At 68.0% G+C, this 57,671-nt stretch carries 47 protein-coding genes and 2 pseudogenes (2 of these 49 only partly in view); 32 read left to right on the plus strand and 17 right to left on the minus strand.

Features of this window, described 5'->3' with window-relative positions:
• On the minus strand, nucleotides 1-262 hold the beginning of the coding sequence (locus LTT66_RS30550) for an FHA domain-containing protein (RefSeq protein WP_233062005.1). 2,201 nt of this gene lie to the left of the window's left edge; the window shows 262 of its 2,463 coding nt (coding positions 1-262); it begins with the start codon at nucleotides 260-262; its stop codon lies beyond the left edge, outside the window.
• Between the two features lie 629 nt (nucleotides 263-891).
• Here LTT66_RS30550 and LTT66_RS37280 point away from each other — a divergent pair.
• Together LTT66_RS37280 and LTT66_RS30560 are read left to right on the plus strand one after the other, a co-directional pair.
• Nucleotides 892-1,662, plus strand: a pseudogene (locus LTT66_RS37280) (ADP-ribosylglycohydrolase family protein).
• Nucleotides 1,663-1,867: 205 nt separating this feature from the next.
• Nucleotides 1,868-2,035, plus strand: a complete 168-nt coding sequence (locus LTT66_RS30560; RefSeq protein WP_084466474.1) for a DUF4236 domain-containing protein — start codon at nucleotides 1,868-1,870, stop codon at nucleotides 2,033-2,035.
• Nucleotides 2,036-2,356: 321 nt separating this feature from the next.
• Here the strand turns inward: LTT66_RS30560 and LTT66_RS30565 are convergent, their stop codons facing one another.
• Nucleotides 2,357-7,837, minus strand: coding sequence for an ATP-binding protein (locus tag LTT66_RS30565; RefSeq protein WP_233062007.1), 5,481 nt, complete (start codon nucleotides 7,835-7,837; stop codon nucleotides 2,357-2,359).
• Between the two features lie 663 nt (nucleotides 7,838-8,500).
• Entirely contained in the window at nucleotides 8,501-8,878 is a 378-nt protein-coding gene (locus LTT66_RS30570; RefSeq protein ID WP_043703287.1) for a nuclear transport factor 2 family protein, read from the minus strand.
• Between the two features lie 156 nt (nucleotides 8,879-9,034).
• Between LTT66_RS30570 and LTT66_RS30575 the strand changes: the two genes are divergently transcribed.
• Nucleotides 9,035-10,156 (plus strand): PucR family transcriptional regulator, encoded by a 1,122-nt coding sequence (locus tag LTT66_RS30575; protein WP_233062008.1) that lies wholly within the window; start codon nucleotides 9,035-9,037, stop codon nucleotides 10,154-10,156.
• Nucleotides 10,157-10,251: 95 nt separating this feature from the next.
• On the opposite strand, the gene LTT66_RS30580 is transcribed toward LTT66_RS30575, so the two are convergent.
• The 3 genes from LTT66_RS30580 to LTT66_RS30590 all read right to left on the minus strand — a co-directional run bounded on the left by LTT66_RS30580 (nucleotide 10,252) and on the right by LTT66_RS30590 (nucleotide 14,163).
• Nucleotides 10,252-12,792 carry an SEL1-like repeat protein gene (locus LTT66_RS30580; RefSeq protein ID WP_233062009.1) on the minus strand — a complete coding sequence of 847 codons (2,541 nt, stop codon included), beginning with the start codon at nucleotides 12,790-12,792 and terminating at the stop codon, nucleotides 10,252-10,254.
• Nucleotides 12,793-13,247: 455 nt separating this feature from the next.
• On the minus strand, nucleotides 13,248-13,703 hold the full coding sequence (locus LTT66_RS30585; RefSeq protein ID WP_233062010.1) for a hypothetical protein: 456 nt from the start codon (nucleotides 13,701-13,703) through the stop codon (nucleotides 13,248-13,250).
• 208 nt (nucleotides 13,704-13,911) lie between these two features.
• The gene (locus LTT66_RS30590) at nucleotides 13,912-14,163 is read right to left on the minus strand and encodes a hypothetical protein (RefSeq protein WP_233062011.1); all 252 of its coding nucleotides are present in this window, start codon (nucleotides 14,161-14,163) and stop codon (nucleotides 13,912-13,914) included.
• 220 nt (nucleotides 14,164-14,383) lie between these two features.
• On the opposite strand from LTT66_RS30590, the gene LTT66_RS30595 reads away from it, so the two are divergent.
• The 4 genes and pseudogenes from LTT66_RS30595 to LTT66_RS30610 all read left to right on the plus strand — a co-directional run bounded on the left by LTT66_RS30595 (nucleotide 14,384) and on the right by LTT66_RS30610 (nucleotide 18,114).
• Complete coding sequence (locus LTT66_RS30595) at nucleotides 14,384-15,820, plus strand: glyceraldehyde-3-phosphate dehydrogenase (protein WP_408638875.1); 1,437 nt, start codon at nucleotides 14,384-14,386, stop codon at nucleotides 15,818-15,820.
• An 87-nt stretch (nucleotides 15,821-15,907) separates the two neighbouring features.
• Complete coding sequence (locus tag LTT66_RS30600) at nucleotides 15,908-17,104, plus strand: hypothetical protein (RefSeq protein ID WP_233062013.1); 1,197 nt, start codon at nucleotides 15,908-15,910, stop codon at nucleotides 17,102-17,104.
• Between the two features lie 38 nt (nucleotides 17,105-17,142).
• Nucleotides 17,143-17,385 (plus strand): annotated as a pseudogene (locus tag LTT66_RS30605) (PucR family transcriptional regulator); the annotation flags it as partial.
• 273 nt (nucleotides 17,386-17,658) lie between these two features.
• The gene (locus LTT66_RS30610; RefSeq protein ID WP_233062014.1) at nucleotides 17,659-18,114 is read left to right on the plus strand and encodes a TraR/DksA family transcriptional regulator; all 456 of its coding nucleotides are present in this window, start codon (nucleotides 17,659-17,661) and stop codon (nucleotides 18,112-18,114) included.
• A gap of 49 nt (nucleotides 18,115-18,163) precedes the next feature.
• On the opposite strand, the gene LTT66_RS30615 is transcribed toward LTT66_RS30610, so the two are convergent.
• Nucleotides 18,164-19,072, minus strand: coding sequence for a LysR substrate-binding domain-containing protein (locus LTT66_RS30615; RefSeq protein ID WP_233062015.1), 909 nt, complete (start codon nucleotides 19,070-19,072; stop codon nucleotides 18,164-18,166).
• Between the two features lie 115 nt (nucleotides 19,073-19,187).
• Here LTT66_RS30615 and LTT66_RS30620 point away from each other — a divergent pair, with 115 nt between their 5' ends.
• The 14 genes from LTT66_RS30620 to LTT66_RS30685 all read left to right on the plus strand — a co-directional run bounded on the left by LTT66_RS30620 (nucleotide 19,188) and on the right by LTT66_RS30685 (nucleotide 40,168).
• Nucleotides 19,188-20,177 (plus strand): YeiH family protein, encoded by a 990-nt coding sequence (locus tag LTT66_RS30620; RefSeq protein ID WP_233062016.1) that lies wholly within the window; start codon nucleotides 19,188-19,190, stop codon nucleotides 20,175-20,177.
• Nucleotides 20,178-20,991: 814 nt separating this feature from the next.
• A complete protein-coding gene (locus LTT66_RS30625; protein ID WP_233062017.1) occupies nucleotides 20,992-21,255 on the plus strand; it encodes an acyl carrier protein in 264 nt (87 codons plus the stop codon).
• Nucleotides 21,204-27,182, plus strand: a complete 5,979-nt coding sequence (locus LTT66_RS30630; protein ID WP_233062018.1) for an aminotransferase class III-fold pyridoxal phosphate-dependent enzyme — start codon at nucleotides 21,204-21,206, stop codon at nucleotides 27,180-27,182. Before LTT66_RS30625 ends, LTT66_RS30630 begins: the two co-directional genes overlap by 52 nt.
• Nucleotides 27,179-28,033: a nucleoside/nucleotide kinase family protein gene (locus LTT66_RS30635; protein WP_233062019.1), complete on the plus strand. Its 855-nt coding sequence runs from the start codon at nucleotides 27,179-27,181 to the stop codon at nucleotides 28,031-28,033. Before LTT66_RS30630 ends, LTT66_RS30635 begins: the two co-directional genes overlap by 4 nt.
• Nucleotides 28,030-28,284, plus strand: a complete 255-nt coding sequence (locus tag LTT66_RS30640) for an acyl carrier protein (protein WP_181719622.1) — start codon at nucleotides 28,030-28,032, stop codon at nucleotides 28,282-28,284. The genes LTT66_RS30635 and LTT66_RS30640 overlap by 4 nt, the downstream gene beginning before the upstream one ends.
• Nucleotides 28,281-30,029 (plus strand): AMP-binding protein, encoded by a 1,749-nt coding sequence (locus LTT66_RS30645; protein WP_233062020.1) that lies wholly within the window; start codon nucleotides 28,281-28,283, stop codon nucleotides 30,027-30,029. The genes LTT66_RS30640 and LTT66_RS30645 overlap by 4 nt, the downstream gene beginning before the upstream one ends.
• Complete coding sequence (locus LTT66_RS30650; protein WP_233062021.1) at nucleotides 30,026-31,432, plus strand: cytochrome P450; 1,407 nt, start codon at nucleotides 30,026-30,028, stop codon at nucleotides 31,430-31,432. The genes LTT66_RS30645 and LTT66_RS30650 overlap by 4 nt, the downstream gene beginning before the upstream one ends.
• On the plus strand, nucleotides 31,429-34,176 hold the full coding sequence (locus LTT66_RS30655; RefSeq protein ID WP_233062022.1) for a PEP/pyruvate-binding domain-containing protein: 2,748 nt from the start codon (nucleotides 31,429-31,431) through the stop codon (nucleotides 34,174-34,176). Before LTT66_RS30650 ends, LTT66_RS30655 begins: the two co-directional genes overlap by 4 nt.
• Entirely contained in the window at nucleotides 34,173-35,465 is a 1,293-nt protein-coding gene (locus tag LTT66_RS30660) for an aminotransferase class I/II-fold pyridoxal phosphate-dependent enzyme (RefSeq protein WP_233062023.1), read from the plus strand. Before LTT66_RS30655 ends, LTT66_RS30660 begins: the two co-directional genes overlap by 4 nt.
• A gap of 1 nt (nucleotide 35,466) precedes the next feature.
• The gene (locus LTT66_RS30665) at nucleotides 35,467-36,873 is read left to right on the plus strand and encodes a nucleotidyltransferase domain-containing protein (RefSeq protein ID WP_233062024.1); all 1,407 of its coding nucleotides are present in this window, start codon (nucleotides 35,467-35,469) and stop codon (nucleotides 36,871-36,873) included.
• Nucleotides 36,870-37,604: an HAD family hydrolase gene (locus tag LTT66_RS30670; RefSeq protein WP_233062025.1), complete on the plus strand. Its 735-nt coding sequence runs from the start codon at nucleotides 36,870-36,872 to the stop codon at nucleotides 37,602-37,604. The genes LTT66_RS30665 and LTT66_RS30670 overlap by 4 nt, the downstream gene beginning before the upstream one ends.
• Nucleotides 37,589-38,530 carry a diacylglycerol/lipid kinase family protein gene (locus LTT66_RS30675; RefSeq protein WP_233062026.1) on the plus strand — a complete coding sequence of 314 codons (942 nt, stop codon included), beginning with the start codon at nucleotides 37,589-37,591 and terminating at the stop codon, nucleotides 38,528-38,530. Before LTT66_RS30670 ends, LTT66_RS30675 begins: the two co-directional genes overlap by 16 nt.
• The gene (locus LTT66_RS30680; protein ID WP_233062027.1) at nucleotides 38,527-39,336 is read left to right on the plus strand and encodes an SDR family NAD(P)-dependent oxidoreductase; all 810 of its coding nucleotides are present in this window, start codon (nucleotides 38,527-38,529) and stop codon (nucleotides 39,334-39,336) included. Before LTT66_RS30675 ends, LTT66_RS30680 begins: the two co-directional genes overlap by 4 nt.
• A gap of 31 nt (nucleotides 39,337-39,367) precedes the next feature.
• Nucleotides 39,368-40,168 (plus strand): phytanoyl-CoA dioxygenase family protein, encoded by an 801-nt coding sequence (locus LTT66_RS30685; protein WP_233062028.1) that lies wholly within the window; start codon nucleotides 39,368-39,370, stop codon nucleotides 40,166-40,168.
• 89 nt (nucleotides 40,169-40,257) lie between these two features.
• Here the strand turns inward: LTT66_RS30685 and LTT66_RS30690 are convergent, their stop codons facing one another.
• On the minus strand, nucleotides 40,258-40,458 hold the full coding sequence (locus LTT66_RS30690) for an alpha/beta fold hydrolase (protein WP_233062029.1): 201 nt from the start codon (nucleotides 40,456-40,458) through the stop codon (nucleotides 40,258-40,260).
• Nucleotides 40,459-40,705: 247 nt separating this feature from the next.
• On the opposite strand from LTT66_RS30690, the gene LTT66_RS30695 reads away from it, so the two are divergent.
• Both LTT66_RS30695 and LTT66_RS30700 read left to right on the plus strand, forming a co-directional pair.
• Nucleotides 40,706-42,148: an esterase-like activity of phytase family protein gene (locus LTT66_RS30695; protein WP_332909697.1), complete on the plus strand. Its 1,443-nt coding sequence runs from the start codon at nucleotides 40,706-40,708 to the stop codon at nucleotides 42,146-42,148.
• A gap of 83 nt (nucleotides 42,149-42,231) precedes the next feature.
• A complete protein-coding gene (locus tag LTT66_RS30700) occupies nucleotides 42,232-43,500 on the plus strand; it encodes a TMEM143 family protein (RefSeq protein WP_233062031.1) in 1,269 nt (422 codons plus the stop codon).
• Nucleotides 43,501-43,531: 31 nt separating this feature from the next.
• Here LTT66_RS30700 and LTT66_RS30705 read toward each other — a convergent pair whose 3' ends face one another.
• The 3 genes from LTT66_RS30705 to LTT66_RS30715 are packed head-to-tail and all read right to left on the minus strand — an operon-like array spanning nucleotide 43,532 to nucleotide 45,606.
• On the minus strand, nucleotides 43,532-44,545 hold the full coding sequence (locus LTT66_RS30705) for a MerR family transcriptional regulator (RefSeq protein ID WP_233062032.1): 1,014 nt from the start codon (nucleotides 44,543-44,545) through the stop codon (nucleotides 43,532-43,534).
• Nucleotides 44,539-45,225, minus strand: a complete 687-nt coding sequence (locus tag LTT66_RS30710) for a HEAT repeat domain-containing protein (RefSeq protein WP_233069451.1) — start codon at nucleotides 45,223-45,225, stop codon at nucleotides 44,539-44,541. The genes LTT66_RS30705 and LTT66_RS30710 overlap by 7 nt, the downstream gene beginning before the upstream one ends.
• A 24-nt stretch (nucleotides 45,226-45,249) precedes the next feature.
• The gene (locus tag LTT66_RS30715; RefSeq protein WP_233062033.1) at nucleotides 45,250-45,606 is read right to left on the minus strand and encodes a serine aminopeptidase domain-containing protein; all 357 of its coding nucleotides are present in this window, start codon (nucleotides 45,604-45,606) and stop codon (nucleotides 45,250-45,252) included.
• A gap of 192 nt (nucleotides 45,607-45,798) precedes the next feature.
• Here LTT66_RS30715 and LTT66_RS30720 point away from each other — a divergent pair, with 192 nt between their 5' ends.
• Both LTT66_RS30720 and LTT66_RS30725 read left to right on the plus strand, forming a co-directional pair.
• Nucleotides 45,799-45,975 carry a hypothetical protein gene (locus tag LTT66_RS30720; RefSeq protein WP_233062034.1) on the plus strand — a complete coding sequence of 59 codons (177 nt, stop codon included), beginning with the start codon at nucleotides 45,799-45,801 and terminating at the stop codon, nucleotides 45,973-45,975.
• Between the two features lie 136 nt (nucleotides 45,976-46,111).
• The gene (locus LTT66_RS30725) at nucleotides 46,112-46,474 is read left to right on the plus strand and encodes a cupin domain-containing protein (protein WP_195100176.1); all 363 of its coding nucleotides are present in this window, start codon (nucleotides 46,112-46,114) and stop codon (nucleotides 46,472-46,474) included.
• A gap of 81 nt (nucleotides 46,475-46,555) precedes the next feature.
• Here LTT66_RS30725 and LTT66_RS30730 read toward each other — a convergent pair whose 3' ends face one another.
• On the minus strand, nucleotides 46,556-47,806 hold the full coding sequence (locus LTT66_RS30730) for an MFS transporter (RefSeq protein WP_233062035.1): 1,251 nt from the start codon (nucleotides 47,804-47,806) through the stop codon (nucleotides 46,556-46,558).
• Nucleotides 47,807-47,945: 139 nt separating this feature from the next.
• On the opposite strand from LTT66_RS30730, the gene LTT66_RS30735 reads away from it, so the two are divergent.
• Nucleotides 47,946-48,413, plus strand: coding sequence for a winged helix-turn-helix transcriptional regulator (locus LTT66_RS30735; protein ID WP_233062036.1), 468 nt, complete (start codon nucleotides 47,946-47,948; stop codon nucleotides 48,411-48,413).
• A 129-nt stretch (nucleotides 48,414-48,542) separates the two neighbouring features.
• Here LTT66_RS30735 and LTT66_RS30740 read toward each other — a convergent pair whose 3' ends face one another.
• The gene (locus tag LTT66_RS30740; RefSeq protein ID WP_233062037.1) at nucleotides 48,543-49,307 is read right to left on the minus strand and encodes a potassium channel family protein; all 765 of its coding nucleotides are present in this window, start codon (nucleotides 49,305-49,307) and stop codon (nucleotides 48,543-48,545) included.
• A 279-nt stretch (nucleotides 49,308-49,586) separates the two neighbouring features.
• Between LTT66_RS30740 and LTT66_RS30745 the strand changes: the two genes are divergently transcribed.
• The gene (locus LTT66_RS30745; RefSeq protein ID WP_233069452.1) at nucleotides 49,587-50,243 is read left to right on the plus strand and encodes a DNA alkylation repair protein; all 657 of its coding nucleotides are present in this window, start codon (nucleotides 49,587-49,589) and stop codon (nucleotides 50,241-50,243) included.
• A 187-nt stretch (nucleotides 50,244-50,430) separates the two neighbouring features.
• Entirely contained in the window at nucleotides 50,431-51,600 is a 1,170-nt protein-coding gene (locus LTT66_RS30750; protein ID WP_233062038.1) for a type III polyketide synthase, read from the plus strand.
• 56 nt (nucleotides 51,601-51,656) lie between these two features.
• Here LTT66_RS30750 and LTT66_RS30755 read toward each other — a convergent pair whose 3' ends face one another.
• Together LTT66_RS30755 and LTT66_RS30760 are read right to left on the minus strand one after the other, a co-directional pair.
• A complete protein-coding gene (locus LTT66_RS30755; protein ID WP_233062039.1) occupies nucleotides 51,657-52,436 on the minus strand; it encodes an enoyl-CoA hydratase-related protein in 780 nt (259 codons plus the stop codon).
• A gap of 129 nt (nucleotides 52,437-52,565) precedes the next feature.
• Nucleotides 52,566-52,979, minus strand: coding sequence for a VOC family protein (locus tag LTT66_RS30760; protein WP_233062040.1), 414 nt, complete (start codon nucleotides 52,977-52,979; stop codon nucleotides 52,566-52,568).
• A gap of 279 nt (nucleotides 52,980-53,258) precedes the next feature.
• On the opposite strand from LTT66_RS30760, the gene LTT66_RS30765 reads away from it, so the two are divergent.
• Nucleotides 53,259-54,362, plus strand: coding sequence for a spore photoproduct lyase family protein (locus tag LTT66_RS30765; protein WP_233062041.1), 1,104 nt, complete (start codon nucleotides 53,259-53,261; stop codon nucleotides 54,360-54,362).
• Between the two features lie 113 nt (nucleotides 54,363-54,475).
• Here the strand turns inward: LTT66_RS30765 and LTT66_RS30770 are convergent, their stop codons facing one another.
• Nucleotides 54,476-55,081 carry a helix-turn-helix domain-containing protein gene (locus LTT66_RS30770; RefSeq protein ID WP_233062042.1) on the minus strand — a complete coding sequence of 202 codons (606 nt, stop codon included), beginning with the start codon at nucleotides 55,079-55,081 and terminating at the stop codon, nucleotides 54,476-54,478.
• Between the two features lie 87 nt (nucleotides 55,082-55,168).
• On the opposite strand from LTT66_RS30770, the gene LTT66_RS30775 reads away from it, so the two are divergent.
• From LTT66_RS30775 to LTT66_RS30785, 3 genes are read left to right on the plus strand one after another with little or no spacing between them, the layout of a single operon-like run.
• Complete coding sequence (locus tag LTT66_RS30775; RefSeq protein WP_233062043.1) at nucleotides 55,169-55,795, plus strand: class I SAM-dependent methyltransferase; 627 nt, start codon at nucleotides 55,169-55,171, stop codon at nucleotides 55,793-55,795.
• Nucleotides 55,796-55,830: 35 nt separating this feature from the next.
• A complete protein-coding gene (locus tag LTT66_RS30780) occupies nucleotides 55,831-56,331 on the plus strand; it encodes a DinB family protein (RefSeq protein ID WP_233062044.1) in 501 nt (166 codons plus the stop codon).
• A gap of 22 nt (nucleotides 56,332-56,353) precedes the next feature.
• Nucleotides 56,354-57,376 (plus strand): alpha/beta fold hydrolase, encoded by a 1,023-nt coding sequence (locus tag LTT66_RS30785; RefSeq protein ID WP_233062045.1) that lies wholly within the window; start codon nucleotides 56,354-56,356, stop codon nucleotides 57,374-57,376.
• Between the two features lie 14 nt (nucleotides 57,377-57,390).
• Here the strand turns inward: LTT66_RS30785 and LTT66_RS30790 are convergent, their stop codons facing one another.
• Nucleotides 57,391-57,671 carry the 3' portion of a M48 family metalloprotease gene (locus LTT66_RS30790; RefSeq protein ID WP_233062046.1) on the minus strand. 892 nt of this gene lie beyond the right edge of the window, so the window shows 281 of its 1,173 coding nt (coding positions 893-1,173); its start codon lies off the right edge, out of view — the gene reads right to left on this strand; its stop codon occupies nucleotides 57,391-57,393.

Here is a 57,671-nt window from a genome sequence, read left to right on the forward strand (position 1 = left end):
CGATCACCATCCGCTCGACGCGGTGACCGTCGAAAAAGGTGCCGTTGAGGCTGCCTGCGTCCTCGATCTCCCAGCCGTCCGATCTGCCTTCCAGAACGGCGTGCAGCGAAGACACCCGGGGATCGGTCACGACAATATCGGCTTCCGGATCGCGACCGACATTGTATGCGCCTCCGGCGCGCAGCCGATAGACGCGTTCCCTGGTCTGCACCACAAGAACCGGCGCCCCGGGGAATTCCGCGGAGGACGAATGATCCGCCATATCCGGAGTATACGACCGTGCCGCAGTGTGCCCGCAATAGTCGGGCATCCGTTGTCCCGCCGCGGTGTCTGCCCTGCTCCGGCCTCACGTTCGCGACAGCACGCTGCTGACCAGCCTCAATGCGGCTCATCTAGCTGCAGGCAAACCTCATCCGATCGTTCGGAAATCCCCGCTCATCCGCTGAAGGGGTCACCCGGCGCCCCGGACCGAGAAAATCGCGGCGGAATTGAAAATCCGAGGTCGGTACGGCCGGACGCATGATCGAGGCTGAATTTTTCCCAATTCGTTTCCATCCGCACCGGTTTTGTTACGTTCTACATTCGCGTCGGCCGTGCCTACGCCGATCGCAAGCTATTTCTACTTCCCGTAACAATGCGGTGGAAATACCGGAGTTTGTACCTGCACCGGTCGTCGGCTCCACGGGTAACCCCAACATGCTCGTGACCGCCGTACGCGGACGACTCCGGGCATCGGCGCCGAACGAGCGTCGAGTCGCCGAGTCGAGTGAGGTCAGGGCCGACCGCCGCATATCCGGCATGGCTAGCATCGGACGCGATGCATATTGACTCGATGCTCGATTCACTCGATGGGTTATCGGTGGGGATGCGCTGGGCGCGGGATTCCCCATCATGGGCCGGTCGCGTCCGGACCTTCGGAGAGGCAATCTCGCCTACGGCTTCCTAGCGGTCGACACGTTACGTCGAATCCGCGACGGGGTGCACTGGCGGAAGGTGGCCGGAGCCGCGTTCGATCACCAAGGTTCCTGTGGCAACGGCGCGGCCATGCGGGTCGCCCCGCTGGGTGCCTTTTAGGTCGGCGATCCGGAAAGAGTTGCCGCCGAAGCAGTTCGATCGGCGCAGGTGACACACATCCATCCCGAAGGAGTGCTCGACGCGGTCGCGGTCGCACTCGCGGCCGGTCGGGCTGCTCATGCTCGCCTGACCGGGATTCGGCCCACACCGCAGGAATTCATCACCGCCGTCCTCGACCGCCTGGACGACGGTGACACGAGCCGACTGATCGGCCGTGCTCGCACCATGCTCGGAGCCTCCGCGCAGGAGGCGGCGGATGAACTCGGCAACGGGTCTCTGGTCACCGCGCAGAACACGGTGCCGTTCACGATATGAGTAGCGGCGAAGCATCTGGACGACTTCCCGGCCGCGATCACCACATGTATTGCGGCAGAGGGGGATATCGACACAACGAGCGCCATCGTCGGCGGGATCGTCGCCGCCTATGCCGGTGCCGGAGCTCGCCCCGGTCCGATCGTCGGAGTGCCGCAGACGTGGTTTGCCGCGCGAGAACCGTTGCCCGGCTGGTTCGAACCGGTCCGTCGAACGCGACGGCGCGAGAATTCTGGACTCGGGGGCGTCCGAAGATGGCTATCCGGCGCGCGGTGAGCGTAATCAGTCGGTCGATCTCGCTGCTCATCAGCAGTTGCGGGTCCGGCCGTGCAGGCCGTCCGACCGGCCGAGAGAGCGTTCGCTGCTCTGGCACCGGCACGGCGGGTATGAGTCGGACGGTGTTGTTTGGTGGCCCCTGACCAGGGAAAGCCATGGGGGATAACCCGATCGGGTATCCCGAGGCAAGTCAGGGAGGCTACTCATGCCCATCAAATACCGTCAGCGCAGATCATTCGGGCCGCTGAAGCTCAATTTCACCCAATCGGGTCTGTCTTCCTGGAGTATCAAAATCGGCCCGTGGTCGTGGAACTCCCGCAGCAAGAAGAACAGTGTCGACCTGCCGGGTCCGCTGAGCTGGCGCCAGCGCTGAGCACACCGGCGCCTTCGCGAGCTCGATCGATGCCGGTGCGACCCGGCTTCAGCTGGCCCGCCGATGACGAATCGACCTGTCCACCAGAATGTTTCGGGCGTGCTACCGCGCCCGAGTTGGACGATGGCCCTGATTCATCAGAAGCAGTGGCCGATCGCCGAGCATCTCAGCACCGAAGTGACCCAGTGTGGGCTCATCCGCAGACCGGCGAGCCCACACTGGAATCTCCCATCCACCTCGCCGCCGCCCTCGCCTGTCAAAAAAACCGAGGGCGGCCGAATTCCATCAGGGTGGTCGGCGGGTGTATCCGTGCCTCTCCGATCACGAAGTCCGGGCGGGTTGGTCGGTCAGGTGTGCTTCGATGGCCTCGATGATGCGGGGGCGGAGTTCGGAGGGGTGAATGATGGCGTCGACCGAGCCGACCTCGACCGCGCGCTGAATATTGTGCACGCGGTCGAATTCCGCGGCTACCTCGCCGAGCTTTTCCGTGCGAACCGACGACCGGATCTCGTCGAGTTCCGCGGTCAGGGCCGCGCGGTCGGTGCCGCTTGCGCTCCCGGCGCGTGTCTCCAGTTCCCGCACTCGCGGGTCGACCGCGGTGCGCTTGTTGACCTCATGGGAGAACACCACCGCAGCGGCCGGGGCGCCGCCGAGTACCGAGGCGAACGAGCCTTCCAACGCGAGCACGGTCATGTTCGGGTTCAGCGCCTTCGAGAACACCACGAACGCGCCGCCGTGGTATCGGGAGATGACGCAGAACACGATGGGACCGTCGAAGTTCACGATGGCGCGGCCGATCTCGGCGCCGTACTCCAACTGCAGTTTCCGCATCGACTCCGGCGAACCGTCGAATCCGGACAGGTTCGCCAGCACGACCAGCGGCCGGTTGCCGCTGGCGGCGTTGATCGCCCGGGCGGCCTTCTTGGACGACAGCGGGAACAGCGTGCCCGCGGTGTAGGCGTCGGGGCCGTCGGTGGACGGGAACCCGCGGCGCGGCACATTGCGTGACTCGATGCCGAGCAGGCACACCGGGATACCGCCGAGCCGTGCGTCCTGCACTACGGCGGTATCGGCGTCGGCCATGCCCGCCCACCGTTCCAGGACCGGGTGGTCCTGATCGGACAGCGCCCGCATCACCGTCCGGATGTCGAAGGGCTTCTTCCGATCCGGGTTGGCGGTGGCGGAGAAGATCTCGCCGACAGTGGTGAAGTCGCTGTCCGCCGAGACATGCGGGAAATCGGAGACGTCGCGATCGACCGGGTCGCTGGTTTGCGACCGCCGCGGCGCCTGCTCCCCGGGAGCGATGTAGGTGTGGTCGTAGTGCGACATCAGCACATCGCGCGCCGCGGCCAAGTTCGGCGCCCAGTACTGTGCCTGCCCGTTCGGGCCCATCACCCGGTCGTAGCCGCCGATGCCGAAATTGTCCTCGGCCGAGACGCCGCCGGAGAAGTCCAGCGCCTGCTTGCCGGTGAGCACCATCGCCGAATCCGGGGTCATCACCAGAATGCCCTTGGTGTGCATGAGCATTGTCGCCTCGGCGTTCCAGTACGGCTGCGCGCCGACGTTGATGCCCGCTACGACGATGTTGATCTCGCCGCCGTCCTGGGTGAACTCGACGATTCGCTTGAGCGCTGCGGCCACCCAGTCCATGTTCTCGGTGCCCGACTGCATCGAGATCCGGGCGCCGGAAGACAGCGCGTACCACTCCAGCGGTACCCGCATCGTCTCGGCCAGGTCCAGGGCGGCGATCACGCGGCGGCACTCGGCTTCGGACAGCGCGCCGAGCGATTTGGTCGGATCGCCGAGCAGTACCACCCGGGTGACGCCCTGCGGGTGCTGCTGGGTCGGCGTGGTGACCACACCGGCGACGATCGCCGCCTTGTTGCGCCCCTTGGGCCGGTCGACCGGCACCAGGGCGTGGTCGGCGTCCAGGTCGTATTCGGTGAACTCGCCGAGGAGACCGGTCAGTTCGTAGGGGTAGACGGTGTTGCGGCTCGCCGCCCCGAGCACTTTCTGCCGGTACTCGTCGAGAGGCTCGACCGGGTTGTCGGTGCGCTCACCGATCGTGACCTGCGTGCCGGTGGCGTCGAAGGAGATACGCACGGCGACCTTGACCAGCTCGCCGGTCTCCGGGGTGCGATGCCGGGCGATGAGCAGGATCTCCTCCAGCCCTGCGCCCAGAGTGGTCGGCTGGATGCGCTCGACAAGGGCGTCCAGCTCCGCACGGGTGATGTCGAGCGGCGGCCAGATGTACATCACGATGCGGTTGGTGTGGAAACGGGCGGCCGAGGACCGCAGCGACCGCGCTCGGCGGATCGAGTCCAGGCACGCGGCGATGGTGTTCTCCGCCGTCGGCAGCGCGAGCAACCGGCCGTCGTGGTCGCGCAGCGCGGCCAGGTCACGTACCTGCGTGAACGCGATGAGGCGCTCGTCGGCGGGGTTCTCCTTCGCCACGCAGCGGAAGAGGTAGACCTCCTCGTCCGAGGACGGCTGCCGGGTGAGGTCGAACTTGTGCAGCCGCGTCATCTGCATGCGCTGCGCGATGTACGGGTGCAGGCCCCGGATCAGCCGCTCCTCGGCCATGCCGGTCACCGACGGGCGGAACGTGAAGTGGTGGTGCATCACCGCGCCATTGCTGCCGGCCACGGTGGCGGTGATCCGGTGCACCTGGTTCGGCAGGGGCCGCGCGGCGAGCGCCTCGTGCAGCACGGCGGCCATCGCGTCGAAGCCCTCGGGCTGGTTCTCCCAGCTCAGGTAGATGTCGGCCTCGATGGACGCGGTGCCGCCTGCCAGTTCGGCGAGACCGTTCAGCACCGTGTCGAGGGCGTCGAACCGCACTGCGGCCGAAACCAGGCTGGTGCCCTTGCGTTCGGCGATCACGAAGGTGCAGCCGCCCGCCTGCTCGGTACGGACGCCGGTGAGCCCTTTGTTGCCGTAGTAGCGGCGGGTGAGCACCTCCAGCATGACGGTGTTGTCCACGCCGCCCTGTACCAGGCGCTGGCCGAGCAGCCGCACCAGCGGCTCGGTGCTGCGCACCATCTCGGCGATGCGGTCATCGCGGTCGGCAGTGTCCGGATGCGCGTCCAGATGACGCAGGTGCTTGCGGACGGTGTTGTACACCTCGGCGCGATTGCGCCGCAGCAGCGGCTGGCCGTACCAGGCGTACACCAGGCCGCGGGCGAGGTCGGCGATCACCGGGAAGCGCACCTGTGTCGCGCCGACCAGCCGCTCCAGCGCCAAACCGACGGGCTCGCTCAGCGCCCGCTCCGGCACCGGCTCGCGCAGCCACTCGCGCAGCAGCGTGGTGATGACCTCGACGGTGTCGGACGGCCGTTGCTGGGCGAGGAAGATCCGGAAGACCGCGGCCTCGAGGTCGGGAGTGCGTTCCAGATCCGTGACGCCGTAGTGACCGAGCGCCTTGGCGAGCTTGGCGCGGTAGGACTCCGGCAGCCCGGCCCGCTCCACGTCGAGACTTCGCATGTAGGTGTGGAAGTACTCGCGCGCGCTGTGCACATGGCTCTGTCCGCCGCCGTCCTCGTCCCACGAGCGGTTGTGGCTCAGTTCGGCGAGGTCGGCGAACACCTCAACGAGTTCGACTTCCTCGGCCAGCGGCCTGCGGTTGTCCGCCACGGCCGCCCGGCGCAGGGTGAGATAGTCGCCGAGGACGCGGCGGTCGTCATGCGGGTCGACATCGAAGCCGAGCAGCAGGCTGCGCAGGTCTTGCAGAGTGCGCGCCACCCGCTCGTGCGGCTGCGCGGGCGCGGGCTCGACCGGCAGATCCAGTTCGACCGCCTCCGCGGCCGCGCCTTCGGCCTCCTCGCCGTCCTCGGCGAGGGGCTCCAGCCGCAGCAGCGGCGCGCCCGTCTCCACCTGGGTGCCGACGGAAACCGCGCACTCCTTCAAGCGGGCCCGGAACGGCGCGCGCAGCACCGTCTCCATCTTCATGCTCTCCAGCACCAGCACGGGCGCGCCCGCCTCGACCTCGGCGCCGACTTGAAGCGGAGTGGCGACGACCAGCGCGGGCGCGGGGGAGCGGACGACACCCCCCTCGTCCCGGCTGATCCGGTGCGTCACCCCGTCGACATCGACCAGGTGGATCGGTCCGTGCGTGCCGGTGGTGAGGCGGTACCGGGTTCCGTTGACCACGATCTGCCCGGTGTGGTGGTCGAAGCGTTCCAGATCGACGTCGGCGATGCGGAGATCCCCGCCCGCCTCCACACCGACCCGGAACCGATGGGCACCGACGCGCGCGACGCGCACCCGGTAGCCGACACCGCGCAGCTTCAGGTCGTGCGGCCGCCCGCTCTGGTGCTGCACCTGCGGGCGTCCGCCTGCGGCGGTGGACAGCAGCCGGTCCCGCTCGACCCGCTCTTCCTCCTCGTAGGCGTCGATGGCGGCCGCGGCCACCGCGACGGTGGAGTGGCGGTGCGACACGAGACGGCCCTCGCCGCGCACCCGGTCGATCCAGCCGGTATCGGCGACCGCATCGATCACCTCGGGCTGAGCGAGCAGGTCGAGTACGAAACTCTTGTTGGTGGCGCCGCCCTCGATGACCACTCGGGTCTGCGAGACCGCCCGGCGCAGCCGGCCCAGCGCCTCGTCGCGGTTGCGGCCGTAAGCGATGATCTTGGCGATCATGGAGTCGAAGTCGGCGGGGATGGTGTCCCCCTCGCTGACGCCGGTGTCCACGCGGATGCCGGGGCCCGCGGGCAGGTCCAAACGGGCGATACGGCCCGGGGCGGGCGCGAAGTCGCGATCCGGATCCTCGGCGTTGAGCCGCGCTTCGATGGCGTGGCCACGCTCGGCCGGTGGCTCACCCTCGAGCCTGCCGCCGGAGGCCACGTGCAGCTGCGCCCGGACCAGGTCGAAGCCGGTGGTGGATTCGGTGATCGGGTGTTCGACCTGCAGCCGGGTGTTGACCTCGAGGAAGGCGAACAGCTGGTCGCCGGGGTGGTACAGGAACTCGACGGTCGCCGCGCCGCGGTATCCGACCGCGATCGCCAGCCGCTCGGCCGACGCCTTGAGCTCGGCGGTCTGCTCGGGGCTCAGCACCGGCGACGCCGACTCTTCGATGATCTTCTGGTTGCGTCGCTGCACCGAGCAGTCGCGCACACCGAGGGCCCAGGCGGTGCCCTGTCCGTCCGCGATCACCTGCACCTCGACGTGGCGGGCCCCGGTGACCAGCCGTTCCAGGAAGACGACGCCGCTGCCGAAGGCCCGCGCGGCTTCCTGGCGGGTGCGCTCGTAGGCGTCGACGAGTTCGGCTTCGTTGGTGATCACCCGGATACCGCGACCACCGCCACCCGCGGTCGCCTTGAGCATCAGCGGGTAGCCGATCTCGGCCGCGGCGGTCAGGGCGGCGTCCACGGATTCGACCGCGCCCCGGCTCCAGGGCGCGACCGGCACCCCGACCTCCTCGGCGATCAGCTTGGCGCCGATCTTGTCGCCGAGCTTGCGCATCGCCTCCGGGGAGGGGCCGATGAAAGTGATCCCGATCTGCTCGCACAACTCCGCGAACGCCGGGTCTTCCGCGACGAAACCCCAGCCGACCCAGGCGGCATCCGATCCGGTTGCCACCAGCGCGCGTTCGAGTGCCTTCAGGTCCAGGTAGGGGCGTGCGGACGCGGGACCGAGATCGTAGGCGATGTCGGCTTCCCGCACGAAGGTCGCGGTCCGGTCCACATCGGTGTAGAGAGCGACGGTTTCGATCGGTCGCGCGGTCTCTGCCGCCAGATCCCGGACAGCGTGGATAAGGCGCATTGCCGCCTCTCCCCGGTTCACAATGGCGATCCGATTGAACACTCGCCTGGCTCCTTTCTCTCCGATGCGTGGCCCGGTCGACAGTCTTGCCGATCGCGGCTCTGCGTAGTGTGCACCTCGAGTGTTGATATATACACAGCGTCCGGGTATTACTCGCCCGTAGACATGTATTACTCGCCCGTATATGTGGTGGAGCCGTTGCAGCCGCGTCCGCCGTGGCCCGGCGGGCCCGATGCGAGCGGCTCCCGAGCAGGGGCTGGCCACCATCGGGACGAACACAAACCACAGTAGGCCCGAAGTGCCTGAAGTGGGTGGATCAGGCCAGGCGCGGACCGGGCGTTCTCGGAGGTCTCGGCTCGGGCGTTCGCGCCGGCACCAAGACCCGCGTAAAACTCCGCCAACTCGGTATCCGAACGGCAACCGACCTGCTCATCGCCTTCCCGCCCAGCCAAGTCGACCCCCGCAGCCCCGCGGAACCGGCATGCCAGCGATTCCAACACCTCACCCCGGCGGGTATCGACCTCGATCAGATACGCATCCTCGTACGAGTTCTCGATGAGAACACCGACCTCGTACCTATCTGGAACTGGCAACGCAGGGGTGCTCGCATCCGCGCGCCGCGGGAAACATCGGGCAGACGGCGTATCAACGGGCTCAGCTACTCCCCACCGTCGGCTGTAGCCGCCGCGACGTAGTGGAGCGCGCTCAACTCAGGGCGGCCTGCATGGCGACGCCGTCGACGTAGGAGTGCTTCTCCTTGACCGCGCCGCCCTCGACCAGGACGTAGTCCGCGAGGTCGACGCACACGCGGTTTCCGGTTGCCGACGTCCCCGTCAGTTGCCACTGCACGACCCAGAAGTCCTCGCCGGCGCGCAGCGAGACCAGGTGAAACGTCAGGTCGGGAACCAGGGCGAACGTGCCCGCCGCGGCTTCGCGGATGGCGTCTCGACCTCGCGCGGGCTCCTGGCCCGAGTGCAAGTGGAACACCGAGTCGACGGTGTGGAGCGCGGCGATTCGGTCCGGGTCGCGGTCTACCCAGCAGGCGTGGTAGCGCTCGAACAGTTCGCGGGTGGCAGTAGTCATGATGACGGATTCCGATCGTGAGATCACTCTGAGGCGTGTGGCGAAGACCAACGATTTGCAGTGTCGCCGAAGGCCGCCCGTGGTGGCCACGGGCGCATGCCGCCACTTCGGAGACCGCCGTTGTGCGCACGCACAATGGGCGCTAGGTTGACGTCGGTGACCCAGGACGCGCATATCGAGCGCCCGCGCCTCCTTCGCGAGCTGTGGGCCGATTTGCCTGCGATCTCCGAAATGGTCACCGCGAGAATCGAACAGGATGAGCAGGACTACGACGATGCCGCGCTCGGTCACCATGAATTGGCCACTCTCGTAGCCGACAGCCTCGCAGCATTGCTCGATGCCATCGCCGAGGCCCCGTACTCGCTCGAGCCTGCTCGCCGAGCCGGACGCCTGAAAGCCGAGCGAGGGATCCCGCTGGACAGTCTGCTGCACGCCTTCCGCGTCGCGGGCATGGCGTTCTGGGAGGTCATCGTCGAACGCGCCGACCAGCACGACCGTCCTGCGCTGCCCCAACTGTCGACGCTGGTCTGGGCCACTGTGGACGAGTACTCGGTCGCGGCGGCCGACGCATACCGGCACGTAGCCGTCACCGGGGACGAACAACCCGATCAACGGTGGTTGCGGGCGCTGCTCGATCCCGACTTCCCATCGACGCAGCGCGAGGATCTGGGCAGGAGGATGCGCCTGCCCGCCCGAGCCACGTTCGTGGTCCTGGTCGGCGACATTCGCCTCGCCGCGATCGGAGTGACCACCGTCCGCACCCGTATCTCCAGCGACTGGGTAACCCTCGCGGCCGCGCCCTCGCCGGGCACGCTCGACCGAGCGCTGCACGACGCGCCCACGCGTGCCGGCGCCAGCAAGCCGTTCGCCGACCTCGTATCCGCGCCTGCCGCGCTCGACCAGGCGCGCCTCGCGTTCCGGTGTTTGAGCCCGGCAGACACCGGAATCCACAGGTATGCCTCATCACCGGCGCGTGCCTTGATCGCCGCCCATCCAGAACTCGCCGCAGACGTCCTCGCGGATGTGCTCGCCGCATTCAACCGACTCCACCCCGACGACGCCGGTGCTCTCGTGCGGACCGCCCTGGCCTGGTACGAGCTCGGCGGCTCGACGTCGGCGGTAGGGGAGCGGCTGCACTTGCACCGCAACACTGTCTTACACCGCCTCAAGCGGATCGAGCAGCTCACCGGTTCAGCGTTCGCAGTGCCGGCCGACGCGGCGCTGCTGTATTTGGCGCTGCAAGCACGGCTGCTCCAGACACCCGTCGACCGGTCGTGACGGCCTCGGTCACCTCGGCAAGGTCGACAGGCCCGGCGCCTGCCATGCCCCAAAGCGTCTACCGCGCGGCCGTGACCGACGCGCGCTTGTCGATCCTAGCCTCGGCGCCGCTCACCTCGTCGCCAACGCCACCAGCTTTTCGGGGACGGCGCTTCGGCACTGCGTGCCGAGCCCGGCTGCTCGGCTTCGCGGTCGTAGACCCACGTGATCACGGTTTCGCCCCGCGTGAAGTGCACGATATCGGGCTTCGATCCGTCGGGGGCAGCGGCTTCGACGGCACGCTGCAACCAGGTCGTGGCCTCGGTGATCTGGCCCTGCTCGTAGAGTGTGATCCCGAGGTCGGACATCGCCTCGATGTGGCCGGCCTCGCCCGCGCGCCGCAACCAGGTCTCGGCCTCGGCGGTTTCACCCCGCTCGTACAGCAAAGCTCCGAGGTTGTACATCACCTCGGGGTCGCTGCCGCTCGCGGCCGCGCGCCGCAACCAGATCTCGGCTTCCGCGCTGTCGCCCCGTTCTCGCAGCATGACCCCGAGATCGCTGGCCGCGCCGGGGTGCCCGGCATCGCCTGCCCGACGCAACCAGATGTCTGCCTCGACAGTCTCACCCGCTTCCCGGCACAGGACGGCGAGTTGATACATAGCACTTTCATTGCCTGCTTCGGCAGCACGCCGATACCACGTTCCAGCGTCGGCGACATCACCCCGGTCGTGAAGCATGACCCCAAGGTTGTACATCCCGCCCGGATAACCGTCTTGGGCGGAACGGCGCAGCCAAGTTTCCGCCTCGGCGGTCTCCCCCCTTTTCTGCAGCAGGAGACCGAGGTTGGTCATCCCGCCCTCGTTCGCGGCTTCGGCGGAGCGGCGCAGCCAGGTCTCGGCCTCGGCGGTCTCACCCCGATTCCAGAGCATGAGCCCGAGATTCGACATCGCGTTTCGGTCACCGGCCTCGGCGGCGCGCCGTAACGAGGTTTCAGCCTTGGTTGCTTCCCCCTTTCGGTCCTGGAGCATGAGCCCGAATGCCTCGGTAATCGAACCCTCACGCGCCTCGAACCCGAACTTGTAGACCTTGTCCGCGATCTCGGCTTCGCTGGAGCGGTGCAGCCAGGTTTGGGCCTCGGCGGTCTCACCTCGCTCCCGCAGGATGAACGCGAGCTGCGCCATCGCGTCTCGATCGCCGGCTTCAGCAGCGCGGCGTAGCCAGGTTTGGGCCTCGGCGGTCGCACCCTGCTCCCGAAGCATGACTCCGAGCTGGGTCGTCGCATCCCGGTCGCCGGCTTCGGCGGCGCGGCGCCACCAGATTTCGGCCTCGGCGAACTCGCTTCGCACGAGGAGCATCGCTCCCAGGTAAAACATCGCGAGTGGGTCACCGGCTTCGGCGATGCGGCGCAGCACGGACTCGGACTCGGCGATCTCGCCCCGGCGGTAGAGCGTGATCGCGAGGTGGACAATTGCGGGCGGGTAGCCCGCGTCGGCGGCGCGGCGGAACCAGGTTTCGGCTTCGGCCACGTCGCCGCGGGCGTGCAGCATGGCCGCGAGGTTGTACATCCCACCCTCGAAGTCGGCTTCGGCGGCGTGGCGCCACCAGGTTTCGGCCTCGGCGAGCTCGCCCCGCCTCTGAAGCGCGGCGCCGAGGTTGCACATGCCGGTCGGGTTACCGGCCTCGGCCAGGCGCCGCCACCAAATTTCGGCCTCGGCGGTCTCACCTCGCATGTAGAGCACGACGCCGAGGTAGGTCATCGCATCCTGATAGCCAATGGAGGCAGCGCGGCGCAACCAGGTTTCGGCTTCGGCGGTGTCACCCGCTTCCGCGAGGAAGGTCCCTAGGTTGAGGATGGCAATCGGGTCGCCGGTGCCGGCGGCTCGACGGGTCATCGCGATGGCGTGGTCGCTGCGGTTTCGGAGGTGGGCGGCGACGCCGACTGCGGTCAACGTCTCTGGGGTGGCGTCACGAGTCGCGGCGTGCCAGAAGGTATCGGGGATGGGGCGCGGTTCACGGCCATGGTGGCCGTCGTCGGCCGCGACGAGGTAGTCGAAAGCTCGGTAACCGCGGACCTGGTCGTCGTGCCAATCGGTGCGCAAGGCGGCGATCCGGCCCGCGTCTTCTATCGGTTTCCGTGCGATGGCTATGGCGGCGGCGATATCGTCCCGGTCGGTGTCGAGATCCGGTCGCTGCTTCCTGACGGCTTCGAGGGCGAGGTCGGCCAGGAGGGGGTCCGGGATGAGGTCCGAGCGGCCGATGCGGCTCCAGTCGACAGCGACCTGGATGACCGATCGCAGGGCGGGCTCTGCGGCGTCGTAGCGGTCCAGCAACTCCGGCGCACCCGCTAGGACTTCGGCCAGCCCGTAGCCCTGCTCCTGATACCGGTCAAGCTGCAAAGACGGGTAGGTTCTCGCGGCGTCGGCGTGTTCGGTGGGCTCGGCGTTGGTGGAAGCCAACTCGATCCCGGCCGCTTGTTGCAGTAGGGCGCGGATGTCGCGGGTGATGTCACCGCTGTTGCCACGCAGCCGATTTCGAGCTTCACTGCGCAACGTCGCCACGACCACTGTGGTTGCCCAGCGGTTGGTGATCCGGGTCATCAGCGCTGGAGTGAGGGGATGGTGGGCGGTGAAGAACCGGTCCAGGTCGTCGAGCCACACGACGACCGTGTCCGAGCTGTTCATTATCTCGGCGCAGGAGGGAACCCGGTGCAGTCCGTCCACGGCGGGCACCAACACCCGTGCTGCAGGCAGTTGTGCACGCACTGCCTCGAACAGTGTGCGAGTCTTGCCGACCTTCGACGGTCCCATCAGCAGCACCAGCCGGCCACCGGTCAACGCCGCAGACAGGCGGCGATCGACATCCTCGGCGGTGCGCGGGACGTACGGATCATCGATTCCGAAGCGGCCCACTTCCCCGAACCGCGTCGGGGTCGCACCCAACATGTAGGGGTCGAGTTCCTCGATGAGAGGAAGGCCGCCATCGGCGCCGAGCTGCTCGACCAGATCGATGAGATCGGTCGGCGCCTGTGGCAGGTCGAGGACGATGTCGCGACCCGCGTTGACGTTCGACAGATAGACCGAAAATGGGGGGTGGTGCGCGGCGGAGAGGTCGTCTACCGCGCTACGGGAGGGTGGGATGGCTGAACTCCGGCCTGCACCCGGCTGATCCGCAATGAGCGGACGCGCGTGTCATCCGCAACGACGCCGTGACCAGTGGAGGAGACGTTGTCTACATCGACGTCTCCCTCGGCGTGGGTATGCAGCAGCTGTACACCCACGACCGTTTCCGGGACGGACTGCTGCACGAGCTCGAGCAGGCGGCGGGCCAGGACGAGCAGTTCGTGATCGGCACCGGCGCCGGCCTGCTGCAGTTCCTCAGCGAGCACAGCCTGCCGGGCCGTGGATTCTGGCTGCTTCTCGACCACATCCACATCCACGTCGCGATAACGGGTGGTGATCCAATTCTTCAGTGTCGCATACGCATCCGACACCGCTTCCTTGGCCGTTTCGGACAATCCAGCACTTGCGCCGGCAGCCACCGCTGCCGCCACCAACGTCACCGGTTCCACCCCGCTGAACCTCCCACTCGGTAACCGATCCAGGCTCAACAACTGAACCAACTTCTCAGCAGCAGCGCAAGAGACGGAAATCTCGCATGACGAGGGCAGGCAAATCATGCACTGTGGCAGCAGCATCAATGCTGAGGTTCGGCCGAGCCACGCAAGGCTCGGCCGAACCGAACCGGGCCGCGACGGTGTCGGCCGTCGCCGGTGCATGTCAGGGGCCGGCAACCGTCACCAGCTTGCTGAACGGCATCCCGCCGGTAGCGGTGTCATCGAAACAGCCGCCCCGGGCGCTGATGGTCGTGCCCGGGTCGAGCCCTTCCAGCGTTGTGGTCACGGTCTGACCGGGGCCGGCCATCGACTCCGGGGTGCCGTTGCCGAAGAAGCGGTGGTTGTTCTCGGGGCCGACACCGGCTTCGGCCCGGCACCGGCCGGTGCCGTTGGGGTTGTGCGCGGTCGTGGTCACGGTCCCCGGCGCGGTGCCCGCGAAGGTGACTTGGGGACGGTGGCCGATGGTGCTCGATCGGCGTCACCACCTGGCGACCTCACCAGGGGGTATCCGGCCTCGGTGATATCGCGGCCCTCATTAGCATCGATACGGCGAATAAATCGAGGAAATCCGAGGATCTGCGTTGACTACCGAACAACTTGACCGCTGGAACGCCCAGGAAGCCGCCGCCGAGGCGATGATTCCCATCATCGGCACGTTGTATCGGGGGAAGGGCGTGACGATCCTGCTGCACAGCCGTTCGCTGGTGAACAAGTCGGTGATCAGCATCCTGCGGACGCACCGTTTCGCGCGGCAGATCGAGGGCGAAGAGTTGTCGGTGGACGAGACCCTTCCCTTCCTGCAAGTGCTCAGCGAGCTGGATCTGGGGCCCTGCAAGATCGATATCGGCCAGTTGGTCATGACCTATCGCGCCGACGATCGCGGCCTGTCGATCCGCGAGTTCACCGCCGCGGTGCTGGCCGAGGTGACCAACGGCAACAAGGCTCAGTCACCGGGTCCCAGGGATGTCGTCCTCTACGGCTTCGGCCGCATCGGTCGTCTGGTCACCCGCCTGCTCATCGAGAAGGCCGGGTCCGGCAACGGCTTGAACCTGCGTGCCGTGGTGGTACGTAAAGGCGGCGACGACGATCTGGCCAAGCGGGCATCGTTGCTTCGCAGGGATTCCGTGCACGGCGCCTTCAACGGCACGATCAAGGTCGACACCGGCAATGACACGATCACCGCGAATGGGAACCTGATCAAGTTCATCTACAGCGATGATCCGACGACGATCGATTACACCGCGTACGGGATCAAGGACGCGATCCTGATCGACAACACCGGCAGGTGGCGGGATCGTGACGGACTGTCGCAGCATCTGCGCCCCGGTATCGCGAAGGTCGTTCTCACCGCGCCCGGCAAGGGCGACGTTCCGAATATCGTGCACGGCGTCAACCACCGCGGCCTGGACCTCTCGCAGCAGATCTTCTCGTGCGCCTCGTGCACGACCAACGCGATCGTTCCACCGCTCAAGGCCATGGACGACGAGTACGGCATCGTCCGCGGGCACGTGGAGACGGTTCACTCGTTCACCAACGACCAGAACCTGCTGGACAACTATCACAAAGCGGACCGTCGCGGCCGGTCCGCGCCGTTCAATCTCGTGCTCACCGAAACGGGTGCCGCGTCGGCGGTCGCGAAGGCGATGCCGGACTTCAAGGCCAAGATCACCGGCAACTCGATTCGCGTTCCCACCCCCGACGTATCGGTCGCGATTCTGAACTTGCAGCTCGAGCGGGAGACGACGAAGCGCGATGTGCTCGCGTACCTGCGTCAGGTTTCCCTCGCCGGGCCGTTGAGCCGAAACCTCGATTACACCGCCGCCACGGACGTGGTTTCCAGCGATTTCATCGGATCGCGCGCGGCGTCGATCATCGATGCCAATGCCACGATCGTCGAGGGTGACACCGCGATTCTGTATGTCTGGTACGACAACGAATTCGGCTACTCGTGCCAGGTGGTGCGCACGGTGCAGTACATCTCGGGCATCGAGTATCCGACCTACCCGCAGGTCGGCGCGCCGCTGGACCGCGCCGCCGACGCGCCCGTGCTGACAGCGACCGACGCGCGGTAACCCACGCGGCCACCAGAGCACCTGGCCCCGAGTTGCCGTAGCAGATACACGCTGTCTCAGCAGTGGGGATCGTGTTGGATAGGCGTCGTGGATACTGTGGACTTCGCGCGCGTCGTGGCGGAATTCGGTCCCAGTTCCGCGCTGCTTGTCGAACCGGGCTCGTCGGCCGCGGCCCATGTACCGCCGCGGTGGGCGGGGATCGCCGGCGGCGGTGATCCCCGTGCCCGGCGCGCCGCCGCCGTGGCTTTGTGGAACCTCGACATGTTCGCCGACCTGCTGCCGCGATTCGGGGCTGTGCTGGAGGAATGCCTCGACGACGTGCGGGTCTGCCTGCTGCGCGGTGACTGGGTGCTGCTGTACGCGCTGCGAAAGCCGTTTCAGGCGCACGAGTTCCGTATCGGATGGGACCCCGAGACGTTCGGCGCCGACCAGCCGCCGTACTGGGATGCCCTGCCCGAGTCGCTGCGGGTGTTCCTCGGCACGGTGCACGCGGGGTTCACCGATCTGGATGGGATCTCCTTCGGCCCCACCCGTCCCCGGGATATGCGGACATATCACGCGCTGAACCTGGACGAGCCGGTGCGCAATTGGGAAGCGGCCGAGGACATCCCGGGAGACCGGGCGATGCTCATCGCCAAGGGCCTGGGCGAGACACGCTACTTCGTCTCGCCCGATCTGCCCGGCGGCACCCTTGGCTGGGAGGCAGACGGCCACCTGGATCGGCCCCTGGACTTCGCCCAGACCTTCGACGAACTGATGAGCTATGGCTTCCAGCTCGAGCGCGATCGCCCGCCCGCGGCCGCCGCACCCGTGGAATCGCCGACACCGCAAGAACTCCGGCAGGCGAGCATGTCCGTGCCGCGGGCGGCACGGGCGGTCGTATGGAACCGCGAACTCACCGAAGACATCGCGCGCGACCGAATCCGCGACCTCGTCGCCGAGCTCCTCGACGCACTGGACGGGCAGATGCGCATCCGCCCGCAAGACGGTCCGAACGGCGAGACCATACTTCCGTTCGACGACGACGCGGGCAACATCTACCAGGTCGACCGGCTCGAGACCCGCTACTTCCTCGACCCACCGGCCCCGGACCGCGCAGACATCTATCCGCCCGTGATCGTCCGGATCTGGGAGCAGCGCGGCTGGACAGTGACGCTGTCCACCGACGCCGAGGGCATCCTCGCGCACGCGCGCACCTCCGACCGGTACGAACTCACGCTGACCCACCGCGACGACACGTTGCGCCTCTCTGTCGCATCACCCGGTTTCCACCGGCCGCACTGATCATCGCGGAGGTTGCAGGACGGCGGCCGCCGAGGGGTGTGCGGTCGCGGGCAAGCGCGGACCTGGAACGTCAGGTGGAATCCGACCTGGTGATCCGCTTGCTGGAGGGTGCTGCGGACGCGGCGACGGTGGCGAGCAGATTGGGGTTGGCACCGGAGAGTTTGCGGGTGATTTCGCTGCGGGCCCGGATCGCGGACGAGCGGCACGCGGCGCTGCTGGTGGTCTTCGAGCGGTCGGCATGTTCGGCCGCGGCGCCGTGTGGCGAATCATGCTCGCGCCCGACGATGCGCTCGCGCGCACGATCGTCTGGATCAGGCAGCTGAGCGCGGTGCGCGGATGCAGTCGAACGGCGCCTGGAGTGGAGAAATCGGACAAGTGGCGCACCACTGATTGTCGCGGTCGGACAAGCGCAGCCGTTCCGTGTAAACGATCGTGGCCTTGTCAGCGAATATCCGGATGGCGTGGAGGTGGTCGTACAAGGGGCCGCTGGCAGGGCGGCCCATCCCTCCTCACTAGACCGCATCGCGAACCGCATTCCAACCACGGAGAACAGGATGACCCGCGCACACCCCATCTCACACGCACGCCTCACCGACCACCTACCCGCACTGCGAGCCGCACTGAGCCAGCAACGCCGCTTCCGCCTGCAGCAGCTGGCCGAACTCGAAGCCGAGATCGACGACGCCACCGCACCCATCGACCCGGCCGATACGGCCAGGCACGAGGTCACCATCACATTGGTCTCAGCCGCACGGCAAGCGTTGGCCGACATCGATGAAACCCTCACGCTCATCACCACAGGCCGCTATGGCCGCTGCCGCGGCTGTCACACCGAGATCCCGATCCACCTACTGCAGACCATTCCCACTTCACAGTGGTGCCTGAATTGCCGACGGCATCTCCCTTCCTCCGGCGATTCCAGCCCGACGCGCGAACAGATGCCTCGCGCAGCCTCCCGAACACCCCGACGTGACTTGTCGGCGGAACCGGAATCCCTCGCATGCCGTTGATACGGCTGCCGGGTCATGAGGTCGAAGCGCCGTACCGACCGCGGCTACGTCAGGCGCCGCCCGCGGCACACCGGACCAGAACTTCCGCCGGTCCCGACGGAGGCGCTTGACGGCGCCAGATGGCGCGGAAGTTTCGTGTGAGAACGATGGAGTCGGCCGTTCTCACTTCCGTGATGGTTCCGCTGTCCAGGTGGGGCGCCGCGATCAACCGGCTCAGCACCGCGGGTGCGACCCCTGCTCGGGCCGACGCGACGATGGCCGTCGCCGAGCCCAGTTCGGCGGCCGGGCGGGCGGGCTGACATTCCGCACCCAGGATCTCCCAGACCGCGTCGCGAGTCCCGGAGCCCGGCTCGCGCCACAGCAGGGGAGTGGTGGCGAGTTCACGCAACGTCACCGGACGCCGCCGCCTGGCCCACGGATGGCCGGGCGCGACGACGACGACCAGTTCGTCCGCACCGAGCACCCGACTGCCCAGGCCGGGCGGCGGGTGCGGTCCCTCGACGAAACCGACGTCCGCTCGACCGTTACGGACCATGTCCTCGACCTGCCTGGTGTTGTCGACTTCGAGGGACACGGCCACCTCCGGATACGATTCGCGCAGGACCTCGAGCCACTGCGGGATCCGATGATCCGCGAGGGTTTTCGACGCCGCGATGCGCAAGTGCGGAACCTGAGCGGCGTGCAGGGCGGCCACGCCCGCACCGAAGGCCCGCGCCGCGTCGAGCACGGCTCGCGCATACTCCACCACCGAGCGCCCCGCGTCGGTGAGCGCCGACCCGGTGGGGCCACGATCCAGCAGGCGCAGCCGCAGCCGCCGTTCCAGGGCGCTGATCCGCATGCTCGCCGCAGGCTGGCTGATGCCGTGCCTGCGTGCGGCCGCGCCGAGGCTGCCGAGCTCCGCCACGGAGACGAGCAAGTCGAGCACCGTCAGATCAGGTGTCCCGGGCGGCAACGTCATGGGCAGATTATGAAGGGTGATCAGCTGCGGGCATCCCGCACCCATCACCGTGGCTTATGAGGTGCTGTCCTCGCGACGGCTACCCGGACCGCGTGCCGGTCGCAATCGTGTGGAGATGACATTTATTCGCCGGCATGGTCCCGGCCTCTCGGCAGCGGCCGTGCTCGCCACCGCCGCGACATTCGCGGGCACGGTGTGGCCCGTACTCGGCGCACCCGTGCTCGCGCTGGCCGGTGGTGCGATATTCGGCGTGTTCGCGCGCCGGGCCCGGGACGAACGGTTCGCTCCCGGCCTGGCCTCGGCTCAGCAGCGACTGCTGGGTGCCGCCATCGTCCTGCTCGGTCTCGGCCTGCCCGTCGGCGCGGTGGTCAGCGTGGGCCGGAGCACGATGATCGTGCTGGTCGGCACGCTGATCATCGGTGCGGTGGCCGCGCTCCTCGCCGGCAGACTGCTGGCTCTGGACCGGGAGTCGGCCATCCTGGTGGCAGTGGGCACCACCATCTGCGGGGCCTCCGCGATCGCGGCCGCCACCGCCGTCCTCAAGCCCGACCGCGAGCGTGTCGCCTACGCGCTCGGCACCATCTTCGTCTTCAATGTCGTTGCCGTGCTGGTCTATCCGCCGCTCGGCCACCTGCTCGGCATGTCTCAGGAGGCGTTCGGCCTGTGGGCGGGAACCGCCATCAACGACACGTCCTCGGTGCTCGCCGCCGGGGTGGCGTTCGGTTCCGGTGCGGCGCAATTCGCCCTCGTCGTCAAGCTGGTACGCAGCCTGGCGATCATCCCGATGTGCGTCGGGCTGTATCTGGGAGCGCGTCACAACGCGGGCGCCGCCGCGACCCTGTGGCGCACCATCCCGCTTTTCGTCGTGCTGTTCCTCGCCGCGTCGGCCCTCGCCGCCACCGGCGTCGTCCCACCCTCATGGACGCCACCCCTGAGCTACCTCAGCTCCTGGCTCATCGCCGCAGTGCTGGCTGCTATCGGAACCACTCTCACGCCGCAGCGTCTACGCAGTGCGGGGTACCGCCCGCTGCTCTTCGGCGGCATTCTCGGGCTCGCCCTCGGAACGTCCAGCCTGGCATTGCAATTCGCCACCGGCTGGCGGTAGCGGTAGGCCAGGGGTTCGCGAAGCCGCCCGGCTCTTCGCTGGAGTACCGAAGTTCTGAAGCCCTGTCCGCAGGCTTTATGAATCCTCCCCATCAACGTCAGCGCGAACTATGGACAGTCACAGCATTTCCGCATACTACCGACAAGTAATGAGAGGCGTCACACGCTTCCGTGGGTCCAGGAGTTAGCTGGTCTCCGGATGGGCAGAACGTCCCGGCGTGCACGGCACAAACCGCGTTACGTGACTTCATATTCTTGCCGCGATGCGGTAGGGCTGATTCAAGTGACAAATACCGATGGGTTGGTATCTATTTCGGCTCGACTGCTGGTTTAACGCCGCGTGAACAGCGGAGTTTCCGAAAGTGGACAAATTATTGTGTCGCGCGGTGACAGCTGATGCGCCTCCCTATGGGAGGCCCTGCTGTCAAATCGTCTGGGACAGCGCGTTTCCCGTCGTGGTCCCCGTGCTGTTCGGCTTTGTCTCCGGAAACATAGTCGAGAAAATTAGCCGAAGAATTGCTTTCCAATGAAACATGCTGTTGTGCAGTGCGTTTCGGATTGCAGCTCACATAGTGCGGGTGTACAGATGTGGGAACGAGTGGCGGCGTCGTAGGACCCGACACGCGGAAGGCGGGACAGTGAGATTCGGCTGTCCCGTTCGCGGATATCGGAGGGTAAGTGATCGCGGACTCGGCAGGCCAAGAAACCTGCACTGAACTGGGTAGATCTGGTTCGAAACGGTCGTATGAACCTCGATCGGAACATATGTCCCGTGCGTGCAGAAAGGACCGCCGCGACGGTGGAGGAGGCGCTGAATGAATGAATCCGATGCTCTGACGCAACGGGTGCTCGCGATATTCTCGCGCGGCCTGCGCACGACCGAAATAGCTCCCGACACACCCTTGCTGGATTATGGCTTGGACTCGGTGCGGTCGGTGGAGTTGGTGGTCGAGCTCGAGCGGGAGTTCGAAATCGCGATCTCCGACGAGGAGGCTGCGGCGCTGCACACCGCGCGCGAGGTGATCGCGTGTGTGACAGCGAAGACGGCCCGCGTCACGCGGGCCGGGGCGCGAGCGTGAACGCGCGTACCGGGCGGCAGGAACAGATCCCGCCCACCGAATCGGACGCCTTCGGCGATTTCGCCGAGTACAACCGCCCTGGCCTCGCCCGATTGCTACGGGCCTGTCACCTGGACGTGGTCTATACCGCCGCGGAGGGCGATTATCTCGTCCGCGCGGACGGCACCCGGGTTCTGGATCTGGTCGGCGGCTTCGGCGCCGCCCTGTTCGGGCACAACCATCCGGCGCTGGTGCGGGCGGCGACGGCGACGCTGAACCAGCAGGTGCCATTCGTGGCGCAGGGCAGTGTCCGGCCCGGTGTCGCGCGGTTGGCGCGGCGGCTGTCCGAGTCGGTCGGCGTGGGCACCGGCCGGGAGTATGTGGTGACCTTCGGTTCCACCGGGGCCGACGCGGTCGAGGCGGCGATACGGCACGCCGCGGTCGCGCACGCACGCGCCCTGTCCGAGTTGGACGCCGAGATACGGCGGACGCTGCGTCGGCTCCGGCGCGACCGCCTGCACGACGTGCGCCCGACCACGCCCGCCGGAGACCCGGAGATGCGGACCGCCGCGGCGGTGCTCATCGAGTCGCTGGACCGAATCGCGCGGCTGCGCGAGCGCGGACCGGTGTTCGTCTCGCTCGCGGGCGCGTTCCACGGAAAAAGCGTCGGCGCCTTCGCGCTCACCGAACACGCCGATACGCCGACCGACTTCGTCGTGCCCGGCCCGGAGCGGCGACGGCTCGCTACCTGGGCGCCGGACGAGGTGGCCGGCGCGTTCGCGGACGAGCTGTGCACGGTGGGCGTCATCGGCTTCGGTGCCGACGGCGCGCCCGTACGCACCTGGCGGCGTCTGTCGCCCGTCGCGGCGGTGTTCGCCGAGCCCGTCCAGGGCGAAGGCGGCGTGCGTGAAGTTCCCGCCGAAACCCTGCTGGCCCTGCGCCAACTCGCGGATCGGCACGCGGCGGCGCTGGTCTTCGACGAGATCCAATGCGGCATGGGCCGAACCGGCACGTTCCTGGCGTCGGCGCCGTCCGGTGTGCGGGCGGACTACTACCTGATGTCGAAATCGCTCGGCGGCGGGCTGGTCAAGATCGCCGCGCTGCTGGTCGACCGCACGCACGCCGTCGCCGACTTCGGTCGCTACCACACCTCCACCTTCGCCGACGACGAACTGTCGGCCACGGTCGCGGATGCCGCGCTGGACTTGTTGCGCGACAATCAGATCCGGATCAGCGATGCGGGAGCGCGGCTACGGTCACGGCTGGACGAGGTGGCCCGCCGCTGGCCGCGAGAGATCGTCGCGGTGCGTGGGCGCGGTCTCCTCCAGGGCGTGCAGCTGCGGGTGCCGGAGCCGGATTCGGCCCTGCTGCACGAGATCTGCGCGCCCGACATGTTCGGTTACGTGGTGGCCGGATATCTGCTGCACCGGCACGCGATCCGCATGTTGCCCACGCTCTCGGCGCCTACGACGCTGCGGGTCCAGCCCTCGGCCTTCGTCACCGAAGCCGGCATGGCGCGGCTGACGGAAGCGTTGGACGACGTCGCCGCACTGCTGCACCGCGGCCGCTACGACCGGCTCCTGGCGCACCTGGCGGCCCCGGTCAGCACGAAGACCACTGCGCCGGACCGCGCTCCGCTGCCGCGGCGGGCCGACACCCCACCGGCGCGGGATCCACGCGCACCGCTGCGCGTGGCGTTCCTGGCGAACCTGCCCGAGACCGCGGATCTACGCCGGTTGGCCCCCGAGCTGGCGAGCTGGACCGACCCGGAATTCGCTGCCCTGTTCGAACGTCTGCGCGCCGTCGCCGATCCGTTCGAGCTGACCAGGCAGACGATCTGCTCACCGACCGGCGCCGAGGTCGAGATGCTGTTGCTCGCACTGCCGCTGACGGCCGGGCAGATCGTGGCGCACCAGCGGGCCGGCGAGCGGACCTATCTGCGCGAACTGGTGTGGCACGCGGTGGAACAGGCCGTCGCGGCCGGGGCCACGGTGATCGGTCTGGGCGGTTACACCTCGATCGTCACCGATGCCGCTCGCGAGGTGGCCGAAGACACCGTCACGGTCACCTCCGGCAATTCGCTGACCGCGGCCTGCGCCTACGAGGTGCTCAGCGCCGAACTGACCGCACTTCCGCCGGGACAGCGGCGGGTCGGCGTCCTCGGCGCACTCGGCAACATCGGCGCGGTCATGGCCGAACTGCTCGCCCCGCTCGCCGACTCGCTGGTCCTGGTGGGCAGGTCCGGCGCCGGGGCACGCCTGCGTCGCGTGGCCGCCGGACTGCCCGGCGAGATCGTCGTGAGCGAGGATCTGGCCGACCTGCGGGACTGCCGGGTCGTGGTGGCCGCCACCAACTCGGCGGAGCCGCTGATCACCGCACGGCATCTCGCCGCCGATCACCCGGTGCTGATCTGCGATCTGGCCGTACCGGGGGACGTGGACCCGGCGGTCGCCGAGCATCCGCACCTCACCCTGCTCGACGGCGGCCGCATGGCGCTGCCGCTGGGCCAGACCCCTCCCTTTCCCGAAACCGGGTTGCCCGCGGGAATCGTGTACGCGTGCATGGCCGAGACGCTGCTGCTCGGCTTCGAGCCGCGCACCGCGAGCCCGTCCTACGGAGCGCTCACCGTGGCCGGCGTCCGTTCGGCGCGGAGTCTGGCCGCTCGCCACGACGTACGCCCGGTTCTGCTTCCGACAGGAGCCACCACCGTGATCACTCCCGCCACCGCGTCCGCCCCGATGTTCCTGGGCGCGGCCGACTTCTCCCCGGCCCGCGCGGGCGGTAAAGCCGCCACACTGCACGAACTCCTGGCCGACGGCTTCGCGGTCCCACCCGGATTCGCCGTGCCCGCCGACCTGGACTTGGACGGCGTCTCCGACGACGAGCTGGCCGACTGGGTGCGGGCCATCGGCGGGTTCCCGGTAGCCGTGCGCTCCAGCGGCGTACTCGAGGATCTCGATGATGCCAGTTTCGCGGGCCAGTACGAGTCCTATCTGGACATCGCCGACCCGGCCGCACTGCGGACGCACATCGAGCGATGCCGCGCATCGGTGCGGAACGAGCGCGTGCGGGCGTATCTGTCCCGGCGTGGAATGGCCGATACGGACGCGACGGTGGCCGTCCTTGTGCAACGCATGGTCGAGGCCCGCTGCGCCGGAGTCGGTTTCAGCATTGATGTGCTCACCGGCGTCGAGGAGCACGCCGTGCTGGAGACCTGCCACGGTGTGGGTGAGCGCCTGGTCTCCGGGCAGGTCACACCGACTCGCTACACACTGCGTCTGGCCGACGGCGGGGTGGTGAGCCGCGACGCGGGCGACGAGGACGTCCAGCTCACCGCCGCCGACACCACAGCGCTGGCGGCGCTGCTGCTCGCGGTGCAGGCCCGCCGCCATCGGCCGCAGGACATCGAATGGGCGATCGACGGCGACGGCGCGCTGTGGTTGCTGCAATCCCGTGCGGTGACCGCGATCAGCTGGCGCACCGACATCGACCAGTTCTCCGACGCGGACCTGCGGGACGGCGGCGTCTCGGCCCGGGTGTGCACACCGATGATGTTCTCGCTGTACGACAACGCCTTCCAATACTCGATGCAACGGTTCTTCGAAGGGCTCGGCCTGGCCGGTCCGGGTGCGGAGCCGGACTGGATGGCCATGTACTACGGCCGGGCCTACTGGAACGTGAGCGCGGTGAAGAAATGCTTCCAGCGCATTCCGGGTTTCGACGAGCAGCATTTCGACGACGACCTCGGCGTCCTCAACGAATACGGCCCCGACGGGCCGATTCGCACGCCGAACACGCCGTTGACCATCGCCCGCGCCCTGCCCGTGGCGCTGGCGGTGCAGCGCAGCTATCGCGAACAGCTCGCCGCCGTCGACAGGTTCGCCGCGAGCTGGCCCGCCAAGTACGAGGCATGGCAGGAGCGGGTGCGCGCGCTACCGCACACCGACGAGGCGACCTTCGCCGCCGATCTCGCCGACTGCCTGCTCACGCTGCACGCCGCGACCGAGCGCACCTACTTCACGACGATCTATCACAACTCCAGCGTGCAGACCGATTTCAAACAGCTGCTGGACAAGGTCGACGCAGCCACCGGCGCGACCAGCTCGGCCATCGACCTGATGGGTGGTCTCGCCGAGATCAGCCACATGGCGCTGCAACGCGGCATCGTCGAATTGCACCGGGTGGCACAGGAATCCGGGCTGGACGGCCCGGCGTGGGACGACGCGCTCGCGGCTTTCCTCGCCGAGCAAGGCTTCCACGCCGACGCCGAACTCGACCTCACCTGCCCGCGCTGGTCGGAGGACCCGCAGCGGGTGCGATCGATGATCGCGGTGATGCTCGAGCACGGTACCGCGCCTGCCGATCCCGCGACCACGCTGGTGGAGCAGCGCAAACGCTACGAGTCCGAACTGGCCGCGGTCCGCGCCCGGGTCCGTGCCCGGCCGACCACGCGGGTGCGGTACGCCAAGGCGCTGGACAAGCAGATCGAGCGGATGCGACGGTATCTCGTCGCCCGCGAGCGGATGCGCGAATTCTCCTCGCAGTGCTACGCCGTCGTGCGCGCCTACGTGGTGGAAGCGGGCACCCGTTTGGCCACCGCGGGTGCGCTGGAACGCGCCGACGACGCGTTCCAGCTGACCATCCACGAGCTGACCGATCTGGTCGCCGGCCGAGTGGACGCCGCTGCCCTCGCGGCCGTGCTCGCCTATCGCCGTGCGATGTACGCCGGATACCGCGATCTGACGCCACCGCACGAACTCGGTGGCGGCGTGACCGTCGCGGCGGTGCGCGCCGTCGCCGACGGTGACCTGACCGGCCTCGGGTGCAGTCCCGGAGTTGCCGAGGGAACGGCCCGGGTGATCACCGCGCTTTCCGGCATCGACCAATTGCGCGAGGGTGACATCCTCGTCACGCGCTTCACCGACCCGGGCTGGACTCCCGCGTTGGGTTTGGTTGCCGGTGTGGTCACCGAGGTGGGCGGCATGCTGTCGCACGCCGCCGTGATCGGACGCGAGTACGGCATTCCCGCCGTGCTGAATGTGGCGGGTGCGACGAACGCCGTGAAATCGGGTCAGCGCATCCGGATCGACGGCAGCGCGGGAGTGGTGCGGATCCTGGACGCCGACCTCGTCGCGGCTCCCGCGACGGACCACGCCGCCCCGGCCGAGTCGGTCGCCGACCAGCCGCGTGCGGACATCGCCACGCGCGCCGAGCCCGAAGCGGTCTCGCCGCCGGATCGCGTGATCCGGGAAACAGGCACGACCCCATCAGATCTTGCCGCAGCACCCCGCGTCCCACGCGGTACGGGAAAGGACACGACACTGACCGCACGTAAACGTCTCATCTGCCTCGCGGGTGGTGACGGCTCGGGCAAAACCACCCAGGTGGCCAGGATCGCCGCCGAATTCGAGGCGCAGGGACACAGCGTCGCCGCGGTGACGATCTGGGACGCGTTCCTCGATCCGAAGATCTCCTCGAAACTGCCCTGGCGCGATCCCGCCGAGATCTACGGCTACCTCCAGCTGCTGACCCCGCTCAGCCGCGCGCACTTCCTGTTCCACGCCATGCAGCTGTCACTGGACCTGGCCGCCGAACGCGGCGCGGACATCTTGCTCGCCAACGCGTACTGGTACAAGTACTACGCCACCGAAGTCGCCCACGGCGGCGATCCGGTCGTACTGCGCAACTTGGCGGCAGGATTCCCGGAACCCGACCGCACTTTCTACCTCGCCGTGCGGCCGCAGGACGCGCTGGGCCGCAAACGGTTGCGCAGCGACTACGAAAGCGGCTACGGCGACGAGGAGTCGTTCCTGGCCTTCCAGCAGCGCAGCCACGAGGCGCTCGACGCGTTGTCGGACGAGTTCGGGTGGATCCGGCTCGACGGCACGGCGGAGCAGGCCGAGATCACCGCGGCCGTGCTCAACCAGTTGCGCGAGGACGACCGATGAGCGGGCACACCCGCCGGGTGGCCCTGGTCGGCATCGACGGGGCGGGCAAGTCGTCGGTCCTGGCCGCGCTCCGCGGGCTGGCGGAGGAATCCGAGGGCGGCGGGTTCGCCTCGATGACCTGTCCCGATTTCCACGACACCGGCAACGTTCCGCTCACCGAGCTGTCCCGGCAGCTCAGGGCATTCAGTGTCGGCTGCGACGAGATCGGCGACGTGGCGATGAAGGCCACCGCGATGTACCTGCAGATGACCCTGTTCGGGCCGGTGGAACAGCACTTTCTGCGCACCTGGTCACCGGATGTGCTGGTGTGCGAACGGCATCCGCTGATCGAACTGCTCGTCTACGGCCCGCTGTACGTCGCGCTGGCGGGCACCGACGGGCGCTGCCGCGAGCGGCAGGACGAGATCGCCGCGGTGCTGGAGCGCCACCGGCCCGGCACTTTCGCCGACATCCTGGCGTGGCAGCACGCCCAGGCCGCACGGCTGGGCAGCTCGCCGGACCCGTGGCTGCTGCTGTCGGAGATCGCGGAGCTGGTGAGTCGCGACATCGCGGGCGCGGTGTCCGGGTTCGCCGAACGGTTCCGCACCACGCTGCCGGATGCCGTGCTGTGGCTGGACGCCCCGCCCGAGCAGGCCGCGGCGCGCTGTGTGCAGCGGTCGGGCCGCGGACCCGTCGAGGCCCACGAGACCACCGAGCGGCTGACCGCTCTGCGCGCAGGCTACGAACAGGTGCGCGAGACCCTCGCGAGCGCGTTCCCGGAGGTGGCATTCCACCGCATCGACACCGGCGACGACGTCGACCTCGAGGAATCGGTGCGCGCCTGCGTGACGGAAGGGAAGTTGCTCAGATGAGCACACGCGACGACATCGGCTCGGCCGATCTGGAGGCGCGGGTCCGCGCGATCGTCGGGGAGGTGCTGTGGGTGCCCGCGGCCGACCTGGACCCGGTGGCGCCGCTGATCGACTACGGACTCGACTCGCCGACCGCCATCGAACTCACCATTCAGCTGGAACAAGCCTTCTCCGTGAGCATCCCGGAGGACGTCGCCGTCCGGCTGACCACGGTCGCCACGATCGTGCGCTACGTCAAGGACCAGACATGACCACACCATCCGGGGAACTGCGCCCCGAACATCCGAGCATCGTGCACGCGCTGCTGGCGGCCGGCGAGCGAGGTGTGGCGGCGGCATCGACGATCATCCTCGCCGAGCGCGCCACGGCGCACCAGGACGACGAGATCCATTGGCGGCACGATGATCTCTTGACCGTCGCGAGCCGCGCGGCGGCGGGTCTGGCCGCCGGTGGGGTACGCCGGGGCGACCGGGTACTGCTGTGCCTGCCCACCTCGGCGGAGTTCGTCACAGCATTCTTCGGCGCACTGCTGCTCGGTGCGGTGCCCACCGCGATCGCCACCCCGGGTGGCTTCGGGGCCGCGGAGTTATTCCTGGACCGATTCGAGCGGCTGCTGGCCTATCTGGAGCCGACGGCCGTGGTGAGCAACTCAGCGGTGGTCACCACGCTGCCGCTGCCCGCGTCGGTGGCGGCGATCGACGCCTCGTCGCTACATGCGCTGGCTCGCACACCGGACGCTCCGGCGCTCGCGCCCCACCTGCCCGCACCGGACGATCTCGCGTTCATCCAAGCGACCTCCGGCTCGACCGGTACGCCGAAGGGGGTTCAGGTCACTCACGCGAATCTGGCCGCCAATTGCGAGCAGATCGCCCGCGCCGCCGCGATCGGGCCCGGCGACACCTGGGTCGGCTGGCTGCCGCTGCACCATGACATGGGCCTGATCGGCGGATTCCTCACACCGCTGTTCCGCGGCATCGACGCGGTGCTGATCCCGCCGAACCGATTTCTGCGCCACCCGGCGGACTGGCTGCGCGCGGTCAGCGGGCATCGCGGAACCCTGACAGCCGCACCGAACTTCGCCTACGGCTACGCCGCCGCGCGGATCGCCGACAGCGAACTCGACGGAGTGGATCTGTCCGGATGGCGCTTCCTGTTCTGCGGCGCCGAACCGATCCACCCGCCCACGGTGCGGCGGTTCGTCGACCGGTTCGGCGCCTGGGGACTTCCCGCCGACGCGCTCGTGCCGTGCTACGGGCTGGCCGAGGCATCACTCGCGGTGACCGTGTCCGATCCCCGCGCGCCGATCGCGTTCGACGCGGTCTCCCGTCGAACACTCGCCGAAGACGGTATAGCAGTGGACGTTCCGGCCGGTGACGGCGACGCGCTCGACATCGTGGACTGTGGTGCGCCCGTGGTGGGCACCGAGGTCCGCGTGGTGGACGAGCACGGTTCACCGCGCGGCGCGAATCTGATCGGCCGCGTGCAATTCCGTGGACCATCCACCACACCGGGCTATTTCCGGTTGCCCGAAGCCACCGCCGCCACCCGCGTGGACGGCTGGTGGGACACCGGCGACATCGGCTACCTGCGGGATGGACGATTGCGGATCACCGGGCGACGCAAGGACCTGATCATCATCCGCGGCGCGAACTACCTGCCCACCGACTTCGAGATAGCCGCCGAGCAGGTGCCGGGCGTGCGACCGGGTGGCGTGGTCGCGGTGGGGCGAACCGATGCCGGGAGCGGATCGGAAGAGCTGCATCTGATCGTCGAATCCGCCGAGGCGCCGACCGGTCACGGCGCGCTGGCCCGCGCGGTGCGCGCCGCGGTGAGCAAACGCACCGGAGTGCTGGCCGCGGGTGTTCGGATCGTCGCGCCGCGCAGCATCCCCAAAACCACCAGTGGCAAGGTTCAGCGTGCCGCGGCGCGGACTCTGCTGAACGACGATGCGGACGAGTTGGTCGGCGCCGGGCGCGGGGGAGGCGAGGCGCGATGACACCGCCGCCGAGAACCGGCGATCGCCGCCTCGACGGGCCGGCCCTCCGACATCCACTGGGCGCCTACGCCCGCTACCGGGCCGACCCGCTCAGCCTGTTCTACGAGTCCGCGCTCGGCTACGGCAGCGTCCGGCTGCGGCTGGCGCACCAGCACGTACACCTGCTGGTCGAACCCGAGCACATCGAACAGGTGCTGGTCACCCACGCGGGGCGCTACGAGAAAGGAATCAGCTACCGAAGCCTCAACCATTTGCTCGGCCCCGGCCTGCTGACCAGCGGCGGCGAACTGTGGAAACGGCAGCGCGCCTTGATCAAGCCGGTCTTCGCGCGCCGTCACGTGGAGACCGAGATCCCGCTCATGGTCGAATGCGGGCAACGGTTGCGGACCCGCTTGGACGCGCGGGCCGACGACGGCGCGGTCTTCGACCTGGTGCCCGAGTTGATGGGGTTCGCCGCCGACGTCGTGTGCCGCGCGGTACTCGGAGCGGACCTCGACGGTGTGCTCCCGCAAATCGAAGACGATGTGCGTCAAGGAGTTTCGTGGGTCATGCGGCACATGGCCGCACCGGTCCAGGTGCCGCCGCGGCTCCCGACGCCGGGTAACCGGCGCCTGCATGCGGTGCGGCGGCGGTTGCACCGAGTGGTGGACGAGGTGATCGGGCGGCACCGGCAGACCGACGACGCCCACTCCCTGCTCGCCCGGTTGCTCGCCGCCCGCGACGACGCCGGGCACGCGATGGACGACGAGCAACTGCGGCACGAGGTGCTGACCTTCCTGCTCGCCGGTCACGAGACCACCGGAGGGGCACTGGCCTGGACGATCTACGAACTGGGCCGCCACCCGGCGGTGCTCGAGCGGGTGCGCGCGGAGATCGACGCGCTGCCGGACGCGCCGGACGATCCGGACGCCGTGCGGGCCGCGCTGCCCCGATTGGAGTTCACCGGCCGCGTGATCGATGAGGCGATGCGCCTGCATCCTCCGGCGTGGGCGTTCAGCCGCACCGCACTCGAGCCGGACCGATTCGACCGGTTCGACCTGCGGCCCGGCGCGATCGTGGTGATCAGCCCGTTCGTCAACCATCGGCTGCCGCGGTTCTGGGATGCGCCGCTGACCTTCGATCCCGACCGGTTCACGAAGGAGCGGAACCGGGCACGCCCGCCGTTCCGGTACTTCCCCTTCGGCTGGGGCGCGCATCTGTGCGTCGGCCAGCAGATGGCGCTGATCGAGATCCGGGTAGGTCTCGCGATGCTGCTGTCGCGCTACGACATCGAATTGGTGAACGGGATGCGGGTGCGTGAGCGCCCCGAGATCTCCAACACCCCCGACCCGGTCCTGGTCCGGTTGACCCGGCGCGAGCGCGCCGTCCCGGCGACCCGGGCCAGACAGGAGGCCGCACGATGACCAGTACCACCACCGGCGCGATCCAGCGCGCCGAAACGCTCGCAGCCGACCCGGCGGCCGCCGCGCATGCGGGCGCCAAGGCCGCCAACCTCGCCAGGCTGCGGGCTGCCGGGCATCATGTGCCGCCGTTCGTCGTGCTGGGCACCGACACGTGCGCACGGCTACTGGCCCCGTCCGCCGCTGCCGTCGCCGACTTGCTGGTTGGGCTCGACCCCCACGATCCGGCCGCACTGCGGTCCGTCTCGACCAGGATTCGTGCACTCGTCGAGGGACAACCGCTGCCCGGGGACATCGCGGCCGAATTCGACACCGCGGTCGCCGAACTGTCCGGCGCCGGATCAGCTGCCGCGGCCGACGTGCGATTCGCCGTGCGCTCGTCGGTGCGCGGCGAGGATTCGGCCACCGACTCCTTCGCCGGACAGCTCGACACCGTGCTCAATGTCCCGGCGGCCGGTCTGCCCGCCGCGATCGGCACGGTGCTCGCCTCCGCATGGTCGGAGCGCGCACTGTTCTACCGGGCGCGTCGTGGTCTGGACGACGCGCCGGTCGCCTGCGCCGTGGTGGTTCAGGTGCTGCTCGACAGCGTCGTCTCCGGGGTGGTGTTCAGCTGCAATCCGCAGACCGGAGACCCGTCCGAAGCGGTCGTAGCGGCCGCGCTCGGACTGGGCGAGGGCGTGGTGGCGGGCACGGTGGACTGCGACACCTACTTCATCGACCACGACACCGGCGCCATCACCTCTCGGATCGTCGCCGAGAAGCGCAGCCGCGTGGTGCCCTCGCGTAATGGCCCGGGGACCGCCGTCGAGGAACTCGCCGTCCCGGTGACCGACGCGGCACTCTCCGACCCGAGAATTCGCGAATTGGCGAAGGTAGCAGGCGAACTCGCCGGCCACTTCGGCGCGCCGCAGGACATCGAGTTCGCCTACACGGCCGACGGGCGATTGCACCTGTTGCAGGCCAGACCGGTCACGGCGACCGGTGCGCGCGAAACCGTCTTCGACAACGTCAATGTCGCCGAATCGTATCCGGGGCTGTCGAGCCCGCTGACCTTCTCCGTGCTGCGGGCCGCCTACGAGCGGGTCTTCCGCGCCTGTCATCGCGATTTCGGAGCCACCGCGCGGATCGTGGACCGCAACGCCGCAGATCTGTATCCGTATCTGGTCGCCACCGCACGCGGCCGCATCTACTACAACATCAGCAACTGGTATCGGCTGTTCCTCGAGATACCCGGTATGGACTTCGCCATCGAAGGGTGGGAGGCGGCGCTCAATATCGAGAACCGATACCAGCGGCCGCCCCCACCGGCCCGTGGCATCGCCCGGCTACGCGCGACCGCGCTTCGGTTGCGGGTGTTCGCGATCATTTTGCTCGGTTGGCTGCGTCTGCCACGGCGGTTGCGCGCGTTCTTCACCGCGCTGGCGGCGGCCACGGCCGACCTCGAGCGCAGACTGGACCAGGAAACACCGGAGCGCGAACGCGACGCACACGCGCTGCTGGCCTGGACGGAACGCTTCTTCGACGAGCTCGTGCCCGCGTACTCGGTGCAGATCTTCAACGACTTCCTCGCTCAGCAGATGTTCCATGTGGTCGGACTGCAGTTGCGACAAGCCGGCCTTGCCGAGGACGCGGCGCTCACCCTGCGTAACGAGTTGTTCTGCGGCGAAGACGGTGTGGACAGCGTCGATCCGGTGCGGTCGGCACTGGCGCTGACCGCGCAGGTGCGCGCCGACTCGGCGTTGCGCGCGCTGTTCGACGGCCCGGCCACCCCGTACGAGGTCTGGACGGCTCTGTCGGAGGACCGGTTCGCGAACTTCCACGCGGCTTGCCTGCGCCACATCACGGAGTTCGGCGACCGCACCGTGGACGAACTCAAGCTGGAGACCGATCCACTGGGCGAGCATCCGGAACGACTGGTGCCCATGCTGCGCAACTATCTGCGCGGTGGACAGAACGCCGACGACATGATCGCGCGCGAGCAGGCGATCCGCCACGCCGCCGAGCGCGCGGCGGACGACCTGTTCGCAGGTCAGAAACTGCGGCGCTGGGGGTTTCGATTCGCCCTCCGGCTCGCGCGCGAGCACGTGAAGCAGCGGGAGAACATGCGGCTGGGCCGAAGCCGCTCCTTCGGTCTGGTCAAGCGGGTGTTCCGGGAGTACGGCAGGCGACTGCACACCGACGGCCTGCTGAGCGATCCACGCGATATCTTCTGGCTCACCTACGAGGAGATCGCGGCCCTCACCCGCGGAACGGCGGTGGACGCCGACACCACCCGTACCGTCGCCGTGCGCAAGGCAGATTACGAGCGCTGGCGCGCCGAACGACTGCCCTCCCGCATCGTCACGACGGGGATCGCCGCGGCGGGAATAGCGGATGTGGCGCTGGAGGAACCGGGCGAGAGTGTGGCCGCCGGAGCGCGAGTACTGCACGGAATCGGTTGTGCCCCCGGCCGCGTCGAGGCGCCCGCGCTGGTTCTGCGCACCCCGGATCCGGACGTCACGATCGACGGACAGATCCTGGTCGCCTCGACCACCGACCCGGGCTGGGTGTTCCTCATGGTCGCCGCGGGCGGCCTGGTCAGCGAACGGGGCAGCCTCCTTTCCCATACCGCCATCATCGGACGCGAACTCGGTATCCCCACGGTCGTCGGCGTTCCGGGAGTCACCGGCCTGATCGAAAGCGGTGACGTACTGGTGCTGGACGGCCGCGCCGGAACCGTGACACTCGGGCAGGAGCAACCACGATGACCGCACCTGATCTGGCCCACGGCGAGAACTTCAGCCTGGAGCACTACCTCGACCCCGCCGCGCACACGTTCGAACAGCGTTTCGCGGAATTCCGGCCGTATGCCCAGCACGCTCGCGACAGCGGGTTCGTGTTGCGGGAAGTGGCCGGGCCGTCCGGCGCGGTCGTGCCGGTGCGCGATCCGGCGACCGGCTCGACCGACGCGTTGATCATGCTCGGGTCCAACAACTATCTCGGCCTCGGCAACGAACCGTCCATCGTCGAGGCGGCCATCGCCGCGATCCGCGAATACGGTGTGGGACACGGCGGCCCGCCCTTGCTCAACGGCACCACCACCTTGCACCGACGGCTCGAGGAACGGCTGGCGGAGCTGAAGGGCTGCGAGGACGCCATGGTCTTCTCCTCGGGCTATGCCGCCAATGTCGGCTGGGTGACAGGTCTGCTGCGCAAAGGCGATGTGCTGCTCTACGACGAGCAGAACCACGCCAGCCTCTACGACGGCATCCAGCTCGGTCGCGTGCGTTCGATGGCCTTCGCGCACAACGACTTGCGGCACCTGCGCCACCGGCTGATGCAGATCCGCTGGCGCAACCCGGGTGCGAACGTCGTGGTGGCCGTCGAGGGCGTGTACTCGATGGACGGCGACATCGCGCCGCTGGCCGAGATCCGCGCGCTGTGCGACGCGTTCGGCGCGTGGCTGGCCGTGGACGACGCGCACGGCACCGGAGTGCTCGGCGCGCGCGGGCACGGCACCGCTGAGCACTTCGGGCTCGGCCCGGGAGCGGTGGAACTGACCATGGGCACGTTCTCGAAGGTCTTCGCGGGCACCGGTGGTTTCGTCGCCGGATCCCGAGACCTGGTGGACACCCTGCGCTTCTTCGCCCGCTCCTACATGTTCTCCGCCGCGCTCGCACCCTCGGTGGTCGCGGCGGTGCTGGCGGGGATCGACTTCCTCGCCGCCCATCCCGAGCGGGTGGCGCGACTGCACGACAACGTCGGATATTTCGTGCGCGGTCTGCGGGCCATGGGCTTCGCCGTCGACCCCCAGACCGCGATCATCCCGCTCCTCGTGCCGCAGCGTCTCGCCGTCGCCGACGTGGTCACCGCCCTGCACCGAGAAGGTGTGTTCGTCAACGGCGTCGAGTTCCCGGCCGTGCCCCGCGACCAGCAGCGCCTGCGCATCAGCATGATGGCCACCCTCACCCGCGACCACCTCGACCACGCGCTGGACCGTATCGACGTCGTCGCCCGCCGCTTCGGCTTCCATCCCGAACAGGAAGGGATCGCTTGACATGACCGACATCATGATCGCCGCGGGTGGGTCGGAGGCGGATCGGCTGCTGGTGCACGCCGCGCTGGCCACACCCACCGAACAGGAACGTGCCGCGCTGGTCGAGCTGGCCCACCGGGTCACCGATTGGGCGGCCTTCTTCGAGCTGGCTCAGCTGAACGCGACTGTCCCGCTGGTGCGGCGCTCGCTGATCGCCGCCGAGGTGTATCCGCTCGTCCCGCTACTGGTTCGGGTACGGTTCGACGCCGCGACCGAGCGGATCGCGACCGCGAACGACCGCCGCCTGGCCGGTGCGATGCGCCTGCTGCGGCGCTTCGACGAACGCGGCGTGCGCTGCGTGGTGCTCAAAGGCATGCTTTTCGCCACCGAGATCTACCACGACCCGCGCTACAAACGCATGAACGACCTGGACATCCTGCTGGAACCGGACCAGATCGACGTGGCCGTCGAGATCTACCGTGAGCTGGGTCTTTTCGCGACCTCGGAGCTGCTGGGGAAGGCGCCCAAGGCGCGGACCGAGCGATCCCACCACCTGCCGTCGTTCGTCTCCCGCGACGGCGCGCTCGTGGTGGGCACGCACTGGGGATTGATCACGCCGCTGGCGCCCTACACCGTCGACTACGCCGCGATCTGGAAACGCGTGCGACCCATCGACTTCCACGGCGTCCCCGCCTGGGCGATGGCGCACGAGGACAACCTGCACCATCTGGGCATCCACCTGCCCTATTACAAGACGGGTGTACGCGAGCTCGGTGACATCTGGAACCTGGCCCGTTATGCGGGCGCCGACCTGGACTACGACCTGCTGGCCGCGCAGATCGCGGCGGCAGGCAGCGAAGGCTTGATGTATCACGCCCTCGCATTGGCCCACCGGCTGGTGCCCGACCCGCACTTCGCCATGCTGCTGGACCGGATCGCGCCGCGCGTGGACCGATTCACCCGCGCCGACACCGCGCGCAAGATCGCTGACGTGCATACGCTGCTGCGCAGCCGCTCCACGCACACCTCCCGAATCGAGAAGGCCTACACCGAGTTCAACATGACCGCCGACCCGTGGGAGAAACTGGACGGCTTCCGGCGGTTGTGGTCCGGGCTGCTGCTGGTCCCCGGCGCGGAGGCGGCCCGGATGAACTCGATGCGCGACCCGGGGGCTCTTTCCGCCGTCGGCGCCCGCCTGATCGCGCCCTACCGCCTGACCCGGGTGTTCCAGCGCGACCTAGGCCGGTGGCTGTTTCCGGCCGCGCTGGCCAAAACGGTCTACGATCTCGGCGCGGCATACGCGGGCGAGTTCCGCTCCCGCACCGGGCTCGGCGGTGCGCAGCCCGCGCCGCTCGGCGTCGACGAGTACGCCGCCCGCCTCGGGTTGACCAGAGCGGACCTGCAAGCAGTACTGGACAGCCAGGAATGAGCCCACGACCGACCGTGCTGTGGGATCTGGACGGTACGTTGATCGGGCAGCGGCGGCGCACCTTCGCGACGCTGATGCCCGCGGGAGCGGCCTGGGTATTCCGCGATCTCGTGCCACCGCACCGTTTCCTGCCGCTGTTGGGTCGCACGCTGCGCGACGTACGCGTCAACGACACCGAACATACGAACACGGAGCTGATGCTGCGGCTGCTCGCCGAGCGCGTCGGCACCGGCCGCGACGTGGTGGAAGCCCGCCTGGCCCGGCTGGCAGAGGTCGAATTCGCTCGGTTGCGAGCGTGCTTCCCGGCGCGACCGGCAGCGGTGGCGGCGGTGCGCGAGCTGGCGGAGGCGGGTGCGCGTCAGGTGGTCGCGACCAACCCGCTGTGGCCGCGCAGCACCGTCGAAGCCAGGATCCGCTGGGGTGGACACGATCTCACCTCGTTCGCCTTCATTACCAGCGGCGAGACGATGCGCCGCGCCAAGCCACGGCCCGATTTCTATCGCGAGTTGCTCGATCGGCTGGGCGCGGCGGCGGGTGACTGCGTGATGGTCGGCAACGACCCGGCCGACGACGGACCCGCCGCGCTACTGGGGATCCCGGTGTTCCTGCTGGGCGCGCGGACAACCGATATTCCACTCGCTGTGGCCCGGACCGGACTGATCACGACCGGAGACCAGCGCGCACTACGCCGATGGCTCGGCATCGAGGAGGATTCGTGCTCGTCGTCCTGAACCCGCGATCGAACGCGGGCACCGCACTATGGCGCTGGAAGCCGGTGGAATCCGTGCTGCGCGCACAGCACCCGGACCTGTCGGTCGAACTGCCCGCCGACGCGCGGCACGCCACGGAACTCGTGCGAGCGGCCGTCACCCGTCCGGACCCGCCGGCGGTGCTGGTCGCCGCGGGCGGCGACGGCATGGTGAACCTGGTGCTGAACGCCCTCATGGACCCTGCCACCGACCGCCCGCGCGCCGTCGGCTCAGCATTGGGCGCGGTGGGGCTGGGCAGCTCGAACGATTTCCACAAACCGGTGCCCGACAGCGCACGCGTGGGGTCCGTTCCGGTGCGGATCGACGCGGCGCGCGCCGACCTGGTGGACGTGGGCAAGGCCAGCGTGCTGCTGGCCGACGGCACCCGCGCCGTGCGCTACTTCTTGCTCAACGCCAGTATGGGACTGGTCGCGGCGGGCAATCATTCGTTCAACCAGGCCGCCGGGCTGATCGGCTGGCTCAAGTCGCGCAGCGTGGATGCCGCCATTCTCGCCACGGCGCTGGCCACCATCGCCACGCATCGGCCGCTGCCGGTCGCGGTGCGCGGCGGCGACTGGATGCACGCCGCCCCCATCACGAACATCGGCGTGCTCAAGAGCGTGCACTTCGCCGGCGGCATGCACTACGACACCGCGGTCACCCGTACCGACGGCCGGTTCGACGTGAACATCTGGGCCGAAGCGGGCAGGCTGCGGACCCTCGGCCTGGTCGCCGGGCTGTACGCCGGGCGATTCCGGCGGTCGCGGCTGGCGGTGTGCTACCGGGACGCGGTGGTGGACCTGCGGCCCGATCGTCCGGCGCCACTGGAACTGGACGGTGAGATCACGATGGTGGAGTCGGCGCGGCTGGAGGTTCTGCCGCGGGTGCTGAAGGTGTGTGCGGCGTGACAGTCGTGCTCATCACCGGCGCCGCCAACGGAATGGGCGCGGCTACGGCGGAACATCTTGCCGCGCTGGGATATACGGTTGACGGATGCGATCGGACGGCCGCGCCGGGCATCGCTCAGGTCGACGTGGGTGACGCCGAGGCGGTGGACCGCTGGGTACGCGACGCGCACAACCGGCGGGGCCGGATCGACGCGGTCGTCACGTTCGCGGCATACGGCGTCGTCGGCGCGGTCGAGGAGACCACACCGGAGGAGGCCGCGGCGCTGTACGACACCAACGTGCTCGGCACCCACCGCGTGCTGCGAGCAGTGCTTCCATTCCTCCGCGACCAGGGCGAAGGCCGGGTGATCGTCGTGAGCTCGGGAGCGGGCGCTATCGCCGAGCCGTACGGCGGGTGGTATTCGGCCACCAAGGCGGCCGTGGAACGGATCGGCGAGGCCGCGCGAATGGAGATGGCTGGGTCCGGCGTGCACGTCTCGGTGCTCATTCCCGGTTGGACGGTCACTCCGATCATCGACACGGCGGTGCACGTGGCTACCCCGATCGCCGTGTACGACCACGACCGCGCCGCTGTACTCGACCTCGTGCGCGGCTATCTGGCCGCCGGGCAGCCCGCCGCGGCAGTGGCCCGGAAGGTCGCGATGATCCTGGCGGCGGACCGGCCACGGCAGTCCTACCTCTGTGGCCGAGACGTCCGCTTGTCCTTCTGGACTCGCAGGCTGGTCCCGGCCCGTGTCTATGAGCGAATGGTACGCAGGTATTACGGTATGGGGCGAGGCGCGGAGCGGTATCCGCTTAGGACGTGACTCGCCCTAAGCCGGTCCTATCGTACGTTTCGTGACTGAAACAACCGAGCATCCCGGTCGCAGCGGCGGCGAAATCACGGCAGCACAGAACCTTCCGGCCGATCTCGTCGAGCGGTACCGCCGAGACGGCTACGTCCACATTCCACGAGTACTCGATGCGACGGAAGTGGACGAGTTCCTGGCCGAAGCCCTTTCCCAACTGCACCAGCAGCCCACGGTCTCCTGGGATGCGCCCGAGGGTGGGAACGTGATGGATTGGGTCGCCGAACCGGAGAACGCCAGTGTGCGGATGCGAACGCTCGCACTGCACCCCGAGATCACCGCCATCGCCGAGCGTCTGGCCGGGAGGCCGTTACGCATGTTCAAATCCGAACTGCTGCGCAAGCATTCGTCGGGAAGCGCCCCCACACCCTTGCACATCGACGAACCCGCCTTCCCCATCGCGGCGGCGCCGGTCACCCTCACCGCCTGGGTGGCGCTGGTCGACGTGCCCGTGGAGCGCGGATGCCTGACGTTCCTTCCGGGATCACACCGCTGGCCCGGCGACACGGTCCCCGCGGACGGTGAGCCGTTCGACGTGCGACCGGAATTGCGGTGGTGGCCCCGAGTGACAGTTCCGCTGCGGGCCGGTGACTGCACTTTCCACCACTCTCGGCTGGTCCACTCGGCCGGTGCGAATCATACGGAGGCGACGCGGATTTCACTGGCATCGGTGTACATGGACGCAGAGGCGGTCTATCGCCCCAACCCGGATTCGTGGTATCAGGACAAGGTGCCGGACCGGGAGCCCGGACAAGCACTCGTCGGCGACCGTTACCCGCGCCTCAGCTGAATCCGTCACTCGCGTGGGTGCCTGCGAACTGCCACGGGACCCACGCGAGTGCAGGGGCGCTCGTACCCGAGGCGGCGCATCAGCTCGGCCTAGGCCCTCGCGACCCGGACGATGTCCCAGCCGCGCTCGTGGGTCGGACCGGAGAAGCCGGAACCTGGGATGGACAGAATCATCAGGTGGAAGTGACGCGACAGCGGCTCGATCACGTCGAGGAATTCCAGGAGCGAACCGGGCCAGCCGTGGGTGAGGATCTGCGCGAGCGCACCGGTTTCGGAGACCGGACGTGGCACTGGCGGGGGCCACGTTTCACGGCCGGGGACACGGCAGAATGATCGGATGGTTGTGGGGATGGACGGCTCGAGTTCAGCTCGATGCCGGCTGGTGGTCGGGCGCGGTCGGTACGCAACGCTGGTGAGAATGCACCGCCGTACCCGAAGCGCAGTCGTCATGGTGGCCGTATGCGCGAGCGCCGTTCTGTCCGCATGCTCGTCGTCGAGTTCGGAGAGGGACTTCACGGCAACCAGGGATCAGCCCTTGGTGATCTCGCTGGACGATCTGCTCGCCCAGACCGGCGGCAGCGCGGCGGTCGGGATCGCCGATCCGCAGCACGGCACGATCACCCGGCGCACCGACGGTGCGGTGGTGTACACGCCGGCGGCCGGGTACACCGGGTCCGACAGCATCACCGTGACCACCACCGACGCCGTGAAGCTGTTCACCACCGATATTCCACCGCTCGGTGACTTCGGCGGGGTGAGCCTGCAGGGCAGCGGGTACGGGTCGGCGTTCACCCCGGTGCCCGGATCGACCGACGAGTTCTACGGTCTCACCGACCGTGGGCCGAATGTGGACGGCAAGGGCAAGAACGAGAAGCTCACGCCGGTACCGTCTTTCACGCCCACGATCGCGAAGTTCAAGCTGGTCGGCACCAAGGCGGTGCTGGAAAACACCATCCCTCTGAAGAATTCGGCGGGCCTGCCGTTCAACGGCCTGGTCGACACCTCCGCAGGCACCGGCGAGACCATCCGCGCCCTCGACGGCGCCATCCTGCCGCCCACAGATCACGGCATCGACAGCGAGGGCCTGGTGGCGATGCCCGACGGTAGCTTCTGGGTGTCCGACGAGTATGGCCCGTTCCTCGTGCACTTCGATGCCAACGGCACCGAGCTGGAGCGGCTGGCGCCGGGCCGCGGGCTGCCCAAGGAGCTTTCGTTGCGCACCCCCAACCAGGGGATGGAGGGGCTCACCGTCACGCCGGACGGCAACACGCTGGTCGGCATCGTGCAGAGCGCACTGAGCGAGCCGGGTGTCGCGTCGGCGCGTGAGGTGCCCATGACGCGGATCGTCACCGTGGATCTGAAGACCCGGAATGTCGGAGAATTCGTGTATCCGCTCGAGGATCCGAAGCAGAAACTCGCGGTCTCCGAGATCACGGCGCTGAGCGACACCACCTTCCTGGTCGATGAACGCGACGGCAACAAACCGCCCAAGGCGAACAAGAAGCTGTGGACCATCGACATCACCGGCGCCACCGATGTCGGCCCGCAGGCGAAGGTCCAGGGCGCGCGATACGATCCGGAGTTGGGCCTGCTGGTGGACGGCAAGCCGCTGGAACTCCTCGTCGGCGCCGTGCCCACCGCCGACGGCGTCGCCACGCTCCGGAAGGCGGGCATCACCCCTGTCGCCAAGAAGTCCAGCCTGGACCTCGGCGGCCTGCTGGACGGCCTCGACGCCGACGGTGAGTTCTTCGGCCACGACAAGATCGAGGGCGTCGCCACCCGCGACGGCGGCAGGACCCTCTACATCGCCGACGACAGCGACTTCGGCATCGCGGCCGCCACCGGCGACCAGCCGCCGTTCGGACTGAAGGCCAAGCTCTTCGCCAACGGCGTGCAGGACTCGGGTGAGGTGCTGATGGTCGACACCACCGAGCTGCCCGCCGAGACGCGGACGAAGACGATCACCATCACCGTGAAGTAGATCCCACCAGGCGGCAAGAATGTACGGTGCCGTTTCCTCCTATGGTTATGGCCGACGGGCAGGTCCGTCGAGAGGAGTTGCCGATGGATGCCGAACACTTCTTGCCGTTCCGCAAGAGCGCGGTGATCTCTCTGTGTGCCGATGAACTCCCCGACTCGGAACGCGAGTCGTTTGTGGAGTTCGCGCGTCTGCTGGCGGCGGTGGTGCACTACGAGTTCCATGTGCGCGGTGAGGCTGCGCTCGATGCCTATCAGCTGGTCGATCCCGCGGAGGATGAGCGGACGCTGCGTGCCGCTACGGCCGAGGACCGCGCGGCGGCGCGGGCGAGGGTGGAAGGTGAGTTGGTCGCGCTGGCCGAGGCGGCGGATTTCAGGCGTATCGATGCCGCTGAGATCGAGCGCGCGTTCGCCGAGTACTCCCTGGTGAAGGTGCGTTTGGAGATCGACGAGGAAGACATCGATACCGCGATGTTCTTCCGTCGCGGGGTGTCGCAGCGCACCGAACAGGTGCGGTGGCTGTTCGGTTTGCGGCGGCGCAGCATCGAATTCACCAGCTACGGCAAGGTTTTGGTGTACATCGCATTCACCGCGCGTCCGGGGGCGGTCGCGGATCGGCCCAACGGCGGTGTGCTGCTGAAGCTGTTCCAGAACGTTCCGAAGAACGACCTCGAGATGCTGTATCCGAGCGTCCGGGTGCGGATGCGGCCATTGGACAAGCTGCTGATCGGGGTGCCCGCGGTGGTCTCCGGAATCGTCGTGGTCGTCACCAAGCTGGTCGCGTCGTTGGGGCCGCTGGTACTGATGCTGGCGTTCTGGATCGGGCTGCGCGAGGAATCCGTGCGGCTGGACCAGGCCACGCTGATCACCCTCGGCGCCGGGTTGGCCGCCTTCGGCGGTTACCTGGTGCGGCAGTTCTCCAAGTTCAAAAATCGCAAGATCAAGTTGATGAAGACGCTGTCGGAACACCTCTACTTCCGCAATCTCGACAACGATGCGGGAGTGTTCCACCATCTGCTCGGTGCTGCCGAGGAATCCGAGGTGAAGGAAGCCGTCCTGGCCTACCACTTCCTGCGCACGGCCGACCGCCCGCTCACCGCGGCCGAACTCGATCAACGAGTGGAGGACTGGTTCCGCCGACGGTGGGGGACCACCTTCGACTTCCAGATCCGCGATGGGCTTCGGAGACTCCGGGAATGGGAACTTCTCCTCGAGCACGAGCACGGCACACTCGGCGCGCTGCCGCTCGATGAGGCGAAACAGCGGCTGGACTCCCACTGGGACAACGTGTTCCGTATCCGACCAGAGGCAGACGACACCGTGACCGAGCGCCGGGCCGCGGTCACATCCGGCTGAGGCGGGCACCCTGATCTGCTGCGCACGGGGTTCAGTGGTCGGACCGTTCTTCGATCACTCCCGCGAGGGCCGCCGCGATGAGGGCGACAGCCCGATCATCGTCGTGGGCCAATTGCCGCAGGACGCTCAGCGCGATGGTTCCCGGCATCTCGGCGAAGGCCTGGGCCAGGCGTATCCGCACTGTGGAGTCCGCTGCGTGTGCGGCGAGCTCGTCGACCAGCGCACTCATGATCCGGTCCGCGAGCCCGGGATCCAGTGCCAATGTTCCCAGGACCTCGGCCGCCTCGACGTCGCTCGTCCCCTCCACCACCATGCCGACGAGTGTCGGCACGGCCGCGGTCGCGCCGCGCTTACCCAGCGCCAGACCAGCATGCCCGCGCACCGTCGGGTCGGAGTCCCCGAGTGCGTCCGCGAGCAACGCGGTCGCTTCGGCACCGGACATCTCGGCGATCGCCAGGACGGCGCGCCGTCGGATGTCGACGTTCTCCGAGTACAGGCCGGACGCCACGCTCGCCGCACCGTCACCGCCTGCCCGCGCGAGGGCCCACCGGAGGGCGCCGGCGACATTCGGATCCGATTCGGCGAGGACCGCTCCGGCCAGCAGCTCGATGGGAACCGGCACGTCCTCGGCCGGAGCCAGGACGGTTTGCTGCCGGCGCGCGGCATCGGGCGAGTTGAGCCCGTGCAGCAGCTCGACGATGCGCAGGACGTCCTGCCAGCCGGAGGGTGCCGAGGCGTCGACCGTCCGGAGTCGCTCGAGTAGTTCCTGCTCCCGATTCAGTCGCTCTTCGGTGCGCCGGATGAGGTCACCGACCAGCGCGGACGGCGTGAAGGCGGGATCCTCCAGAGCGCGTCCGATCTGTCGCAGCGACAATCCCAGGGACCGTAGGCATTCCACGTGGAAGATCCGGCGAATGTCCTCGGCGGAGTACTCGCGGTAGCCACCCACGGTACGGCCTGTCGGTCGCACCAGCCCGAGGTTGTCGTAGTGCCTGAGCATCCGGGTGCTCACCCCCGAGCGGCGCGCCACCTCGCCGATCAGCACGCTGTTCCCTCGACCCGTTCCGGGCCCAGCGCGACGATCCGCTTCGCCTCGTCGACGTCTGGGTCGAAACCGGCATCCGGGTCGAGTGACAGTCGCTGGGTGGCGCGGGCATGCGCACGCACCGTCGGGTCCAGGCTCGCCAGTCGCGTCTGCAGGACAGGCTCGATCACGTCGCCGAGTGCGACGAGCGCTCGGCTGAGACTCAATCGCAGATTCCGGTCGCCGCGACCGAGCTGTGCGGCCAGTTCCGCGGCCAGCCATTTCTGTTCCTCGGCGGGCACGAGGACGACCGCAGCACGCCACGCGCTGCGCGCGACCTCGTCGTCGGCGTCGTGCAACAACGACCGCGTGATCGCGGGCCACGCAGTCGCGTCCCCGATCTTCGACAGCGTATGCAACGCCTGGCTTCGGGCCTGAGCGCGCTCGGAACGCAGCTCCGCGCGGAGTCTGGGCACCGTGATCTCCGCCGGGAAGCGAGTCAACGCCCAGGTGAGCATGTCGCGCACGAAGAAGTCCGGCTCGATCGCGCACCGTGCTACGAGGGTATCGATGAGCTCGGGGTCGGGGTGCGTACCAGCGGCCAGCGCTGCCTGGAGCCGCGTCGACGAGTTTCCGGCGCCCAACGCGTCGAGCAGGCGCGTGTCCGGTGAATTCCTGTGTGGCGAGTTGATGGGGACCACCTCCTGCACTCAGTGAAGACCTTGTCACGGTGTCAACGTCAAGTGCATGATTCCCGGCGGCCCTAGCCCCGGCCGGTGCGGTGCGGCTACAACAGAGGGGCCAGCCGACGCATGCCTCGTCCAGAGGTCCCGTCGATCGAGGCGGCCGAGCCCCGTCAGTGAATCGCCGATCGAGTCAGCGGCGGTCGACGCAAAGCCTCGGATGCAGTCACCCATTGCGGCCATGTCCTCGACAAGCAGATTCCAGCCGCTGTCACCGAGATCGCCGGGGATGCCCGTCATGCTGTGGCCGTGGAGGCGGTGGTCGTTGGCGTAGACGGTGTACCCGCGCGCGGCCAGGCGTTCGGCGAGGTGGCTGTAGCGCTCGGCGTATTCGCCCATGCCATGCGCTATTCGGACGACGCCGCGGGGTGCGGTCTCGGTGGGAAGCCATTCGTGTACATGGATGGTTGTGTCGGCGTATCGAGTCCGGGGAAGCCCAACTCGGCGAGCACCTCCTCGATCAGCTCACGCAGTCGCGCGGCCGGTAGCGCGTACAACGCGCCGCGCCCTGCATCCGACAGGATCGGCGACGTGCGTGCGATCGACGCCACGCAGTGCCCGATGATGGCTGCCCCGCACACCCCCGGGCTGGCCGGTTTCGGATCCGTGGCGGAATTCGGCCGGATGCTCGACGCCGTGCTCGACGGTGTCCGTGACCGGGCCGCTCGGCAGAGCACCGCTGGATGCGCAGAGTATGTGCGAACGTGACGTTTGCCGCTGGCAATGAGTGCTACTCGGTAACTGCGGCAAAAGACGGGGGGTCCGATGATCCTCTGGCCCGTCACAGCTGTCGGGCTGATCGACATCTTCACCATCGGAGGATCGCATTCGAAGGAGGACGGTCATGTCCGATCTGGTGCGTCAGAGTTTCGAATCACCCGAGGAGACCCGGCCTTTCGAGCAGGACAAAGGCAGAGTCGATCTCGTCAACCTGGACCACGGCCCGGTAGGTCGGGCGATCTTCGAACCAGGTTGGCGGTGGTCGGTTCATGTCAAGCCGATAGCCCAGACCGACAGCTGTCAGGCGGCCCACATCGGCTACTGCATCTCGGGTCGGATGGTGGTGGCCATGGACGACGGCGAGCAACAGGAGTACGGGCCCGGCGACTTCATGATCGTCCCACCCGGCCACGACGCATGGACCGTGGGAGATGAACCCTGCGTGATGCTCGACTGGCAGGGCTTCGCCGACTACGCCAAGCGGTAGTACCGTCACCTCCGCTACTGCTGTGACGGATGCGCGGAATTCGGCGCGGAGCCGATTTCGGGGGCGTACCCGGCCCGCATGTCAGTCGCAGGCCACAGCCGGGTGTGGTGGGGCCACACCGCACGAAGCGGAGGCCCGGTGGTGGCGCAGCCTGTCGACGGCCCAGACGGTCGCAGCCGATATGGACAGGGTTGCGCCGAGGGCGCAGACGGCGCCCCACCCGGCGATGCTGTAGAGCGTGGTGGCGGCCACGGCTCCGCCGCCGGTGCCGAGCGAGTAATAGACCATGTAGCTGCCGATCAGACGGCTGCTTTTGGCGGGGTCGATGTTCACGATCAGGTGCTGGTTGGTCACGTGCAGCGCTTGCACGGCCAGATCGAAGACGATCACCCCGACTGCCAGCAGCGCCAGGGAGTGTGGCGTCACCGCGATCGCCGCCCACGGCAGCGTCAGCAGCACCAGCGCGATCGCGCTGACTGTTTGCCCTTTGCCGCGGTCGGCCAGTTGTCCGGCTCGGGTCGCCCCTAGCGCACCGGCCGCGCCGGCGATCGCGAACATACCGATCTCGCCGGTGGACAGATGCCACGGTGCCGCCGCCAACGGCAGCGCCATCGAACCCCATAGCGCACCGAACCCGGCGAACATCAGCAACCCGATCAGGCCGCGGATACGAAACACCGGCTCGCGTACGCTCAGCCGCACCACGGAAGTAACCAGGTAGGCATAGGACACCCGGGCCCGCGCGACATGATCACGCGGTAACAGCCGCGCCAGCGCCCCTGCCGACCCCAGCATCAGTGCGGCCGACACCGTGAATACCGCCCGCCACCCCGCCACCTCGGCGATGAGCCCGGATACGGTGCGGGCCAGCAGGATACCGATCACCACCCCGCCGGTCGCAATGCCGACGACCCGGCCCCGTTGCTGTGGCGCGCTCACGGCCGCACCGTAGGCGACGATGACTTGCACCACGACCGACGCCGACCCGGCCAGCGCACTCGCCGCGAAGAACCAGACCGCGTCCCGCGACACCGCGACACCCACCAGGCCACAGGCCGCAGCCGCGGTGAGGCCCACGATGAGGCGTCGTCGATCGACCAAGTCGCCCAGGGGCACGAGCAACACCAGACCGAGCAGGTAGCCCGCTTGGGTCAGGGTGGTCACCAGGCCGAGCTCACGGGTCCCGACCTCGAGTTCCGCGCCGATCCGTTCCACCAGTGGTTGCGCGTAGTACACATTGGCCACCGACATTCCGCAGGCCACCGCGAGCACCGTCGCCAGACGCGTGCTCGACCCCACCGTGCCCGTATCGACGTCGGCGCTCGGACTCATCGCATGCCTTCACATTCCGGTCCGCAGCGACTCGCCGGGACATCATGGTTTCAATTTAAAACCATAATGTCGATGTTGGTAGTTTTATGCAACCATGGGTTCGAGGGCCGAACGTAGCGGACGGAAGTCGGGAGATGAGATGAGTGACACCGGCGCGCGTGAGCGGGTATGGACCGATCCGCCGTGTCCGGTCGCGCGGACGATCGATCTGATCGGCGACAAGTGGTCGCTGCTGATCATTCGCGATGCCTTCGACGGGGTCACTCGGTTCGGTCAGTTCCACCGCAACCTAGGTGTGGCCAAGAACATCCTCAGCGACCGGTTGCGCGGCCTCGTCGAGATCGGCGTACTTCGCGTCGAACCCGCCTCCGACGGCAGCAGGTTCCAGGAATACATCCTCACCGAGGCCGGGCAGGAACTCTTCGATCTCGTCGTGAGTCTGCGCCAATGGGGGCAGGGCCACGCATTCGCCCCAGGGGAACCCCATTCCCAGCTGGTGGATGCCACCACCGACCTTCCCGTGCCCGTACTGACCTACACGACCCCCGACGGCCGAGCCGTCCAGGCATACGAAACCCGGGTACGTAAAGTCGATGACGCCATCTGACCGGCCGACCGTTCGACCTGCCGTGCCGAACAATTCTGTGCGATCAGGACAGGCCGCTCGACACACCACGCTGAGCGTCCGGGCGGTCGGACGAACACACCCGTGAGCAAGGGCACGGTGATCCGCTGGTCATTCGGTCGGCACGGTATCCGGCGCCACCCCAGTGGAACGCAGCGCGGCCACTTCGGCGCGCAGGGCTCTGATCTCGGCGACGAGTTCGGTGAGCTCCCGGTCGGCATTCTCCACGTTCGCCTCGACACTCTTCAGCTGATCCATCACCCAACTGGTGGTGGTGCCGATCGCGAAACTGATCAGGCCGATGCCCAAGGTCATCAGGATCAGCGAGATCAAACGACCTTCGGTCGTGACCGGGTACACGTCGCCGTAGCCGACGGTGGTCACCGACACCATCGACCACCACAGCGCGTCACCGAAATTGTGGATCTTGCTGTCGGCGGCCCCGTACTCGGCGTCGAAGAACGCCAGACTGCACAGCAGCAGCAGGAGTATCGAACTGGCCCCGACGAACACCGCGAGCCTGGCTCTGGTCGTCGTGTTCCGGTTCAATGTGCCGATCACGAGCATGGCGGCCCGCAGCAGCCGCAGGGGGCGAAGCGGCGGCAGCACCACGATCAACAGGTCGACCGGGTGGGTGCGCAGGAACCGTGACCGATTCCCGGACAGCCACAGCCGCACCACGAAGTCCAGCGCGAACGCCGCCCAGATCACCACGTCGACCCGGGTGAGCCAGGCGTCGAGACGCGGTGAGGCACCGGTATCGAGCACCTGCCAGGCGTAGACGCCGAGGAACGCGACGGCCAGCACCATCAGTGGAATGCCGGTCATCCGCTCCCAGGACTGTCTGCGGGTGAACTCGGAATGTGTTTCGGGCATCGAACTACCTGTGTCGCTCAGCCGCGGCGTCGGCGACACCGCAGGTCCGGCCGCTGTGGTTCCCGGAAGAGACCGGCCGTTCTCCCGCTGATTCTCACACGGAATGGCAAACGCCATGCCGATCCATGTCTCGCCGCAGCGTCTGCGGCGACCGCAGCACACTCAGAGGGCCACCGCGAGCCGAGCGGAGTGGCCGCCGCGGTCGAGGCGGCGGATAGGGTTTTGTCCAGGCTGAATCTCCCACGCGACGGACAGGAGGCTGAGGTGGCCGAGACGACGATGGCCGAGGTGATGGCCGAGCTGGCCGCTCTCGAGGACCCGAGGACACACGCGGTGAACGAGAAACACGGTGACGACCACGGTGTGAACCTCGGCAAACTGCGCGCACTCGCGAAGCAGCTGAAAACGCGGCAGGATCTCGCGCGCGAGCTCTGGGAGACCGACGACACCGCGGCGAGACTGCTGGCGATCCTGATCTGCCGCCCGAAAGCGTTCGAGCGTGACGAGTTGGACGTCATGTTGCGCGAGGCGCGCACACCCAAGGTGCACGACTGGCTGGTGAACTACGTGGTGAAGAAGAACCCGCATGCCGAGGAGCTGCGCCGGGCCTGGTCCGCCGATCCGGATCCAGTCGTCGCGAGTGCCGGGTGGGCGCTGACCACCGACCGCGTTGCGAAGCAGCCCGAGGGCCTCGACCTCGCGGGATTGCTCGACGTCATCGAGGCGGAGATGAAAGATGCCCCGGATCGTCTGCAGTGGGCGATGAACCACTGCTTGGCTGAGATCGGGATCGAGCACGCTGAGCATCGCGCCCGTGCGATCGACATCGGTGAGCGCTTGAAGGTCCTCGAGGACTACCCGACTCCACCGAACTGCACCTCTCCGTTCGCGCCCATCTGGATCACCGAGATGGTGCGCCGACAGCACGGCAAGTAGGAAGATTCGCACCCGGCGAATACCCCGTCAGCGGGGCTCGACCGCGCGCGCTCGAATAGCACTCGAGAGCAACTCGGACGCCGGGGGTGGGGGAGACGGACCCCTTGGGTGTCTATTTGCCAGACATTCGCTAACCGATGATTGGAGTACTCATCCCCAATCGCTCAGGCGAGGAAGAACGAGCCCTATGTCAATCGCTCTCGAACAGCCACGTCTCACCCACACGGCTGCGCACGCGCGCGAGCACAGAAGTCCCTCGGCGCCGCGGACGACCGTACCCGTCATCGAAGCAATCGCGACCGGTGCGCCCAGCCAGGTCCTCGACCAAACCGTCGCAGCCGACTGGATAGCTGGTCGATTCACCGATCCGGAGCAGCAGACCCGGATCAGACGCATCTTCCGCAAGACCATGATCGACACCCGGCGATTCGCGGTAGACCCGCTGGATCCTCGACATCACGCGCCCAGCGGCGAACCAGCGACGATCCAGGATCGCATGCAGCTGTTCTACCGCCACGCCGTTCCACTGGCGGTGGATGTGGCGCGGCGGGCGCTCGACGGTGTCGACCCGGCCGACCTCGGGCTTCTCGTGTTCGCCACGAGCACCGGCGTCATCGCGCCCGGCGTCGACGTCGCGGTCGTCGAGGACCTCGGACTGCCCCGGTCGGTCGCCCGACTGGTGGTCAACTTCATGGGCTGCGCGGCGGCGATGAACGGAATTCGCACCGCCTCGGACTTCGTCCGGGCCAACCCGGGCAAGAAGGCGATGGTCCTGTGCATCGAGCTCAACTCGGTGCATGCCGTCCCCATCGAAGACGTCGATGACGCGGTGAGCTACAGCCTGTTCGGAGACGGCTGCGGCGCGGTCGTCATCGGGGCGCACCAAGGGGAAGAGCGTGCCGAAGCCGGAACGATCGTCATCCGTGACAACTTCACCCACCTGTTCGAGGGCACCCAAGACGGCATCGCGGTCGGCGTCAACTCCGACGCCATCACGTGCGAGCTGTCCGAGAACGTACCCGAGTACATCTACAACGGCGTTGCTCCCGTCGTCGGAGACATTCTGCGCCGCAATGAATTGCGACAACCGGACGTCGATGTGTGGGCGATCCACCCGGGCGGGCCGAAGGTCTTGCTCGAGTCCGCGCGATCGCTCGGCCTCCCGCCGGAAGCCTCGCCGACGAGCTGGGAGGTTCTCGGTGAGTACGGAAACATGTCGAGCGTCTCACTGGTCTTCGTACTCGAACGGATAGCCGGTGAGACCGGGGCGAACAAGCCGATCTCGACGGGCGTCGCGTTCTCGTTCGCCCCGGGAATCACGATCGAGGGCTTCGTCTTCGACGTCGTTCGCCGGTGATCACGCTGTCCGCCAGACCACCGTTCCAGGCGAACCGGTGGAAGCTTCAGCGGGCGCTAATCCGGCCAGACGGGCGGGCGCTTCGCCAGGAACGCCGCCATCCCCTCGCGCGCGCCGGGAAGTTGAGCGGCGGCGGCCATGACTTCCAGGGCCAGAGCGTAGGCATCTGCTTCCGGGCGGTCGAGTTGGCCGTAGACAGTGCGTTTGCCGAGTGCCTTGCTGGCGCGGCTGCCGCGGGTAGCGCGCGCGAGCAACTCGTCCACCGCGGCGTCCAGCTCGGCGTCCGGCACCGCTCGGTTGATCAGGCCCCACTGTTCGGCGGTGCGGGCATCGATCGGGTCGCCGGTGAGAGCCAGCTCCATCAGGCGTTTACGGCCCACGGCGCGGGCCACCGGCACCGCAGGAGTGTGGCAGAACCAGCCACCCTTGCCGCCGGGGAGCGCGAAACCGGCCGATTCGGCGGCGACAGCGAGATCACACGAGGCCACCAGCTGGCAGCCTGCGGCCGTGGCCAGCCCTTGCACCCGGGCGATCACTACCTGCGGCACCGACTCGATGGTGGACATCAGCTCGGTGCACAGCGTGAGCAGTTCTCGCACACCGAGCAGGTCGCGCGCGGCGACGTCGGCGAAGTCATGTCCTGCGGAGAACACCGGGCCGTGCGCCCCGAGCACTATCCCGGTGGCGTCGGTCTCGCCGGCGTCCCGGAAGGAGGCGAGCAGTTCGGCCAGATGCTCGCCCGACAGCGCATTGCGCCGCTGCGGCCGGTTCATGGTGATGCGCACCGTGTCACCGTCCCGCGCGACCAGCAGATGCCGATATTCCAAGGCGGTCATCTCTCCACCGTAGAGCCTTGGTCAGCGCTGCCGCGCCACGGATGACAGGCTGTTGTCCGTCGCGTCGGCCACCTTCTTCCGTGGGCTTTTCGCCGGTACCGCCAGGGCCTGACGGCGCATCTCGGCGGACTATTCCGCGTACGGCTGATCTGCCGCCTGGGCGCTGTAGCCGATGCTCCAGATGTAGCCGTCCGGGTCCGCGAAGGTGCCGCCGTATCCACCCCACTGCGTGGCTGCGGCGGGCTTGAGGACCGTGGCGCCGGCCTTCTCGGCTTCGTTGAGAATCTCATCGACCCGCGCCTCGCTGCGGACCACGTAGGTCAGGGCCAGCCCACTGAAACCGCTGCCCTCGGGATTCGTGCCCATCTCGGCGGCCAGACCGTCGCGACCGTAGAAACCGATCAGCGGACCGCCTTCTGAGGAAAAGAACACCGATACGCCATAGTCCCGATCAATTTTCCAACCGAGCCCCTCCACATAGAAACGCTTGGATCGGTCCATGTCCTGAACCCCGAGGAGGACCGAACTAATATTCGATTTCATTCCTTGTCTCCTAAGTTCGTAGAAACCTGTGATGCACACAGCAGTCACGCTATTTGGGGCCCGGTGCACGGCGCTTCTCGATTCCTGATCGGTTCGTCGGCGTGGGGAACAGCCTTGCGCAGGAGCCACCGATCGCGGGTGGTACAGATCGGTCCTCCCGGGCTGCGGTCAGTACCGATGAGCCACCCCGGACGCGACCGACCGGCCTGGGTGGTGGCTCTGCCCACGCCGGGTCGCGCCACCCACCTGTCTGTCGGTGGGGTGGAGTAGGCAGAGGTCATGACTCGATCCGCCAGAGCTCCCGACTCCTTCCGGCCCACCTCGGGCCCTCGTCTGCTGGACGTCCGTCGTCTGTGGGCCGAACCGGACGCGCTGGCGAGCCCGCGCGGCAGGCAGGTGTGCGCGCGCTTCCCCGATGCCGAGGTCATCACCGTCGCCTCGCACTGGAAGATCGACGAGCTGCACGGCAACGCGGGCAACATCGACCGCTGGATCCGGGTCAAGACCGAGGACCTCGTGCTCGGAGTCAAGAAGTCGCTGACGGCCCGGGAGAACGGTCGCTCGGCCGACTGGATCGCGCCCTCGACGTCCAACGGCTGCGCGATGGCGTGCGCGTACTGCTACGTGCCTCGCCGCAAGGGCTACGCCAACCCCATCACGGTGTTCACGAACATCGACAAGATCATCGGCTACCTCGGAGGCCACGTGCGCAGGCAGGGGCCCAAAACCGTGCCGAACCAGTGCGACCCCCACGCGTGGGTCTACGACCTGGGTGAGAACAGCGACTGCTCGGTCGACGCCCTGGTCAGCGACAACGTCGCCGACCTGATCACCGCGTTCGGCGCGTGGCCCACCGCGAAGGCGTCGTTCGCCACCAAGTACGTCAACCGCGACCTGCTCGACCTCGACCCTCGCGGGCGTACCCGGATCAGGTTCTCGCTCATGCCCGAGGCCGACTCCCAGCTGCTCGACCTGCGCACCACGCCGATTCGGCAAAGGATCGCCGCGATCGACGACTTCGTGGCAGCGGGCTACGAGGTGCACGTCAACTTTTCCCCTGTGGTCGTCCGCCCCGGTTGGGACGAGGACTGGACGGAGCTGCTGGAGCGGCTCTCGGACGGCACGGGCTCCGCCTTCAAGGCCCAGGCCGCTGCGGAGATCATCATGCTCACGCACAACGAGCAATTGCACGAACTCAACCTGGGCTGGCACCCGAAGTCCGAGGACCTGTTGTGGCGCCCGCAGATCCAGCAGGCCAAGCGCTCCCAGTCGGGCATGTGGAACGTGCGCTACCGCAATAACGTCAAGGCCGCCGGGGTCGAGACGCTGACCGGCCTCATTGCCCAGCGGACGCCCTGGTTGACGGTGCGCTACGCGTTCTGAACCGCCGAATTACCTGCCGAACGCCGTCTGGGTCGACGGTCGTCGACAGGTGGCAGGCGTGCACGTGCGCTGCGGCCGGTCGATCTATTACCTCACGCGGTTGCGGGCGCAGCTCACCGCTGAGTACCTCCGTGCGGCGCCAGCGGGGAGTCGGGCCGCACGTGCGCCCGCATCCCTTGCGGGCCGAACAGGATGAGAAGCTCGACCACGCCGCCGTCGGCGCTGCCCAGCCAGTGCGGCAAGGAGGTGTCGAATTCGGCTGCCTCACCGGCCGACAACGTCAGGTCGCGTTCGCCGACCACCAGCCGCAGGCGACCGTTGAGCACGTACAGCCACTCGAAGCCTTCGTGCGTCTGCGGCGTCGGTTCCAGCGGTTCCGGCCGAGCGGGGATGATCATCTTGAACGCCTGGGTATCGCCGGGCCGGCGGGAAAGCGGGACGAAGATCATCCCGAACCGCCGGATCGGCTTCAGGTGGATCCGGGGGTCGCCGGTGCGCGGGGCGCCGACGAGCTCGTCCAGCGGAACGTCGTAGGTGCGGGCCAGTGGCAGCAGCAACTCCAGACTCGCCCGGCGCTGCCCGCTCTCCAGCCGCGACAGGGTGCTCTCCGACACCCCGGTCCGCACCGCGAGATCGGCGAGGGTGATGCCGCGGTCGCGCCGCAGGGCACGCAGCCGCGGCCCCACCGAGTCGAGCACATCGTTTGTTTCGGGGTCCACGCACTCATCTTGCCGGAACCGCAAGATTTCGTGCCAGATCGGGGCCGGCGCGGAGAGACTGAGCGGGTCCCGACACAAGGAGCCTCGATGAGCACCACCGATGCGGTCACATTCTGGGACGGCGTCTACGCCGCCCGCCCGGAAGCCACCACCCCGCAGCCGAATTGCCGTCTCGCCGAGATGATTTCGAGCCTGCCGCCCGGAAACACGTTGGACCTGGGGTGCGGCGACGGCGGCGACGCACTGTGGCTCGCCCACCAGGGGTGGCACGTCACCGCCATCGACATCTCGGCCGTCGCGGTCGAGCGGCTCGGCCGCCTCGCCATCTCACACGGACTCGGCGACCGCATCGTCGCCGAGCGGCATGACCTGCGCGAGTCCTTCCCGCAGGGCTGGTTCGACCTGATCTGCGCCCACTACCTGCACACCCCTTTCGCCATGGATCGAGCAACCGTCCTGCGCGCGGCCGCGCGGGTGCTGCGTTCGGGTGGGCGGCTGCTGGTCGTCGACCACGGATCCACCGCGCCGTGGTCATGGAACCAGGCTCCCGACCTGCGTTACCCGACCCCGCACGAGGTCGCCGCAGGAATCGGGCTCGATCCGGCGACGTGGACGGTCGAGCGGGCTGACGCACCCCGCCGGATCGCGACCGGTCCGGACGGGCGCACCGCCGAGGTCACCGACCACGTCCTGCTCATCCGCCGCACCGCCTGACCAGCCGCCGAAGCCGCTCTCCGGAAGGAGTCACCATGCCCACCGCCTCCCAGCGCAACCGCCGTGGCGACAACCCACCGCCCCGGACCGGAAGCAGCGAGACCGCAACTCTGCGCGGTTTCCTCGACTACCTACGGACCTCGATCACAGCGAAGGTCGAAGGCGCCGCCGAACCGGAGGTTCGAACCGCCGCAGTGCCGTCGGGCACGAACCTGCTCGGACTGCTCGAGCACCTCACTTTCGTCGAGCGCTCGACGTTCCTGGGGGACACAGTCACCAGCTGGCAGGCGACCTTCCAGGCCGCACCAGCCGACAGCGTCGCCGACGTCGTCGCCCGCTACCGGCAAACGGTCGAAAGCGCAAACAAAGTCCTCGATGAGTGCACCGACCTCGGCGCACCTGTCCCGCGGCCGTGGCCGAACAGCCCCGCTCCCAGCCTGCGCTGGGCACTCACTCACATGATCGAGGAAACCGCCCGCCACGCCGGCCATGCGGACATCCTCCGCGAACTGATCGACGGCGCGACCGGCCGCTGACCTCTTGTCCAGGAAAGACCACATGATCACCATGACCCGGCCGCCGACGCGCGGCCTCCTCCGACTCGCACGCGCGATGGCTACCGTCGCGCTCACCCTCTTGGTTACGATCGGCGCCACAGCCTGCTCCGCCACCACTCCCGAGGTCGCCCCCTACGCCGCCGTCACCCGGGGCGACCCCGCGTTCGAGGAGACTTTTCGGCACGAGTTCGCCGACGTCGACGGTGTCGGTATGCACTATGTGACCGGCGGTAGCGGCACGCCGGTCGTCCTGATCCACGGCTGGCCACAGACCTGGTACGGCTGGTGGCCGATCATGCCCGCACTCGCCGAACACCACACCGTCTACGCCGTCGATCTCCCCGGACTCGGCGACAGCACCGGCTCACCGACCGGCTACGACAAGGCCACCCTCGCGCGATACATACACGCCCTCATCGCCGACCGGCTCGGAGTGCGCGACGCCCGCGTCATCGGCCATGACTTCGGCGCCGCCGTCGCATTCCAGTACGCCGCTCAGTTCCCCGCCGACACCGCACGTCTCGGCTATCTCGACCTGCCGTTGCCCGGGCCCGCGATCGATGCGCCCACATACCGCTCACTGAGCTGGCACATCGCCTTCCACACTCAGCGGCGGGTCCCCGAAATGGTGATCGGCGACGACGTCCGCGAGTACCTGGCCCTGTTCTACCCACAAGTCTCCTTCGGCGGAACGGCATTCGGCGGCACCTCGGACCGGGCCCCCTTCACCGACGCCGAGATCACCGAATTCGCACGCACTTACAGCAGGCCCGAGGCCCTGGCGGGCGGCTTCGAGCTCTACCGCGCCCTCGACAAAGACGTCCGCGACACCATGGCGGCAGCACCGACCCATGTCCCGACCCTGCTGATGACCGCCCAAGGGCAACTCGAGGCGGTTCGAGCCACCGTGTCCTCACGCCTGACCAATATCGTGCGAGCTGTGGACGTGCCGCGCGCGGGGCACTGGCTCATCGAGGAGAATCCCCGGTTCGTCACCGCGGAACTACAGCGCTTCCTCGATTGACGACACCGCCGAACCTAGAGCAACCATCTATTGTCCTCGTCGCGGTACCGCCAGGGCATATCGAGCCGGCCGGGGTCCGCGAGGTTCGGCAGATCGGGGAAATCGTGACGGTCGCGGGCGGCGGAGTGTTTCCACTGATGGGTCTTTCCCTTGGAAATGCCGTCGCTCAGTGACAACAGTATGGCGAGTGTCAGCACGACCAGAATAATCAATATGACGCGCAGGACGCCTTCGATCCCGGGCCAGACGCGATTCATCCCGACCCAGGTCAGCGTGCACGCTCCCACTGCGAGGA

This window comes from Nocardia gipuzkoensis, assembly GCF_021183645.1.
GTDB lineage: Bacteria > Actinomycetota > Actinomycetes > Mycobacteriales > Mycobacteriaceae > Nocardia > Nocardia abscessus.

Excerpts from the sequence above, each read along its gene's own strand:
- LTT66_RS30760 (WP_233062040.1), bottom strand. The coding sequence starts at position 52,979 with ATGAAATCGAATATTAGTTCGGTCCTCCTCGGGGTTCAGGACATGGAC.
- LTT66_RS30765 (WP_233062041.1), top strand. The coding sequence starts at position 53,259 with ATGACTCGATCCGCCAGAGCTCCCGACTCCTTCCGGCCCACCTCGGGC.
- LTT66_RS30785 (WP_233062045.1), top strand. The coding sequence starts at position 56,354 with ATGATCACCATGACCCGGCCGCCGACGCGCGGCCTCCTCCGACTCGCA.
- LTT66_RS30660 (WP_233062023.1), top strand. The coding sequence starts at position 34,173 with ATGACCGCACCTGATCTGGCCCACGGCGAGAACTTCAGCCTGGAGCAC.
- LTT66_RS30650 (WP_233062021.1), top strand. The coding sequence starts at position 30,026 with ATGACACCGCCGCCGAGAACCGGCGATCGCCGCCTCGACGGGCCGGCC.
- LTT66_RS30700 (WP_233062031.1), top strand. The coding sequence starts at position 42,232 with ATGGATGCCGAACACTTCTTGCCGTTCCGCAAGAGCGCGGTGATCTCT.
- LTT66_RS30755 (WP_233062039.1), bottom strand. The coding sequence starts at position 52,436 with ATGACCGCCTTGGAATATCGGCATCTGCTGGTCGCGCGGGACGGTGAC.
- LTT66_RS30610 (WP_233062014.1), top strand. The coding sequence starts at position 17,659 with ATGACCCGCGCACACCCCATCTCACACGCACGCCTCACCGACCACCTA.
- LTT66_RS30745 (WP_233069452.1), top strand. The coding sequence starts at position 49,587 with ATGGCCGAGGTGATGGCCGAGCTGGCCGCTCTCGAGGACCCGAGGACA.
- LTT66_RS30645 (WP_233062020.1), top strand. The coding sequence starts at position 28,281 with ATGACCACACCATCCGGGGAACTGCGCCCCGAACATCCGAGCATCGTG.
- LTT66_RS30740 (WP_233062037.1), bottom strand. The coding sequence starts at position 49,307 with ATGCCCGAAACACATTCCGAGTTCACCCGCAGACAGTCCTGGGAGCGG.
- LTT66_RS30655 (WP_233062022.1), top strand. The coding sequence starts at position 31,429 with ATGACCAGTACCACCACCGGCGCGATCCAGCGCGCCGAAACGCTCGCA.
- LTT66_RS30730 (WP_233062035.1), bottom strand. The coding sequence starts at position 47,806 with ATGAGTCCGAGCGCCGACGTCGATACGGGCACGGTGGGGTCGAGCACG.
- LTT66_RS30665 (WP_233062024.1), top strand. The coding sequence starts at position 35,467 with ATGACCGACATCATGATCGCCGCGGGTGGGTCGGAGGCGGATCGGCTG.
- LTT66_RS30615 (WP_233062015.1), bottom strand. The coding sequence starts at position 19,072 with ATGACGTTGCCGCCCGGGACACCTGATCTGACGGTGCTCGACTTGCTC.
- LTT66_RS30735 (WP_233062036.1), top strand. The coding sequence starts at position 47,946 with ATGAGTGACACCGGCGCGCGTGAGCGGGTATGGACCGATCCGCCGTGT.
- LTT66_RS30625 (WP_233062017.1), top strand. The coding sequence starts at position 20,992 with ATGAATGAATCCGATGCTCTGACGCAACGGGTGCTCGCGATATTCTCG.
- LTT66_RS30725 (WP_195100176.1), top strand. The coding sequence starts at position 46,112 with ATGTCCGATCTGGTGCGTCAGAGTTTCGAATCACCCGAGGAGACCCGG.
- LTT66_RS30595 (WP_408638875.1), top strand. The coding sequence starts at position 14,384 with ATGATTCCCATCATCGGCACGTTGTATCGGGGGAAGGGCGTGACGATC.
- LTT66_RS30670 (WP_233062025.1), top strand. The coding sequence starts at position 36,870 with ATGAGCCCACGACCGACCGTGCTGTGGGATCTGGACGGTACGTTGATC.
- LTT66_RS30715 (WP_233062033.1), bottom strand. The coding sequence starts at position 45,606 with ATGGGCGAATACGCCGAGCGCTACAGCCACCTCGCCGAACGCCTGGCC.
- LTT66_RS30640 (WP_181719622.1), top strand. The coding sequence starts at position 28,030 with ATGAGCACACGCGACGACATCGGCTCGGCCGATCTGGAGGCGCGGGTC.
- LTT66_RS30750 (WP_233062038.1), top strand. The coding sequence starts at position 50,431 with ATGTCAATCGCTCTCGAACAGCCACGTCTCACCCACACGGCTGCGCAC.
- LTT66_RS30775 (WP_233062043.1), top strand. The coding sequence starts at position 55,169 with ATGAGCACCACCGATGCGGTCACATTCTGGGACGGCGTCTACGCCGCC.
- LTT66_RS30620 (WP_233062016.1), top strand. The coding sequence starts at position 19,188 with ATGACATTTATTCGCCGGCATGGTCCCGGCCTCTCGGCAGCGGCCGTG.
- LTT66_RS30635 (WP_233062019.1), top strand. The coding sequence starts at position 27,179 with ATGAGCGGGCACACCCGCCGGGTGGCCCTGGTCGGCATCGACGGGGCG.
- LTT66_RS30570 (WP_043703287.1), bottom strand. The coding sequence starts at position 8,878 with ATGACTACTGCCACCCGCGAACTGTTCGAGCGCTACCACGCCTGCTGG.
- LTT66_RS30560 (WP_084466474.1), top strand. The coding sequence starts at position 1,868 with ATGCCCATCAAATACCGTCAGCGCAGATCATTCGGGCCGCTGAAGCTC.
- LTT66_RS30780 (WP_233062044.1), top strand. The coding sequence starts at position 55,831 with ATGCCCACCGCCTCCCAGCGCAACCGCCGTGGCGACAACCCACCGCCC.